General features: G+C 60.0%; 49 protein-coding genes and 1 other RNA gene (1 of these 50 running past the window's edge). 25 read left to right on the plus strand and 25 right to left on the minus strand.

Going from position 1 to position 57671, the window contains the following annotated elements; translation table 11 throughout:
• Window positions 1–136 precede the first annotated feature (136 nt).
• Window positions 137–616 (plus strand): hypothetical protein, encoded by a 480-nt coding sequence (locus ACFO24_RS11960; protein ID WP_377738555.1) that lies wholly within the window; start codon window positions 137–139, stop codon window positions 614–616.
• Window positions 617–637: 21 nt separating this feature from the next.
• On the opposite strand, the gene recR is transcribed toward ACFO24_RS11960, so the two are convergent.
• From recR to dnaX, 3 genes are all read right to left on the minus strand, one after another.
• Window positions 638–1237, minus strand: a complete 600-nt coding sequence (gene recR, locus ACFO24_RS11965; RefSeq protein ID WP_377738556.1) for a recombination mediator RecR — start codon at window positions 1235–1237, stop codon at window positions 638–640.
• 144 nt (window positions 1238–1381) lie between these two features.
• On the minus strand, window positions 1382–1714 hold the full coding sequence (locus ACFO24_RS11970; RefSeq protein ID WP_207574244.1) for a YbaB/EbfC family nucleoid-associated protein: 333 nt from the start codon (window positions 1712–1714) through the stop codon (window positions 1382–1384).
• Window positions 1715–1809: 95 nt separating this feature from the next.
• Window positions 1810–3762, minus strand: a complete 1953-nt coding sequence (dnaX, locus tag ACFO24_RS11975; protein WP_377738557.1) for a DNA polymerase III subunit gamma/tau — start codon at window positions 3760–3762, stop codon at window positions 1810–1812.
• A gap of 53 nt (window positions 3763–3815) precedes the next feature.
• Between dnaX and ffs the strand changes: the two genes are divergently transcribed.
• Window positions 3816–3912: signal recognition particle sRNA small type (gene ffs, locus ACFO24_RS11980), an RNA gene on the plus strand.
• Window positions 3913–3961: 49 nt separating this feature from the next.
• Here the strand turns inward: ffs and ACFO24_RS11985 are convergent.
• Window positions 3962–5230 carry a TIGR03862 family flavoprotein gene (locus ACFO24_RS11985; RefSeq protein WP_377738559.1) on the minus strand — a complete coding sequence of 423 codons (1269 nt, stop codon included), beginning with the start codon at window positions 5228–5230 and terminating at the stop codon, window positions 3962–3964.
• Window positions 5231–5450: 220 nt separating this feature from the next.
• On the opposite strand from ACFO24_RS11985, the gene trxA reads away from it, so the two are divergent.
• The 8 genes from trxA to ACFO24_RS12025 all read left to right on the plus strand — a co-directional run bounded on the left by trxA (window position 5451) and on the right by ACFO24_RS12025 (window position 17004).
• Window positions 5451–5783: a thioredoxin TrxA gene (gene trxA, locus ACFO24_RS11990; protein WP_377738560.1), complete on the plus strand. Its 333-nt coding sequence runs from the start codon at window positions 5451–5453 to the stop codon at window positions 5781–5783.
• Window positions 5784–5999: 216 nt separating this feature from the next.
• Window positions 6000–7262 (plus strand): transcription termination factor Rho, encoded by a 1263-nt coding sequence (gene rho / locus ACFO24_RS11995; protein WP_207574240.1) that lies wholly within the window; start codon window positions 6000–6002, stop codon window positions 7260–7262.
• A gap of 321 nt (window positions 7263–7583) precedes the next feature.
• On the plus strand, window positions 7584–8822 hold the full coding sequence (locus tag ACFO24_RS12000) for an EAL and HDOD domain-containing protein (protein ID WP_377738561.1): 1239 nt from the start codon (window positions 7584–7586) through the stop codon (window positions 8820–8822).
• 323 nt (window positions 8823–9145) lie between these two features.
• Window positions 9146–9391 (plus strand): type B 50S ribosomal protein L31, encoded by a 246-nt coding sequence (locus ACFO24_RS12005; RefSeq protein ID WP_054257309.1) that lies wholly within the window; start codon window positions 9146–9148, stop codon window positions 9389–9391.
• A gap of 85 nt (window positions 9392–9476) precedes the next feature.
• Complete coding sequence (locus ACFO24_RS12010) at window positions 9477–11162, plus strand: hypothetical protein (RefSeq protein ID WP_377738562.1); 1686 nt, start codon at window positions 9477–9479, stop codon at window positions 11160–11162.
• A 13-nt stretch (window positions 11163–11175) separates the two neighbouring features.
• Window positions 11176–12555: an MATE family efflux transporter gene (locus ACFO24_RS12015; protein WP_377738563.1), complete on the plus strand. Its 1380-nt coding sequence runs from the start codon at window positions 11176–11178 to the stop codon at window positions 12553–12555.
• Between the two features lie 163 nt (window positions 12556–12718).
• Window positions 12719–14209 (plus strand): Ppx/GppA phosphatase family protein, encoded by a 1491-nt coding sequence (locus tag ACFO24_RS12020; RefSeq protein WP_377738564.1) that lies wholly within the window; start codon window positions 12719–12721, stop codon window positions 14207–14209.
• Between the two features lie 92 nt (window positions 14210–14301).
• Window positions 14302–17004: a molybdopterin-dependent oxidoreductase gene (locus ACFO24_RS12025; RefSeq protein WP_377738565.1), complete on the plus strand. Its 2703-nt coding sequence runs from the start codon at window positions 14302–14304 to the stop codon at window positions 17002–17004.
• A gap of 97 nt (window positions 17005–17101) precedes the next feature.
• Here ACFO24_RS12025 and ppk1 read toward each other — a convergent pair whose 3' ends face one another.
• The 8 genes from ppk1 to pstS all read right to left on the minus strand — a co-directional run bounded on the left by ppk1 (window position 17102) and on the right by pstS (window position 26180).
• Entirely contained in the window at window positions 17102–19165 is a 2064-nt protein-coding gene (ppk1, locus tag ACFO24_RS12030) for a polyphosphate kinase 1 (protein WP_377738731.1), read from the minus strand.
• 388 nt (window positions 19166–19553) lie between these two features.
• Complete coding sequence (gene phoR, locus ACFO24_RS12035) at window positions 19554–20888, minus strand: phosphate regulon sensor histidine kinase PhoR (RefSeq protein ID WP_377738566.1); 1335 nt, start codon at window positions 20886–20888, stop codon at window positions 19554–19556.
• The gene (gene phoB / locus ACFO24_RS12040) at window positions 20888–21598 is read right to left on the minus strand and encodes a phosphate regulon transcriptional regulator PhoB (protein WP_377738568.1); all 711 of its coding nucleotides are present in this window, start codon (window positions 21596–21598) and stop codon (window positions 20888–20890) included. The genes phoR and phoB overlap by 1 nt, the downstream gene beginning before the upstream one ends.
• A complete protein-coding gene (phoU, locus tag ACFO24_RS12045; RefSeq protein ID WP_377738569.1) occupies window positions 21595–22314 on the minus strand; it encodes a phosphate signaling complex protein PhoU in 720 nt (239 codons plus the stop codon). Before phoU ends, phoB begins: the two co-directional genes overlap by 4 nt.
• 10 nt (window positions 22315–22324) lie before the next feature.
• On the minus strand, window positions 22325–23116 hold the full coding sequence (gene pstB / locus ACFO24_RS12050; RefSeq protein WP_377738571.1) for a phosphate ABC transporter ATP-binding protein PstB: 792 nt from the start codon (window positions 23114–23116) through the stop codon (window positions 22325–22327).
• Between the two features lie 21 nt (window positions 23117–23137).
• Window positions 23138–24025, minus strand: a complete 888-nt coding sequence (gene pstA / locus ACFO24_RS12055) for a phosphate ABC transporter permease PstA (protein WP_377738572.1) — start codon at window positions 24023–24025, stop codon at window positions 23138–23140.
• Window positions 24022–25032 carry a phosphate ABC transporter permease subunit PstC gene (gene pstC, locus ACFO24_RS12060; protein WP_377738573.1) on the minus strand — a complete coding sequence of 337 codons (1011 nt, stop codon included), beginning with the start codon at window positions 25030–25032 and terminating at the stop codon, window positions 24022–24024. Before pstC ends, pstA begins: the two co-directional genes overlap by 4 nt.
• An 80-nt stretch (window positions 25033–25112) precedes the next feature.
• Window positions 25113–26180: a phosphate ABC transporter substrate-binding protein PstS gene (gene pstS / locus ACFO24_RS12065; protein ID WP_377738574.1), complete on the minus strand. Its 1068-nt coding sequence runs from the start codon at window positions 26178–26180 to the stop codon at window positions 25113–25115.
• Between the two features lie 287 nt (window positions 26181–26467).
• On the opposite strand from pstS, the gene ACFO24_RS12070 reads away from it, so the two are divergent.
• The gene (locus ACFO24_RS12070) at window positions 26468–27994 is read left to right on the plus strand and encodes an aldehyde dehydrogenase family protein (RefSeq protein WP_377738575.1); all 1527 of its coding nucleotides are present in this window, start codon (window positions 26468–26470) and stop codon (window positions 27992–27994) included.
• Window positions 27995–28363: 369 nt separating this feature from the next.
• The gene (locus ACFO24_RS12075; protein WP_377738576.1) at window positions 28364–30298 is read left to right on the plus strand and encodes a sigma-54-dependent Fis family transcriptional regulator; all 1935 of its coding nucleotides are present in this window, start codon (window positions 28364–28366) and stop codon (window positions 30296–30298) included.
• A 188-nt stretch (window positions 30299–30486) separates the two neighbouring features.
• Here the strand turns inward: ACFO24_RS12075 and ACFO24_RS12080 are convergent, their stop codons facing one another.
• Entirely contained in the window at window positions 30487–30972 is a 486-nt protein-coding gene (locus ACFO24_RS12080) for a LapA family protein (protein WP_377738577.1), read from the minus strand.
• A gap of 144 nt (window positions 30973–31116) precedes the next feature.
• Window positions 31117–33108, minus strand: a complete 1992-nt coding sequence (gene acs, locus ACFO24_RS12085; RefSeq protein WP_207574226.1) for an acetate--CoA ligase — start codon at window positions 33106–33108, stop codon at window positions 31117–31119.
• Between the two features lie 665 nt (window positions 33109–33773).
• Here acs and proV point away from each other — a divergent pair.
• From proV to proX (ACFO24_RS12105), 4 genes are all read left to right on the plus strand, one after another.
• Window positions 33774–35129, plus strand: a complete 1356-nt coding sequence (proV, locus tag ACFO24_RS12090) for a glycine betaine/L-proline ABC transporter ATP-binding protein ProV (protein ID WP_207574225.1) — start codon at window positions 33774–33776, stop codon at window positions 35127–35129.
• 14 nt (window positions 35130–35143) lie between these two features.
• A complete protein-coding gene (gene proW / locus ACFO24_RS12095; protein WP_377738578.1) occupies window positions 35144–36235 on the plus strand; it encodes a glycine betaine/L-proline ABC transporter permease ProW in 1092 nt (363 codons plus the stop codon).
• Window positions 36236–36373: 138 nt separating this feature from the next.
• Window positions 36374–37375 (plus strand): glycine betaine/L-proline ABC transporter substrate-binding protein ProX, encoded by a 1002-nt coding sequence (gene proX, locus ACFO24_RS12100; protein WP_377738579.1) that lies wholly within the window; start codon window positions 36374–36376, stop codon window positions 37373–37375.
• Window positions 37376–37574: 199 nt separating this feature from the next.
• Window positions 37575–38555, plus strand: coding sequence for a glycine betaine/L-proline ABC transporter substrate-binding protein ProX (gene proX / locus ACFO24_RS12105; RefSeq protein WP_377738732.1), 981 nt, complete (start codon window positions 37575–37577; stop codon window positions 38553–38555).
• Window positions 38556–38614: 59 nt separating this feature from the next.
• Here proX (ACFO24_RS12105) and acnB read toward each other — a convergent pair whose 3' ends face one another.
• From acnB to hppD, 8 genes are all read right to left on the minus strand, one after another.
• The gene (gene acnB / locus ACFO24_RS12110; protein WP_377738580.1) at window positions 38615–41209 is read right to left on the minus strand and encodes a bifunctional aconitate hydratase 2/2-methylisocitrate dehydratase; all 2595 of its coding nucleotides are present in this window, start codon (window positions 41207–41209) and stop codon (window positions 38615–38617) included.
• A 57-nt stretch (window positions 41210–41266) separates the two neighbouring features.
• Complete coding sequence (locus ACFO24_RS12115) at window positions 41267–41866, minus strand: hypothetical protein (RefSeq protein ID WP_377738581.1); 600 nt, start codon at window positions 41864–41866, stop codon at window positions 41267–41269.
• A gap of 24 nt (window positions 41867–41890) precedes the next feature.
• Window positions 41891–42916, minus strand: coding sequence for an HpcH/HpaI aldolase/citrate lyase family protein (locus tag ACFO24_RS12120; RefSeq protein ID WP_377738582.1), 1026 nt, complete (start codon window positions 42914–42916; stop codon window positions 41891–41893).
• Window positions 42917–43097: 181 nt separating this feature from the next.
• Window positions 43098–44084 carry a malate dehydrogenase gene (locus tag ACFO24_RS12125; RefSeq protein WP_207574219.1) on the minus strand — a complete coding sequence of 329 codons (987 nt, stop codon included), beginning with the start codon at window positions 44082–44084 and terminating at the stop codon, window positions 43098–43100.
• A 203-nt stretch (window positions 44085–44287) separates the two neighbouring features.
• A complete protein-coding gene (locus ACFO24_RS12130) occupies window positions 44288–44992 on the minus strand; it encodes an SDR family NAD(P)-dependent oxidoreductase (protein ID WP_377738583.1) in 705 nt (234 codons plus the stop codon).
• Window positions 44989–45864: a phenylalanine 4-monooxygenase gene (gene phhA / locus ACFO24_RS12135; RefSeq protein ID WP_377738584.1), complete on the minus strand. Its 876-nt coding sequence runs from the start codon at window positions 45862–45864 to the stop codon at window positions 44989–44991. The genes ACFO24_RS12130 and phhA overlap by 4 nt, the downstream gene beginning before the upstream one ends.
• Window positions 45861–46175 (minus strand): 4a-hydroxytetrahydrobiopterin dehydratase, encoded by a 315-nt coding sequence (locus tag ACFO24_RS12140; RefSeq protein WP_377738585.1) that lies wholly within the window; start codon window positions 46173–46175, stop codon window positions 45861–45863. The genes phhA and ACFO24_RS12140 overlap by 4 nt, the downstream gene beginning before the upstream one ends.
• Window positions 46176–46193: 18 nt before the next feature.
• The gene (gene hppD, locus ACFO24_RS12145) at window positions 46194–47294 is read right to left on the minus strand and encodes a 4-hydroxyphenylpyruvate dioxygenase (RefSeq protein WP_377738586.1); all 1101 of its coding nucleotides are present in this window, start codon (window positions 47292–47294) and stop codon (window positions 46194–46196) included.
• 166 nt (window positions 47295–47460) lie between these two features.
• On the opposite strand from hppD, the gene ACFO24_RS12150 reads away from it, so the two are divergent.
• From ACFO24_RS12150 to ACFO24_RS12185, 8 genes are all read left to right on the plus strand, one after another.
• Window positions 47461–48090: a TetR/AcrR family transcriptional regulator gene (locus tag ACFO24_RS12150; protein WP_377738587.1), complete on the plus strand. Its 630-nt coding sequence runs from the start codon at window positions 47461–47463 to the stop codon at window positions 48088–48090.
• 145 nt (window positions 48091–48235) lie between these two features.
• A complete protein-coding gene (locus tag ACFO24_RS12155; RefSeq protein WP_377738588.1) occupies window positions 48236–49030 on the plus strand; it encodes a GntR family transcriptional regulator in 795 nt (264 codons plus the stop codon).
• 96 nt (window positions 49031–49126) lie between these two features.
• Window positions 49127–49561 (plus strand): succinate dehydrogenase, cytochrome b556 subunit, encoded by a 435-nt coding sequence (sdhC, locus tag ACFO24_RS12160; protein ID WP_207574212.1) that lies wholly within the window; start codon window positions 49127–49129, stop codon window positions 49559–49561.
• 37 nt (window positions 49562–49598) lie between these two features.
• Window positions 49599–49967 (plus strand): succinate dehydrogenase, hydrophobic membrane anchor protein, encoded by a 369-nt coding sequence (sdhD, locus tag ACFO24_RS12165; protein ID WP_207574211.1) that lies wholly within the window; start codon window positions 49599–49601, stop codon window positions 49965–49967.
• Between the two features lie 39 nt (window positions 49968–50006).
• On the plus strand, window positions 50007–51812 hold the full coding sequence (sdhA, locus tag ACFO24_RS12170; RefSeq protein WP_377738589.1) for a succinate dehydrogenase flavoprotein subunit: 1806 nt from the start codon (window positions 50007–50009) through the stop codon (window positions 51810–51812).
• A 39-nt stretch (window positions 51813–51851) separates the two neighbouring features.
• Complete coding sequence (locus ACFO24_RS12175) at window positions 51852–52556, plus strand: succinate dehydrogenase iron-sulfur subunit (protein ID WP_207574209.1); 705 nt, start codon at window positions 51852–51854, stop codon at window positions 52554–52556.
• A gap of 3 nt (window positions 52557–52559) precedes the next feature.
• Window positions 52560–52832 (plus strand): FAD assembly factor SdhE, encoded by a 273-nt coding sequence (locus ACFO24_RS12180; RefSeq protein WP_377738590.1) that lies wholly within the window; start codon window positions 52560–52562, stop codon window positions 52830–52832.
• A 75-nt stretch (window positions 52833–52907) separates the two neighbouring features.
• Entirely contained in the window at window positions 52908–54203 is a 1296-nt protein-coding gene (locus ACFO24_RS12185; RefSeq protein ID WP_377738591.1) for a citrate synthase, read from the plus strand.
• 177 nt (window positions 54204–54380) lie between these two features.
• On the opposite strand, the gene ACFO24_RS12190 is transcribed toward ACFO24_RS12185, so the two are convergent.
• From ACFO24_RS12190 to ACFO24_RS12200, 3 genes are all read right to left on the minus strand, one after another.
• Window positions 54381–55043, minus strand: coding sequence for a nitroreductase (locus ACFO24_RS12190; RefSeq protein WP_377738592.1), 663 nt, complete (start codon window positions 55041–55043; stop codon window positions 54381–54383).
• Window positions 55044–55148: 105 nt separating this feature from the next.
• Entirely contained in the window at window positions 55149–56006 is an 858-nt protein-coding gene (gene cysE, locus ACFO24_RS12195) for a serine O-acetyltransferase (RefSeq protein ID WP_377738593.1), read from the minus strand.
• A gap of 63 nt (window positions 56007–56069) precedes the next feature.
• Window positions 56070–56879 (minus strand): RNA methyltransferase, encoded by an 810-nt coding sequence (locus ACFO24_RS12200; RefSeq protein ID WP_377738594.1) that lies wholly within the window; start codon window positions 56877–56879, stop codon window positions 56070–56072.
• Window positions 56880–57060: 181 nt separating this feature from the next.
• On the opposite strand from ACFO24_RS12200, the gene ACFO24_RS12205 reads away from it, so the two are divergent.
• A protein-coding gene (locus ACFO24_RS12205) for an inositol monophosphatase family protein (protein WP_377738595.1) crosses the window boundary here: on the plus strand, window positions 57061–57671 show its 5' portion. It continues 265 nt past the right edge of the window; only the first 611 of its 876 coding nucleotides appear in the window; it begins with the start codon at window positions 57061–57063; the stop codon falls past the right edge of the window.

A 57671-nucleotide genomic window follows, 5' to 3' on the forward strand; every position in this document is an offset into this window, starting at 1 on the left:
GCTCATACTGGCTCCTATTGGACAGGAAATAGGAGGCTCTTGACTGTCTACAAAACCCTGGGCGATTCAGTTCAATCAAAAGCTGCGGCGCAACCGCCAGCTGTGCGCCTGGCAGTTGGTCGATGGAATACCTGCCGTGGTGTATTCGCGGGATATTGACTTTGCCCAAGCCCCCAACCTGTATGGCCTGTACAGCAGCCGCACCAGTGCCGTCGCAGCACTGCAGGCGTTGGCCGATGCGCACCGGCTGTGCCATGGGGCGTTGGGGCTGGAGAAGCTGGTCGCAGGCAAAGCATGTTTTAGAAGCATGCTCAAGCGCTGCAATGGCGTGTGCTGCGGTAAAGAAAGTGCCGCCGACCATGCACAGCGCTTGCACACAGCACTGCAAGGTCTGCGCATTGCCACTTGGCCCTACCCTGGTGCCATCGGACTGCAAGAAAAATTTGAAGATTTGCAGCAAATCCACGTCGTGCACAACTGGTGCTATTTGGGCAGCAGCACCACGCTTGCCCAAGCGCGCAAACTTGGCAAAGCAGCGGCAGGGTTTGATGCCGATGGCTACAAAATTCTTTGCCGTCCCATCTTGGCCGAAGAACTGCCCATCGTGCCGCTCTAGCTGCGCTGGCCGCGCCGCGTCTTAGCGCCGCTCCACCAGCGCGTGCGCGATGGTGCCCAAATCCACATATTCCAACTCACTGCCCACCGGCACGCCACGGGCCAGGCGGGTCACTTGCAGGCCACGGGCCTTGAGCAGTTCGGTGGCCATGTGGGCGGTGGCTTCGCCCTCGGTGGTGAAGCTGGTGGCCAAAATCACCTCCTGCACCTGCCCATCTTGGGCGCGTTCAAGCAGTTGGCTTAAGCCCAAATCTGCGGCCCCCACCCCATCCATGGGCGAGATGCGGCCCATGAGCACGAAGTAATAGCCCCGGTATGCGCCCGTGCGTTCCATGGCGGCCAAATCGGCCGGCGTTTCGACCACGCACAGCCGGGCTGCATCGCGCCCGGCATCGCTGCAAATGGGGCACATGGTTTGGTGCGAGAAGGTGTGGCAGCGCTGGCAGTGCACCACCGAGTCCAGCGTTTGCACCAGCGCCTGGGCCAGCGCCCGCGCCCCGTCTTGGTCGCGTTGCATCAGGTGAAAAGCCATGCGCTGTGCGGTTTTTACGCCCACGCCCGGCAGGCGGCGCAGGGCCACTATCAAGGGTTGCAGGGGCTGGATATCAGAGGTTTCAGACATGGCAAGCGATGGCAAAGCAGCAAGAAAAAAGGGAAAGCCTGGGCCTTCCCTTCAATACACATAGCTTTTTGCGCTGATATAGCAACGGTTTCAGGTAATAAACAATCTGAAATCCTTATTTATTCAGCGCAAACAGCTCTCTTTTTAGAAAGGAAACTTCATCCCGCCTGGCAGGCCAGGCATACCGGCGGTGATTTTCCCCATCTTCTCGGAGCTGGTTTCCTCGGCCTTGCGCACGGCGGCATTGAAGGCGGCGGCCACCAGGTCTTCGAGCATGTCCTTGTCTTCGGCCAGCAGGCTGGGGTCGATGGTGATGCGCTTGACATCGTGCTTGCAGGTCATGACGACTTTGACCAAGCCAGCGCCCGACTCGCCCTCCACCTCAATATTGGCCAAGTCTTCCTGGGCCTTTTTCAGGTTGTCCTGCATGGCTTGGGCCTGCTTCATCAGGCCAGCGATTTGTCCTTTGTTGAACATGGTAGTTTTTCCTTTTCTATCAGGGTGTCAGGGCAAAAATGAAAACCGGCAATAGTGCCACGGCTTGGGCCGCAGTGCAGTCTTGCCAAGAAAAATCAAAGCGGGCGAATGCTCCCGGGGACGATGGTGGCACCGTACTGCGCTATCAGCGCCTGCACCTGGGCATCGTTGGCGACGATGGCCTCGGCACCGCGCTGGCGGGCTTGGGCCTGGGCCTGGTGGCGCAAGGCGGGGCTGTCTTGCACCGGCCCTACTTGCACTTGCACCCCCGGGCAGGCAAACGCCTGGGCCAAGGCGGCGGCCAAGCGCTGCACGGTTTGCTCTTGGGTGAGCGAGCTGCGCGGCACTTGCAAGTGCCAGCCTTGGGCATCCTGGGCAAGCAACTGGGCTTGCAAGGCCAGCTCGCGCACCAGGGCGGAGATGGCCTCGGCCTGGATGAGCTGCTGCACACAGTCGGCCCAAAAATCGCCCAGGGTGCTGTCCATGGCCGCAGTAGCCGCCACCGTGGCCTGCGGCAAAGGGGCCGCATCTGCGGCTGGTGCGCTGACCGGGGGGGCTGGCTCGACCGGGGGCACAGCAGCCAGGGCCGGGGCCGGGGCCACGCTGGGCGGTGGCGCACATTCTGGCTCTGGCCCAGGGCTACCGTAGTGCGCATCGGGCGGAATGTCGTCCCACGGCGGCACGCTGCTGGCTTGCGGGGGCGGTGCTTGCGTTGGCGCGGCGGCCTCAGGGGGCTGATTGGCTGCACTGTGCGGCGGCTCCCATGCCGGGGCAGGTTTGGCCTCTGGCACTGGCGGCGCAGGCAGCACCGTGGGCGGCACTGCCGATGGCGCGACAGCTGTCAGGGCAGCCGGAGCAGACTGCACCGCTACGGGCTTAACCGCTGTTTTTTTTTCAGCCAAGGCCGTCGCAGCAGCAGATAACGCGGCGGTCGCGGTGTCGGTCTGCGGGGCTTTAAAGGCCAGTGGGCGCAGCAGCACCATGGTCAAACCGGCGTATTCGTCCGGGGCCAGCCCCAGTTCTTGCTGGCCATGCAGCGCAATGCTGTAGCACAGCTGAATTTCATCGGCGGGCATGGCCGTGGCCAAGGCTTGCAGCGCGGGGGCATCGGGGTCGGAAGGGTCCAGCTCCATCCCTGGTACGGCTTGCAGCACGGCCATGCGCTGCAGCAAAGCGGCCAGCTCTTGCAGCGTACCGGCAGCAGAAATGCCGTGGATGCGCAAAACATCCACCGTCTCCACCAGCTGGCGACCATTGCCGGCGGCCAAGGCATGAAGCAGCGCAAACACATGGCTGCGATCGACCGCGCCCAGCATCTGGCGCACGGTGGCCTCTTGCAGCTGCCCGCTGCCAAAGGCGATGGCCTGATCGGTCAAGCTGAGCGCATCGCGCATCGAGCCTCGGGCCCCTTGGGCCAGCAGGCGCAGCGCTTGCTGCTCAAAGGCCACGCCCTCTTGGGCCAGCACGGTCTGCAAATGCTCCAGCACGGTTTGCGCGGCCATAGGGCGCAAATTGAACTGCAGGCAGCGCGAGAGCACGGTGACGGGCACTTTTTGCGGATCGGTGGTGGCTAGGACAAATTTCAGGTACTCGGGCGGCTCTTCCAGCGTTTTCAACATGGCATTGAACGCGGTGTTGGTGAGCATATGCACCTCGTCGATCATGAAGACCTTGAAGCGCCCCTGCACCGGCTTGTACACCGCTTGCTCCAGCAGGCTTTGCACCTCGTCCACCCCGCGGTTGGAGGCAGCGTCCAGCTCGATATAGTCGGGAAAGCGTCCGCTATCAATTTCTGTGCACGCAGGGCAAACACCGCAAGGCGTAGCGGTGATCGTGCCTTGCCCATCCGCACCTGTGCAGTTGAGCGACTTGGCCAGGATGCGCGACACCGTGGTCTTGCCCACGCCACGCGTGCCAGTGAACATATAGGCATGGTGCAGGCGCTGCTGCGTCAGCGCATTGGTCAGGGCCTGCACGACGTGCTCCTGCCCCACCATTTCGGAAAAGTTGCGGGGACGGTATTTACGAGCGAGCACTAAATAAGACATAGCCGCCGATTCTACGGTCTGCATGGACAGCGACCAGTCTATAATCGCGCCCTGACGGGCCTTCCCGCATGGGGAAGCGGCCAACCGGGTCAGGTGGGGAACCAAGCAGCCCTAACCGTGAAACCAGTGCCGGGAGCAAGGCTCGTCACCCTTATTCTTGCAATCAACGCTGCGAACCATTCGGTTGCGCAGCGTTTTTTTATCCCTGCCCTTGCAAATACGCCTGCACCCCTTGGGCCGCCCGCACACCAGTGGCAAAGCAGGCGGTGAGCAAGTAACCGCCGGTGGGCGCTTCCCAATCGAGCATTTCACCAGCGCAAAACACGCCGGGCAGGGCTTTGAGCATCAGGCCGGCATCGACGGCATCGCACTGTACACCCCCAGCGCTGCTGATCGCCTCAGCCAAAGGACGTGGGGCTTGCAAGGCAATCGGCAGGGCTTGCACGGCCTGGGCCAGGGCGATCGGGTCGTGCATTTGTTCTTTACTGAGCAGTTCGTAGAGCAGGGCCAGCTTCACACCATCCAGCCCCAAGCGGCTTTTCAGGTGACTGCTCAAACTGCGTGAGCCACGGGGGTGGGCAATGGCCGCCTGGATTTTTTCCGTGCTCCAGCCGGGCAGTAAATTCAGCGCAAACTGGGCTTGCCCCTGCTGCTGCAAAGCATCCCGCAAGCTGGCACCCAGCGCGTAAATCAGGCTGCCCTCCACGCCAGTGGCGGTAATGACGAACTCGCCTTGTCGCTGCAAAACGACTCCATCGGCTGCGACAACAGAGATCGCCACATTTTTGAGCGGCGCTCCGGCAAAGCGCTGGGCAAATAAATCCGTCCACCCACGGCCATCGCGCCCTTGCACATCAAAACCACAATTGGCCGGCTGCAGTGGCTGCACCGCAACACCTTGACCCGCCAGCAAGGCTTGCCAGGTGCCATCCGAGCCCAGTTGCGGCCAACTGCCGCCGCCCAAAGCCAGCACCAAGGCATTGGCCTGCACGGGCTGCGTCCCTTGCGCAGTGGCAAAGCAGGGTTGCCCTGCGTGGTTCCAGCCCTGCCACTGGTGGCGCATGGCAAAGCGCACGCCCAAACTGCGCAGGCGCACCAACCAAGTGCGCAACAATGGTGCCGCCTTCATATCGCTAGGAAACACCCGGCCAGAGCTGCCAACAAAAGTGGCAATGCCCAAATCCTGTGCCCAAGCCCGCAAAGCGCTCGGCCCAAAGTCTTGCAGCAACGGCGCAAGCCAGGCACTGGCGCAGCCATACCGGGCGACAAAATGGGCCAAGTCCTCTGAATGCGTCAGGTTCATTCCGCCTTTACCGGCGAGCAAAAACTTGCGCCCGGCGGTCGCTTTGCCATCCAGGACGAGCACTTGCCGCCCCTGTTCGGCCAATCGCTGCGCCGCCATCAGACCCGCAGGCCCGGCGCCCACAATGGCCACCTCACACGATAACGTTGGCAAAACAGTGGTCATTCCCCAAACCCATTTCAAAGAAGCAGCAAATCCAAAAAAGGGGCGCAGCATAGCGCCAGCGGCAAGCCCCAGCGCAGGCCTTGCTTTTGCGATAGCACGGCCACTTACATAAGAGGTCACGCCCAACGCCAGCCTGCGGATTGATTTCTGTCACAATAAGCCCAATATTTTCTTGCCCGACGTGGTTCGGGTTTGGCCAGTTCAGCAAAGGATGACATTCATGGCAAGCGACCTCATCAAACACATTACCGATGCCAGCTTTGAAGCCGATGTGCTCCAACCCGGCAGCACGGTTTTGGTGGATTTTTGGGCCGAATGGTGCGGCCCCTGCAAAATGATCGCCCCAATCTTGGACGAAGTGGCCACGGCCTACCAAGGCAAACTGTCGATCGCCAAGATGAACGTCGATGAAAACCGTGCGATGCCGGCCAAGTTTGGCATTCGCGGCATTCCGACACTGATGCTGTTTAAAAACGGTGAATTGGCTGCCACCAAGGTGGGGGCTTTATCCAAAGCGCAGCTGACCGCCTTTATCGATCAGCAACTGGCATAAAACCCAGCAAAGCCGTTTCTTCTTTTTGGCCCATCTGCTAAAAAACAGGTGGGCCTGTTTATTTCCTGTCATAATTGAGCGCTGTTGCAGCCTGATCCACCGCTGCAGCACCAGCATCCACACCCACATGCGATCGCTGGCATCCCAAGCGGATATTCACCGGCGCTACGCCTCCCCCCTCTCACCTTTTTGCACTCCGCCCAAGGAGTATGTTTCATGCACTTGAATGAACTCAAGGCACTGCATGTGTCTGAAGTGGCCAAACAGGCCGAAGAACTGGGTATTGAAAACATTGGCCGCATGCGCAAGCAAGAGCTGATGTTCGCCATCATCAAAAAACGCGCCAAAGCCGGTGAACAAGTGTTTGCCGACGGGGTACTCGAAATCCTGCCCGATGGCTTTGGCTTTTTGCGCAGCCCCGATACCAACTACACCGCCAGCACAGACGACATCTACATCAGCCCCAGCCAAGTGCGCCGCTTTAGCCTGCACACTGGGGACATGGTTGAAGGCGAAGTACGCATCCCCAAAGACGGTGAGCGTTACTTTGCCCTGACCAAACTGGACAAAATCAATGGCAACGCTCCCGAGCACAACAAGCACAAGGTGCTGTTTGAAAACCTCACGCCGCTGTTCCCCAAAGAGCAAATGCGCCTGGAACGCGACATTAAGTCTGAGGAGAACATCACTGGCCGCATCATCGACATCATTGCCCCCATTGGCCGCGGCCAGCGGGCGCTGATCGTCGCCCCGCCCAAAAGCGGCAAGACGGTGATGATGCAGCACATGGCCCATGCCATCACCGCCAACAATCCCGATGTGCACTTGATGGTGCTGCTGGTGGATGAGCGCCCCGAAGAAGTGACCGAAATGCAGCGCACCGTGCGCGGCGAAATCATTGCCTCGACTTTTGACGAGCCAGCCACGCGCCACGTGCACGTCGCTGAAATGGTGATTGAGCGCGCCAAGCGCCTGGTCGAACTGAAAAAAGACGTGGTGGTTTTGCTCGACTCCATCACCCGCCTGGCGCGTGCTTATAACAACGTCGTTCCCAGCTCGGGCAAGGTGCTCTCCGGCGGTGTCGATGCCAATGCTTTGCACCGCCCCAAGCGCTTTTTTGGCGCGGCGCGCAATGTGGAAGAAGGTGGCAGCCTGACCATCATCGCCACCGCACTGATCGACACGGGCAGCCGCATGGACGAGGTGATTTTTGAAGAATTCAAAGGCACCGGCAACAGCGAGCTGCACCTGAGCCGCCGCCTGTACGAAAAGCGCGTCTTTCCGGCCATCGAACTGTCCAAGAGCGGCACCCGCCGCGAGGAGTTGCTGCTGGCCCCCGAAGTGCTGCAAAAAACGCGCATCTTGCGCCAATTCATGTACAACATGGACGAAATCGAATCCATGGAGCTGATGATTAAGAAGATGAAAGAGACAAAAAATAACTCCGAATTCTTCGAAGCCATGCGCCGTGGAGGTTAAAAAAACGTCAAGCCTCATTTAGTTTGACTAAACGCTAGCAACACTTCATAGAATCAAGCGTAACGTGATGTTAAAGACACGGTTATTCACCAAGGAGCATCTCTTATGCTTGATTTCTTCCGTCGTTTATTGGGCATCAAAAAAAAATCAGCACCCGCTACGGCCAACACCCAAAAAAAATTCGCAGCACTCAACGAAATAGCACCATTAAAAAATGGTGAAAAAAACGATAAAAATAAGAATAGAAAAGCGCAACAAGCTACAAACTCAATAGTAAAAGACACCGACTCTCCCAGCGCTTCTTTTGTCTGCCGCGAGCCCGTGCTGGATCGCAAAGAGCGTATTGCCGGCTATATCTTTGATTTGCAAGAGGCACTGCGCTCGCGCCTGCAAGGGCGCGAAGGCATGTTGCACCGCGCGTATGACGATGCGCTTTTGCGCAGCCTGTCGTCTTTAGGAATTGCCAGCTTGCTCGAGCACCGGTTGGCTTTTGTCAATCTGACCCCGGCATCGCTGGACAACCCACTGATTTTGCAACTGCCTCCCCAAAATACGGTGCTCATGCTGCGCCCAGGCAGCAACCCCTTAGAGCCAGAAAAAATTCTCACCCAGCTCAAGGTGCTGGATAAAAATGGTTTTGCCTACGGTTGGGTAATCAGCAAAAAAGACTTGGTCACCCACCAAAAAACCTTGGCCCCGCTGGCACTGCGATCCAACTACATCCAACTGGAAACGGCCAGCTTTGATGGTCGCGAAATTCAAGGCCTGCACAAAGCGCTGACCAGCCGCCGCACGGTGCAGCAAGGCAAACTGCATTTGCTGGCCAATGACCTGGACAGCTTTGACGAATTTAATTTGTGCTTCGAGCGCGGCTTTGATTTTTTTACTGGCAACTTTGTCACCAGCCGGGAAAACTGGCATCCACCCAAGAGCGATATCAACCGCATGTTGGCCATCAAACTGCTCAACCTGCTGCGCACCGACGAAGAGCTCAAGGTCATTGCCGACCAAATTACCGCCGACCCGATCATGACGTTCAAGCTGCTGCGCTACTTGAACTCGCCCGCCATTGGCCTGCAAAACCCGATTTTGACGATTGATAAAGCGCTGCTGATTTTGGGCCGAGAGCGCTGCTTCCGCTGGTTATCGCTGCTGCTGTTTGACATCAAGCAGTCCAACTTCCGAGAGCGTTTGCTCACCGAGCAAGCCCTCACCCGCGCCTTCTTTCTGGAAAGCCTGGCGGGGCTGGGCAAAGTCCCTAAAGACAAAGATGCGCTGTTCATTCTGGGCTTGTTTTCCATGCTCGATTTGCTCATGGGCATGCCCATGGCCGAGTTGCTGGAGCAAACCCAGCTGCCCGAAGCTTTGCACCACGCCCTGCTGGGGCAGCCCAGCGAATTTTTAGCGCCGCTGGAACTGGCCAAAGCCGAGGACAAGCAGCACGCCGAAAAAATCACGCAATTGGCCGCCGCCTGTGGTGTCAATGCCCTGCAAATTCTGGAGCGCACCATCGAAGCCCTGAGCAAAGCCCACACCACCATGTCTTTGCACGACGGCTAAGAACGTGTTCACGATTTCTGCGCGAAGGTGTGCGGGATGCGGATCGGGATGGGCTGCAAGGCGCAAACCACAGACATAGCGCTAGCTATGGCGAGGATTTGCAACGCCGCAGACCGCCCGAGGCCGCGACTGCACACCCGCGAGGAGATCGTGAACACGTTCTAAGCGCCTGTTCGCAGAACGTGTTGCATGGCCCATGCAGAATTTTGATTTTTATTCATATAATCGCGGGCTTTTCTATGCGGCAAGTATTTTGGGTTATCGAGTTTGGCAAGGGTTGCCAAGCGCCCAGAGCGGCTACCGCACTTGGCTAAAGGAAGATCATGAAAGAAGGCATTCACCCCAATTACCGCGAAGTGCTGTTCGTGGACCTGTCCAACGGTTTCAAATTTGTGACCCGCTCGTGCGTAAACACCAAAGAAACAGAAACCTTTGAAGGCAAAGAGTACCCCCTGTTCAAGCTGGATACTTCGTCTGAATCGCACCCCTTCTACACTGGCACACAAAAATCCGTGGACAACATGGGTGGCCGTGTGGAACGCTTCCGCAACCGCTTTGGCAAAAAATAATTTTTTCCAAGCGTGATGCGCTAAGGCAGCCGGGCATCCTGGCTGCCTTTTTCTTTGGCCCATTCTTCCCCTCATCTTGCTGACCATGTCCCTGCCCACCCCTGCCATCGTTGCACAAAGCGCTGTGCGGCGCATTCCACGCAGCATTCTGTTGGTGCTGTGCGGTGTTTACATCCTGGCAGGGTTTGTCGGGCGCGCGCCTTGGCGCGAGGTGGACATGCAGGCCTTTGCCCTGATGCGGGCCTTGGCCCAGGGGCAGACCCACTGGCTGCAACCCCAATTGGGCCCCTTGCTGCCCAGCGATCCGGGCCTGCTCCAATACTGGCTGGGCGCATGGGCCATCCAGTGGCTGCCCGCAAGCTGGAGCAGCGATTGGGTCGCACGCCTGCCTTTTATGGGGCTGCTGGCACTGGCCTTGGCCTGCACCTGGAGAGCGGTGTACGGCTTGGCCCGCATGCCCAGCGCCCAGCCCGTCAGCTTTGCTTTTGGCGGTGAAGCCCACCCCAAAGACTACGCCTGCGCCCTGGCCGATGGTGCCCTGCTGGCCCTGCTGGCCTGCCTGGGCTTGGCCCAAATGGGGCATGAAACCAGCCACCGCCTGGTGCAGCTGGCCGCCTTGGCAGCCTTGTTTTACGCCGCCAGCAATCTGCGCTGGCAGCCCTTGCGCGCGGGGTTCGCTGCTTTTCTGGCCCCCCAGGCTTTGGCCCTGGCCGGTGCCCCAGAATTGGCGATGGCACTGGTCAGTTTGGTCATTGCCGGCCTAGCAGGCATCCAAACACCCAAGCTGCCCCAGCGCTTTACCTGGATGGCCTGGTGGGCCTTGGCGCTGGTATGTACGTTTACCTTGAGCAAGCAGCTCAACCTGTGGCATTGGAGCGCCCCCCTCCAGCGCGATTGGGCCAGTTTGGCGCGTTTGCTGACCTGGTTCAGCTGGCCCGCTTGGCCCTTGGCACTGTGGACGTTGTGGCGCTGGCGGCGGCAATTGGCCCAACCTTTGCAGCAACCGCATCTAACGATTCCGCTGGGTTTGTGGATTGCTACCTTGGCGGCCATGCTGCTCAATGAGGATCGCGATGGTGCGCTGCTGCTGACGCTACCGGCCATTGCCGCTGTGGCCGCTTTTGCTCTGCCCACGCTGCGCCGCAGCCTGGGAGCGCTCATTGACTGGCTGACACTGATTTTCTTTACGGTCAGCGCCCTGACCATCTGGGTGGTATGGCTATCGGTGCAAACGGGCTGGCCCGCCAAGCCCGCCGCCAACGTAGCCCGCTTGTCCGATGGCTACCAGCCGCCTTTTGAGCCGTTCGCCTTGGCCATGGCCTTGATGGCTAGCGCCGCCTGGTTGCTGCTGGTGGCCTGGCGCACCCGCCGCCACCGCGCGGCCATTTGGAAAAGCCTGGCCCTGCCCGCCGGGGGAACGGTGCTGGGCTGGGTGCTGCTGATGACGCTGTGGCTGCCCATGCTGGACTATGGCCGCAGCTACGCCCCGCACATTGCCCGCTTGCAAAACACCCTGCCTGCCCAACCCGGTTGTGTGCAGACCTGGGGTTTGAGCATTGCCCAAGTGGGTGCTTTGCGCTGGCACACCGACTGGAGCATCGTGCCCACTGCCAGCGCTGCGGCGCAATGCGATTGGCTCATTACCGCCAACCCTGATGAATGGCAGGCCAGCAGCAACGCCTACGCAGCGCAATGGCTGCCGGTGCGCAATGTGCTGCGCCCCACCAACCGGGACGACCAGTGGCTGGTGCTGCAACGGCGCAATCCCTGATCGGCCTTTTTCTATGTCTGATATTTCTGTCATCGCCCGCCATGCCGTGACCGTGCTGGCGGGCCAACTGGCCGTGATGGCCTTTGGCGTGACCGACACCATCGTGGCCGGGCGCTTTTCTGCCGATGCGCTGGCCGCCCTGTCCGTGGCCTCGGCCGTGTTCGTCAGCGTCTATGTCTCGCTCATGGGCGTGCTGCAGGCGCTGCTGCCGGTCTGGGCCGAGCAGCACGGGCGCGGCGAGACGGCGGCCATCGGGCAATCGTTTCGCCAGTCGCTGTACCTGGCCGCAGCCGCCAGTGTGCTGGGCATGGGCGTGCTGCTGTTCCCCGAGCCACTGCTGCGCCTGACCGAGGTGCCCGATGCAATGCGCGAAAGCGTGCGCGATTACCTCATCATCGTCGGCTGGGCGCTGCCCTCGGCGCTGTTCTTTCGCCTGTACACCACGCTCAACCAAGCGCTGGGCCGCCCGCAGCTGGTCACCTGGATTCAGGTGGGGGCCCTGGTGCTGAAGGTGCCGCTGTCCATCTGGTTTACCTTTGGCGGCTGGGGCATCGCGCCGCAAGGGGCCGCCGGCTGCGCCTGGGCCACGCTGCTGGTCGATTACGCCATCGCCATCGCCGCGGTGGTGCTAATGCGCACCCAGGGGTTTTACCGCCCGCTGCGCCTGTGGCAACGCCTGGAAGCGCCCGACTGGCCGCGCCTGCGCGAGTTTTTGCGCCTGGGCATCCCGGCCGGGCTGGCGATTGGGGTGGAGGTGACCTCGTTCACCCTGGTGGCGCTGTTTGTGGCACGCCAGGGCACACTGGCCGCCGCCAGCCACCAGATTGCCGCCAACCTGGGCGCGCTGTGCTACATGCTGCCGCTGTCGCTGGGCATTGCCGTCAGCGCCCGCGCCAGCTGGTGGCGCGGCCAGGGGCAGGAGCTGCGCGCCCAGCAGGTCGCCTGGCTGGGCGTGCGCCTGGCCCTGGCCTGCGGCATCGTGCTGTGCGCTGCCATGCTGCTCACGCGCCACTGGCTGCCCCAGGTGTATACGGGCGATGCTGCTGTGATGGCCCTCACGGCCTCGCTATTGCTGTGGGTGGCGCTGTACCAGGTGGCGGACAACGTGCAATGCGTGTGCATTTTTGTGCTGCGCAGCTGGCGCGTGACGCTGGCACCGCTGCTCGTTTACTGCACCTTGCTGTGGGGCGGTGGCCTCGGGGGTGGGTATTGGCTTGCCTACATAAACAGAGCTACTTCCGCTGATTGGCAAAAGATACCAACGCCTTTTTGGGTTGCAACCTCATTATCACTTGCGGTAGTAGCTATTATTTTTGTATTTATTGTTCGGCGGGTGTTTACCGCCCAGCGCCAGGACTTCTGCACGACCCAAGGCACACCGACTGCCGCATAAGAACGTGTTCATGATCTCGAATGAGGAGATCGTGAACACGTTCTAAACGCCAACACAGTGCTTGCAGCACCGCGCTGTCACACCGTTGTCACATAGCCTTTCCACACTGGGCGGTTGATTCGCACACCCCCCTTTGGACTCTGATAATAGGATCGATACCCCCATGGCCCCTGAATCCCTGCTGGCCGCCGTAGACCTGGGCTCAAACAGCTTTCGGCTGGAAATTGGCCGCATCGGCTCGCACCAGCGCATCGAGCGCGTGGAATACCTCAAGGAAATGGTGCGCCTGGGCGGCGGCCTGAACGCCCAAAACGCACTGACGCGCGAGGCCATGGAGCGCGGCTGGGCCTGCCTGGCACGGTTTGGCGAGCGGCTGACCGGCTTTGCCCCGGCCCAGGTCTGCGCCGTGGCCACGCAAACCCTGCGCGAAGCACGCAACCGGGCCGAATTCATCGAGCGCGGCAGCGAGCTGCTGGGCTTTCCCATCACCATCATCCCAGGCGAGGAAGAAGCCCGGCTGATCTACCGGGGCGTGGCCAGCGTCCTTGCGCCCAGCCAGCAGCGCCGGTTGGTGATCGACATTGGCGGGCGTTCCACCGAAATCACCCTTGGCCAGCACAGCCAGGCGCTGCAATGCGCATCGTTCCCGCTGGGCAGCGTGTCGTGGAGCGGCCTGTTCTTTGCCGATGGGGTGCTGGACAAAGCCCGCTTTGCGGCAGCCATCTCGGCGGCGCAAAGCACACTGGCCGCGGCCAGCACAGACTATCCCAGCACCGCCTGGGATTGCGCCTACGCCTCATCGGGCACGGCCCATGCGCTGGGGGATATCCTCACCGCCCTGGGGATGGACGGCCACGTTATCACCCCACACAAGCTGTACCACCTGAAAACGCTGCTGCTGCAAGCGGGCCACATTGACCAGCTGCGCCTGCCGGCCCTCAAGGAAGAGCGCCGCCCGGTGCTGGCCGGCGGCATCAGCGTCATGCTGGCCGTGGTGGAGCAGCTGAACATTACCGAGCTGGAAGTCACCCACGGTGCCCTGCGCCAAGGCCTGCTGCACGATCTGCTGGAGCATGAGCCGCCCGCGGACAAAGAGGCTGCCGAAATCCTCGCCCTGCAACAAGACTTTGGCATCGACACCGCCCAGGCCGAGCGCGTTCACCACGTTGCCACCACCCTGTGGGCCAGCCTGTGCCCTGCCGAGGCGGGCGATACCGCCCACGATGCCCTGCGCATCGCCGCCTTGCTGCACGAGGTGGGCATGTGCGTGGCCTTGAACGACTACCACCACCACGGGGCCTACATCCTGCGGCACTGCGCCCACGCCACCTGGAGCGATGCCCTGCGCCAACGCATCAGCCAACTGGTGCTGGGCCACCAGGGCAAGCTGCGCAAGCTGGATGCGGCCATTGCCGTCCCCGAACTGGCCCTGCCCCTGATGGCGCTGCGCCTGGCCACCCAGCTGTGCCATGCCCGGCGTACCCCCGAGCTGACCGGCCTGACGCTCAGTTACGACAGCAAAAACACCGCCTGCCAATTGCAAATCACCCACGCCTGGGCCAGCGCCTACCCCCAGTCGGCCCGCCTGCTGGAGCAAGAAGTTTTGGCCTGGAGCAAGACCCCCTGGAGCCTGGAATTAAAACGCCTGCCATGAAAAGCTGCAGTAGCCAAAAAATTCTGCTTTCACCCTTGCTGACCGCATGGATTTACTGCTTAATGGACAGGCAATTTAACTAGGAGTGAACTATGCATTTCACACGACGGCAATGGATGGGAGCGGGCGCAGCTGGCATGTTCGGTGCCATGGCGTATGGCCTCAAACTCTCCCCAATCGCACAGGCGCTGGCCGCCACCGAATTGGATGCCAACGCACAGTTGGCGGCCTTAAAGTCCTTCAGCGGTGTGGTGCCCCACGCCACCCACTACGGCCCCTTGCTGGCCACCGTCGAAAAAGGCCGTATCGTCAAGATCGAGGCCCAGGCCAGCGACAAAATGCCCACGGCCATGCTGACCGAAGGTGTGCTGGACCGCACCTACGACAAAACCCGCGTTGTTGGCGCCATGGTGCGCAAGTCTTACCTAGAGTGGGAACAAAACGGGCGCAAAGGCAGCAACAAGCCCGAGCTGCGCGGCAAGGATGAGTGGGTACAAGTGAGCTGGGAGACGGCCCTGGGTCTGACGGCCAAGGCCATCTTGGACACCATTGAAAAATACGGCAACGAAGGCTGCTTCTCCAGCTCCTATGGCGGCTGGTCGCACGCGGGCATCTTCCGCCCCAACGTGCTGCAGGGGCGCTTTTTCAACCTGCTGGGCGGCTCCTCCGTCACCACGGGCGACTACTCTGCGGGCGCGGGGCAGATTCTTTTGCCCATGGTGATTGGCGACATGGAGGTGTACTCGCCCCAAACCGCCTGGGAGCAGCTGCGCGACAACACCGAGCTGGTGGTGTTCATCGGCTGCGACCCCGACAAGAACAACCGCATTGAGTACACGGTGTGCGACCACGAGATGTACTCGGGCTGGGATGCCATCAAACAGGCCGGCTGCCAGTTCATCTCGATCAACCCGCAGGTGACCACTACCGACGAAAAAATGGGCTCGGAGTGGGTGCGCATCGTCCCCAACACCGACACTGCCCTGTTCATGGCCATGGGCTACCACCTGCTCAGCCAAAACAAACACAACCAGGCCTTCATCGACAAGTACACCGTGGGCTTTGACAAGTACCGCGCCCACTTGGAAGGCAAGGACGGCAGCGCCCCCAAAACCCCCGAGTGGGCCGAAAAAATCACTGGCATTCCCGCCGCCAAGATCCGCGCGCTGGCTGAGTTGATGGCCTCCAAGCGCACCCAGCTGTGCGCCTCCTGGGCCATTCAGCGGGCCCACCATGGCGAGATGCCGTACTGGGCCATCGTCAATTTCGCCTGCATCCTGGGCAACATCGGCCTGCCCGGCCAGGGCGTGGGCTTTAGCTGGCACTACGGCGGCGGTGGCACCGCGCAATCGGGGGGCACCGCGCCCACGGGTATGTCGCAAGGGCGCAACCCGGTCAAGAAGATCTGCCCGGCCTCACGCATCAGCGAGATGTTGCTCAACCCCGGCAAAGAGTTCACCTACAACGGCAGCACCTACACCTTCCCGCTGGTCAAGCTGATCTACAACGCGGGCAACAACGTGTTCTCGCACCAGCAAGACCTCAACGAGCTGGCACGTGCCATGCACAACGTGGACACCGTCATCTGCCACGAACCCTGGTGGAACGGCTCGGCGCGCTGGGCCGACATCGTGCTGGGTGCCACCACCACGTTAGAGCGCAACGACATCAGCTCAGCAGGCACCTACAGCATCGACAAGGTGTATGCAATGAAGCAAGTCGTCGCGCCGCAGCACGATGCGCTGGATGATTTTGAAATCTTCCGCCGCCTGGCTGAGCTGTTTGGGGTGGAATATGCCTTCACCGAGGGCAAGACCCCCATGGACTACGTCAAGGATGCCTACGCGGCCAGCACTGCCTCCAAACACACCCCGTTCGAGAAGTTCTGGGCCGATGGCATGGCACGCATTCCTGTGCCGCCCGAGGCACACAAGTGGGTGCGCCATGGCGACTTTCGCGCCGACCCCGAAAAGAACCCACTGCACACCCACAGCGGCAAGGTCGAGATGTATTCCACCACCATCGCCAAGATGGACATCCCCGATATGCCCCCCATGCCTACCTGGCAAGAGCCAGGCGAGTACCTGGGCAACGCCAAAAAGGGCCAGGTGCATGTGGTCAGCCCCCACCCCTACTGGCGGCTGCACTCGCAGCTGAACAACTCTGAAAAACTGCGCAAGCGCTACACCGTGCAAACGCGCGAGCCGCTGACCATCAGCGTGCAGGATGCCAAGGCCAACGGCATTCGCGATGGCGATCTGGTCGAGCTGCACAACGCACGGGGCGCGTTGGTGGTCGGGGCACGGGTGTCCGACAAGATCATGCCCGGCGTGGTCAGCCTGTACGAAGGGGCCTGGCCGCAGCTGGACAGCAAGGGACGCTGCAACAATGGCCTGGTCAATTTTCTGACCTCCAGCCGTGGCTCCAGCGGTCTGACGCAGGCCACCACCGCCAACACCTGCATCGCCTCCATCCGCAAATGCACCGATGCCGATCCGGGCGGCACCAAAGCCTTTGACCCGCCCAAGATCACCAAGAGCGACATCAAGTTTGACGATGCGTTTTTCCAGCTCGATCGCGCCTCTGTGCTGCGGGAAAAAGCCACCGCATCCTTGTCGCCAGCGGAAAAAATCTACTACCAACGCTGCTCGGTGTGCCACGGCCCACGCGACCCAGGCCAGTTCACCGAAAAGCAATGGCTGGGCATCACCCCCAGCATGTTCCAGCGGGCGGGCCTGAATGACGACGAGCAGAAGATAGTGCTCGATTTCCTGCTCAAAAATGCCAAGCACTGATCCGCATGGGTAAGTGCTAAAAATTGACCATGGCACAAAGCCCGGGGCTCCCACCCCGGGCTTTTTTATGTGTGGGTCGCCTTGCAAAGGCGTGGCTTCATTGACGGGCTGAGGCCGCGCCACCGTAGTTTTTCATCAGCATATTCTGTGCGCCAAAGCCTGCGCTGGGGCGCATCGGGGGCTGGTAACGGCCATCGCTTTGCAGCTGCCAGGCATTGCGGTCATCGTGCAGGTAGTCGGCCAGGCATTCGTCGATGATGCGCTGGCGCAGTTTGCGCTGGTGCACCGGCCAAGCCAACTCGACACGGCGCAGCATGTTGCGGTGCATCCAGTCGGCGCTGGACAGGTACACCTCCTCGTGCGTGCCCCAGGCAAAGTAAAAAACCCGGGTGTGCTCCAAAAAGCGACCAATCACCGAGCGCACGCGGATATTCTCTGTGCGGCCCGGCACCTGCGCAGGCAACATGCAAGCGCCGCGCACGATCAGGTCAATCTGCACACCCAGGGCACCCGCATCAATCAGGGCGGCAATCAACACCTCATCGGTCAGCGCATTCATCTTCAGCACAATCCGGGCATCCTTGCCCTTGGCGGCTGCGCTGGCGGCCTGGCCAATCCGCTCCAGCATGTGGCTGTGCAGGTGAAAAGGGGCCATCACCAACTGTTGCAAGGTAGGCAAGCGGTTGTGGCTGGAAAGGTGGCGGAACACCGCATCCATGTCTTCGGTGATGGCGGCATCGCAGGTCAAATGGCTCAGGTCGGTATAAAGCCGGGCGCTGCGGGCGTTGTAGTTGCCGGTGGACAGGTGGCCATAGCGCTGCAGCTGGCCGGTGCGCTTGTCGCGGCGGGTGATAAGCAGCATTTTGGCGTGCGTCTTCAAGCCCACCACGCCGTACACCACCTGCACGCCCAGCGACTCGAGCTTTTCGGCCCAATTGATGTTGGCCTCTTCGTCAAAGCGGGCCTTAAGCTCCAGCACGGCCAGCACCTCCTTGCCCCGGCCCACGGCCTCGGCCAGCAGGCGCATGATTTCAGAGTCGGAACCGGTGCGGTAAATGGTCTGCTTGATGGCCAGCACCTGCGGGTCGTTCACCGCCTCGCGCAGCAGCTCCAGCACAGCATCAAAATCCTCGAACGGCTGGTGAATCAGCACATCGCCCTTGCGCATCTGCTCCATCACCGAGCGCCCCGCCACCAGCTGGCGCGGCCAGGCCGGCTTCCAAGGGGAGAACAGCAGGGCCGGATCGTCCACCAAATCAATCAACTGCATCTGGCGCACCAGGTTCACCGGGCCTTTGACGCGAAACAGCGCCTGCTGCGGCAGTCCATGCTGCTGCAGCAGCACATTGGCCAAGACCGCCGAGCACGAGGCCGATACCTCCAGGCGCACAGCCTGCCCGTAATGGCGGTGGTGCAAGCCCTGGCGCAAGGCCATGCGCAGGTTGATCACATCCTCCTCATCGACCGCCAAATCCGAGTTGCGCGTCACGCGAAACTGGGAAAACTCCGTCACCTCCCGGCCCGGAAACAATTCGGCCAAATGCGCCCGCACGATGCTGGAGATGCTGACGAACAGCCGCTGTTTGCCCGCAATTTTCTGCGGCATGGGAATCAGGCGCGGCAAGGCACGCGGCACCTTCACAATGGCCACTTCATTGGCCCGGCCAAAGGCATCCACACCATCGAGGCGCACGATGAAATTCAGCGCCTTGTTCGCCACCTGGGGGAAAGGGTGGGACGGATCCAGCCCCACGGGCACCAGCAGGGGTTGCACCTCGCGCAGAAAGTATTCATGCACCCAGCGGCGCTGGGCGGCATTGCGCTCACCATGCGAAATCAAACGGATGCCGTGGGTGTGAAAGGCCGGAATCAGCGCCTGGTTATAAATCTGGTATTGCTGCGCCACCAGCGCCTGCGCCTTGTCCATCAGCGCCGCAAAGTGGGTGCGGGTGTAGCTATCGCGCTCTTCGCCAGTCTGGGCCACCGCAACATGCGGGGCGCTGCGCACCTCAAACCACTCATCCAGGTTGGACGAGACGATGCACAGGTAGCGCAGACGTTCCAGCAGGGGCACATCCTTGCGCTCAGCCCAGCTCAGCACCCGTTCGTTAAAGGCCAGAATGCTCAAATCGCGGTCCAGCAGCGGCAATGCTGGCCCCATGCCCACTTGCGGCGCAGGCACCGCGTGCGCCAATTCAGCGGCCAGGGCGATGGCTTCTTGCGCCTGGGCGTGCGGATCAGGCCCCGCCAGCACAATGGCATTGGCATCCACGGCCAGCAACACCGGCGCAGGGGGTGCGCCATTGGCGCTGGCAGCAGCGGGGGTGACAACCTCAGGGTGAGCGTCCAGAGAAAGCATTTGCGTCATACAAGGTCAGCAGCAGTGGTTACAAGCCTGCCAGTCTGCCGACGCTGTGTGACAAATGCGTGACGTTGAAAAACAAATCTTTATAAAAAAGATAGCTGTATCCGCTTTTAAATAAATGATTTTTAGAACAAAAACTCTTGAAACCATTTATTTAAAAGCGGATGCAGCAATACTATTGATATCACTCCTGAAGCTTTCCCTGAACCCGCCGCGCCGGGAAATGCACGGTAAAGGTGCTGCCTTGGCCCAGCTGGCTGTCAATGTGCAGCTGCGCCCCGTGGCGTTGCAGGGCGTGTTTGACGATGGCCAGGCCCAGGCCGGTGCCGCCGGTTTCGCGCGAGCGGCTGCGGTCGATGCGGTAGAAGCGCTCGGTCAGCCGCGCCAAGTGGTCTGGGGCAATGCCGGGGCCACTGTCGCGCACTTGCAGGCAGGCGCTGCCATCGGGCTGGGGCTGCCACAGCACTTGCACCCGCCCGCCTGCGGGGGTGTAGCGCAGGGCGTTGGTGATGAGGTTGGAGAAGGCGCTGACCAGCTCGACCGGTGCGCCCAGCAGTTGCTTGTCCATGCCGGGGGCATGGGCGGGCGGAAATTCCAACTGGTGTGCGCTTTGACCGCCCTGGCCCAGTAGCGCCGACAGGGCGCGGGCCTCGACCTCGCATTGCTCCAGAATGTCTGCCACCGCCATCCCTTGGTCGTACCCCGGCAAAGGGCTGCCTTCCAGGCGCGAGAGGGTGAGCAAATCCTGCACCAGATGGTGCATGCGCTGTGCTTGCTGGCCCATGAGGTGCAGGTAGCGCTGGCGCTGCTCGGCTGGCAGCTCCAGGGTTTGCAGGGTTTCGACAAAACCGATCAGCACCGTCAGCGGGGTGCGAATTTCGTGCGAGACGTTGGCGACAAATTCGCGGCGCATGGCCTCGGCCTGTTCCAGTGCGGTGACATCCTGGGCCAGCAGCAAATGCTTGCCTTTGCCGTAAGGAAAAACACGCACCGATAGGCGTGCGCCCTGGCTGCCGTCCATGCTCAGCGACTCAGAGAAATCATGCGCTTGCCAATACGCCAGCAGGGCCGGATCGCGCACCAAGTACCCCAGTTTTTGGCCCAGGTCGCGCGGGTCTTGCAGGCCAAAGTGGGTTTGCGCCATGCGGTTGCACCACTCGATCTGGCCCTGCTCGTCCAGCAAAATCACCCCATTGGGGCTGGCATGAAAGGCATGCAGCACGCCTTGCACACGCACCTCGGCGGCCTGCACAGATTTTTCTTTGGCCTGCAGCCAGCGCCGGGCCGAGGCCCCCAGCACCGCCCACAGCCCCCGCAGCGGCGGCAGATTGGCCACGCTGCCCGATTGCAGCCAGCGCCGCAGTTTATGGGCCTGCCAGCAATCGGCCCACAGCCACAGCCAACTGCCCACCAGCACGGCCACCAGGGCACCGGGCCACCCGGCCAGCCAGCCGCCCAAGCTGCCAGCAGCTGCCTGCGCCAGCAGCAACAGCAGCCAGCGCTGCCACAGCACGCCCATCACAGATCGGCGCTCAGGCGGTAGCCCGCCCCGCGCACCGTTTGCAACATGGCACCGCCGCCACCACCGCCGCCACCACTGCCCAAGGCTTGGCGCAGGCGTTTGATGTGAACGTCCACCGTGCGCTCTTCCACATACACATCATCGCCCCAGACCTGGTCCAGCAACTGGCTGCGGCTGTGTACGCGCTCGGGGTGGCGCATGAAGTAGCTGAGCAATTTGAACTCCATGGGCCCCAGCTTGAGCACCTCGCCCTGGTAGCTGACCTGGTGCGTGGCACCATCCATCCGCAGCTGCCCCACCTGCAGCACTTGCCCCAGGCTGAGCGGGTCGCGCCGGCGCAGCACGGCGCGGATGCGCGCCAGCAGCTCTTGCACCGAAAAGGGCTTGGTAATGTAGTCATCGGCCCCGGCATCCAGACCGGCGATTTTGTCCGGCTCATCGCTGCGGGCCGTGAGCATCAGGATGGGCACTTGCTTGGTGCGCGGCTGGCTGCGCCAATGCCGGGCCAGCTCCAGGCCACTTTTGCCGCCAGGCAGCATCCAGTCCAGCACGATCAGGTCGGGCACGCACGCGTCCAGCGCTGTTTGGGCCTTAGGGCCGTCCTCGGCGCACACGGGGGTAAAACCATGGTGGCGCAGGTTGATGGCAATCAGTTCAGCGATCGCAGGCTCATCCTCCACGATCAACACCTGGGGCAACTTCTTCATGGGCGGGGGGGTGTTTGCAGCATGGACACAATCTGCTCCACGCTTTGGTGGCGCACGTCTTTGCCCTCGACCAGGTAAATCACCTGCTCGGCGATATTTTTGCTGTGGTCGCCAATGCGCTCGATGGCCTTGGCCAGAAACAGCAAATCCAAGCTGGCAGAGATTTTGCGCGGGTCTTCCATCATGTACGTGATGAGCGTGCGCACAAAGCTGTCGAACTCGGTATCAATCCGATCGTCCTCTTTCAAAATGCTCAGCGCCGCGCCGGTGTCCAGTCGGGCAAATGCATCCAGCGTTTTGCGCAGCAGCTCCGAGGCCATTTCTGCCGCCACGCGCAAATCACCAGAGGGCAAGGCCCGCAGCGCCGTACCGCTGTCAATGATCGATTGCACCATGCGGGCCATTTTGTGGGCCTCGTCGCCCATGCGCTCCAGGTTGGCCGTGGCCTTGGAGAAGGCAATCAGCAGGCGCAAGTCCCGCGCCGTGGGCTGGCGCCGCGCGATGATGGTGGACAGGTCATAGTCAATCTCCACTTCCAGCGCATTCACGCGCTTTTCGGTGGCCACCACTTGATTGACGGCCTCGGTGCTGAAGCTGGTCAAAGCCTGCACGGCGGTGCGCAGCTGCGCTTCGACCAGCCCGCCCAGTTCCATGACGCGGGCCGAGACGCGGTTGAGTTCGGCATCAAATTGGCTGGAAAGGTGTTTTTCTGTCATAGCGTGCTCCTCAGCCGAAACGGCCCGTGATGTAGTCTTCGGTCTCTTTGCGCTGGGGTTTGAAGAACATCTGCTCTGTCTCGCCAAACTCCATCAGGTCGCCCAGGTACATGTAGGCGGTGTAGTCGCTGCAGCGTGCGGCTTGCTGCATGTTGTGGGTCACGATGACGACGGTGTAGTCGTTTTTGAGCTCGGCAATCAGCTCTTCAATCTTGGCCGTCGAGATCGGATCCAGCGCCGAGCACGGCTCATCGAGCAGCAGCACTTCGGGCTTGATGGCAATGCCCCGCGCAATGCACAGGCGCTGCTGCTGACCACCGGACAGGCCCGAGCCGCTTTGCTGCAGCTTGTCTTTGACCTCTTTCCACAGGGCTGCTTTTTTCAGCGCCCATTCCACGCGGTCGTCCATTTCGGAAGCGCTCAAATTCTCAAACAGCTTCACGCCAAAAGCGATGTTGTCGTAGATGGACATGGGGAACGGCGTGGGCTTTTGGAACACCATGCCCACCTTGGCACGGATCAACGCCACATCTTGTTTGCTGGTGAGCAAGTTATCGCCATCGAGCAGGATTTGCCCTTCGGCCCGCTGCTCGGGGTAGAGCTCAAACATGCGGTTGAAGGTGCGCAGCAAGGTCGATTTGCCACAGCCCGAGGGGCCGATAAAGGCGGTGACTTTTTTTTCTGGAATGTCCAGATTGATGTTTTTCAGCGCGTGAAACTTGCCGTAGTAAAAGTTCAAGTCACGCACCGCCATCTTGACGTTGCCGCAGACGGGAGAAACAGAAGGAGTGCTTGCAGTCATAGTTCTCTCAAAAAACGCACGTTATTTTTGGCGGGTAATGAAACGCGCCAAGATATTCAGGGCCAACACCGCCACCGTGATCAAAAACACCCCGGCCCAGGCCAGTTGTTGCCAGTTTTCATAGGGGCTCATGGCAAATTTGAAGATGGTCACCGGCAGGCTGGCCATGGGCTTGCTCAGGTCAGAATTCCAGAACTGGTTGTTCAGCGCCGTAAACAGCAGCGGCGCCGTCTCGCCAGCAATCCGCGCCACGGCCAGCAGCACGCCGGTGATCACACCGGCGCGGGCCGCCCGCAAGGTCACCATGATGATGACTTTCCACTTGGGCGTGCCCAGGGCATAGGCCGCCTCGCGCAGGCTGGCAGGCACCAAAATCAGCATGTTCTCGGTGGTGCGAATGACCACCGGAATCACGATGAGCGCCAGCGCCACAATGCCCGCCCAGGCCGAAAAGCTGCGAAATTGCGCCACCACCATGGTGTACACAAACAGGCCAATCACGATCGACGGGGCCGACAGCAAAATGTCATTCACAAACCGCGTGGTACTGGCCAGCACCCCCTGGCGGCCATATTCGGCCAGGTACACCCCGGCCAGCACACCAATCGGCGTGCCCACCAACGTGGCCATGGCCACCAGCACCAACGAGCCAAAAATGGCGTTGGCCAGCCCCCCGGCATCGTTGGGCGGTGGGGTCATTTCGGTAAACAAGGCCAGGCTCAAACCGCCCACGCCCAGGCGAATGGTTTCCCACAAAATCCAGATCAGCCAGAACACACCAAACAGCATGGCGGCCATCGACAAGGTCAGGGCCAGCTGGTTGAGGCGCTTGCGCTGCTGGTACTTGGCCTGGCGTGCCTGGGCCTGCGCAGCCGTCTGCAGCAGGTTGCTGGAAGTCGTCGTGCTCATGTTTTTGCCCCTTCCGATTTTTGCAAGCGGCTTAGCAGCAGCTTGGACAGTGCCAGCACCACAAAGGTGATGAAAAACAGCGCCAGCCCCAGATAGATCAAAGAGGCCTGGTGCAAGCCCTCGCCCGCCTCTGCAAACTCGTTGGCCAGGGCCGAGGTGATGCTGTTGGCCGCCTCAAACACCGACAGCGAATTCAACTGGTTCATGTTGCCAATCACAAAGGTCACCGCCATGGTCTCGCCCAGGGCGCGGCCCAGGCCCAGCATGATGCCGCCCAGCACCCCCGTCTTGGTGTACGGCAGCACCACCTTCCAGACCACCTCCCAGGTGGTGGCCCCCAGGCCGTAGGCCGACTCTTTGAGCAGCGCCGGGGTCACCTCAAACACATCGCGCATCACCGAAGCGATGAAGGGGATGATCATGATGGCCAGAATAATTCCGGCCGCCAAAATACCAATGCCCACCGGGGGGCCCGAGACAAAGGCCTCCAGATAAGGCACGCCCTCAAACCACGATTGCAGGGGTTGCTGCACATATTGCGCCAGCACCGGGCCAAACACCATCAAGCCCCACATGCCATAGACGATGGAGGGCACGGCCGCCAGCAGCTCCACCGCCGTGCCCAAGGGGCGCTTGAGCCAGGCGGGCGACAGCTCCGTCAAAAACAGGGCAATGCCAAAACTGACCGGCACCGCAATCACCAAGGCAATCAACGAGGTGGCCAAGGTGCCGTAAATCATGACCAGACCGCCGTACTCATCCTGCACCGGATCCCAGACACTGCTGGTGAAAAATCCCAGCCCGTAGTGGCTGATGGCCGGCCAGGCACCGACCAACAAGGTCACCATGATGGCCAGCAACAGGCCCAGCGTAAGCAGTGCTGCAGCATGGGCCATGCCTGCAAACAAACGATCCGCTATGCGGCCCGACAGAAGGGGCGTGCGTGGCGGCACAGGAGGCGCAGCGTGGGCGGCGGCAGGAGGTGATGAACTGGATAAGGTTGGCATGGAGAGGATTACTCACAGTCAAACAAAGCAGCGGCCCGATGCACACAGCACACCGGGCACGGCTGCCAACTACTTACGGCTTACTGCAGGTTAATGCTTTTGCCAGCAGTGTCCTGGATACCGCCCCAGGATTTGAAAATCACGTCTTTGACGTTGTCCGGCATGGGCACGTAATCCAAACCCGAAGCGGTCTGATCGCCCGACTTATACGCCCACTCAAAGAACTTGAGCGAAGCCTGGGCCTGGGCCGGCTTGTCTTGGGCCTTGTGCATCAGGATGAAGGTGGCGCTGGTAATGGGCCACGCGGCCTGACCGGGCTGATTGGTCAGAATTTGGTAGAAGCTCTGGCTCCAGTTGGCACCGGCCGCAGCGGCCTTGAATGAGTCTTCGCTGGGCGACACATATTTCCCATCCTGGTTTTGCAGCTGGGCATACGTCAGCTTGTTTTGCTTGACGTAGGCGTACTCCACATAGCCAATCGAGTTGGCCAAGCGCCCCACAAAGGCAGCCACCCCCTCGTTGCCCTTGCCCCCGGCACCGGTCGGCCAGTTCACGGCCTTGCCTTCACCGACTTTTTCTTTCCACTCGGCGTTCACTTTCGAGAGGTAGTTGGTAAACCCAAAGGTCGTGCCCGAGCCATCGGCACGGCGCACCGGGCTGATCTTGGCACTGGGCAGGGCCACACCAGGATTGAGCGCAACGATGGCAGGATCGTCCCATTGGGTGATTTTGCCCAAATAGATATCGCCCAACACCTGGCCCGTGAGCTTGAGCTCGCCGGGCTTAATACCCTTGATATTCACCACCGGCACGATGCCACCGATCACGGTGGGAAACTGCACCAGCCCCTTGGCCTGCAAATCGGCATCTTTAAGGGGCTCGTCCGAGGCACCAAAATCCACCGTCTTGGCCTCAATCTGCTTGATACCCGCACTGGAGCCGACCGACTGGTAGTTGATTTTCACGCCCGTGGCCTTGTGGTAATCGGCCGCCCATTTTGAGTACAGCGGCGCAGGAAAGCTGGCACCGGCACCGGTCGCTTCTTGCTGGGCCCAGGCTGGGGCACCCCAAGCTGCAGCGGTAACGGTCAGGATGCTCAAGATCCGCCCTGCGATCGTGCAGGCTTTGGTAGTAGCTGTGGTTGTCATCTCTTCTTTCCTTCGGTTCAAAGTGCTTGTGGATCGTTTCGCCACGAACGCAAATTTAAACAAGCTATGTGACAGCTGTGTGACAGCTGCCCCCAACTTGGCACACCACTGTCCCAAAATGCCACGCCACGCTGGGCCCACCTGTCCTCCAGCAAGCCCCTGCTGCGCAGCCCTCGCCCCTTAAATACGCGGCTTTCAAGGCGGCCATCAAACTTGGCACGCAATGTGCTTAATACCTGGCAGCCGACTCTCGGCTTTGTAAAACCAAAACTTTCGGAGACCGCACCATGGACATGTTTGAATTCAAGCGCTTCAACCTCGATCTTTCCTTCCCCTACCGCACCCAGTACGACAACTTCATTGGCGGCAAATGGGTGGCCCCCGTTGCTGGGCGCTACTTTGACAACGTCTCGCCCATTACCGGCAAACCCTTTTGCAAGGTGGCGCAATCCGATGCGGCCGATATCAACCTGGCACTGGATGCCGCCCACGCTGCACAGGAAAAATGGGGCAAAACCTCGGTGGCCGAGCGCTCACTGATCCTGCTGAAAATTGCCGACCGCATGGAGCAAAACATCGACCTGCTGGCCACCGCAGAAACCATCGACAACGGCAAACCGCTGCGCGAAACCACCGCCGCCGATGTTCCCCTGGGCATTGACCACTTTCGCTACTTTGCCGGCTGCATCCGTGCGCAAGAGGGCACGATCTCAGAAATTGACTCCAAAACCGTGGCCTACCACTTCAACGAGCCCATTGGCGTGGTCGGGCAAATCATTCCCTGGAACTTTCCCCTGCTGATGGCCTGCTGGAAACTGGCCCCTGCCCTGGCCGCTGGCTGCTGCGTAGTGATGAAACCGGCCGAGCAAACCCCCGCGTCCATCCTGGTGCTGATGGACCTGATTGCCGACCTGCTGCCCCCCGGCGTGCTCAACATCGTCAATGGCTACGGCAAAGAGGCTGGCGAGGCGCTGGCCACCAGCAAGCGCATTGCCAAAATTGCCTTCACCGGCTCCACCCCTGTGGGCCAGCGCATCCTGCACGCTGCCGCCGACAACCTGATTCCTTCCACCGTGGAGCTGGGCGGCAAAAGCCCGAACATCTTCTTTGCCGATGTGATGGATGCTGATGACGAATTCTTTGACAAGGCGCTGGAGGGCTTCTCGATGTTCGCCTTCAACCAAGGCGAAGTCTGCACCTGCCCCTCGCGCATCTTGGTGCAAGAGTCGATCTATGAGCGCTTTATGGAACGCGCCATCGCCCGCGTCGAAGCCATGAAGCAAGGCCACCCGCTGGACAAATCCACCATGGTCGGAGCGCAAGTGTCGCAAGCGCAACTCGAGCGCATCCTGGGCTACGTGGAAATTGGCCGCCAAGAAGGGGCCCAGTGCCTGACCGGCGGTGAGCGCCTGCGGGCCGGTGGACAAATCAACGATGGCTTCTTCGTCAAACCCACACTGCTGTACGGCAAAAACGACATGCGCGTGTTCCAGGAAGAAATTTTTGGCCCCGTCGCCTCCGTCACCACCTTCAAAGATGTGGAAGATGCCGTGCGCATCGCCAACGACAGCGAGTTCGGCCTAGGCGCAGGCGTCTGGAGCCGCAACGGCACCGTCGCCTACCACATGGGCCGCGCCATCCAAGCCGGCCGCGTGTGGACCAACTGCTACCACCTCTACCCGGCGCACGCCGCCTTTGGTGGCTACAAGAAATCGGGCATCGGCCGCGAAACGCACAAGCTGGCACTGTCCAACTACCAGCAGACCAAGAACCTGCTGGTCAGCTACAACCCGCAAGCGCTGGGCTTTTTCTAAGATCGTGAACACGTTCTAAGCACGTGTTCGCCATCTCAGCGCCAGCGTAGTACTGCGCTGGCTTTTGACAAAGCCACACCGACCTGTACGCCACCCACACAGACTGGCCGGTCAAGCCCATCGCATCCACCAGAAATCCCGGTACAAATTTGTGCTGGGATTTTTTATTTGATATAAAAAAAGGAGCTTATTCCGCTTTACAAACAAAGGAATTAATAACTAAATACCTTTAAATTGACGCAAATCAAGCGTAAAAAGCTATTAAAAACAAGAAATTTGGGGGATATCCAGCTTGTCCACGCGTACTGTGGCGGGCACACTGGGCCGGTTACGTCGCTAAGAACGTAGTTCTTTTTTGGGGAAATCTGTATGTCCTTGCACTCCACGGCCCTGGCCTCTGCCGACCATGCGCACCTGCTCACGTTGGCACATGAGCGTTCGCTGCGCTACGGCTTGGCCTTGCGGGATGCGCCAGATTACCAGCGGCTGGCCTCGGGAGCGCTGCGCGATGCCCTCGATCAGCACCGCTTTCTGTGCCAGCACGCCACCCCGGTAATGGAGCATTTGTTCAGCCAAATCAACAATACCGGCAGCATCTTGGTGCTAACTTCAGCCAGTGGCCTGGTACTGCACAGCCTGGGCGACCGCGATTTTCTGCCCAAGGCAGACCAGGTGGCCCTGGTTCCTGGGGTTGATTGGTCAGAACAGGCCCAGGGCACCAACGCCATTGGCACCGCGCTGCAAGAACGCCAAGCCATCACCGTGCAAGGGGCCGAACACTTTCTGCAGGCCAACCACAGCCTGGCCTGCGCATGTGCCCCCATTTTTGGGCCACATGGGCAACTCATGGGGGCGCTGGACGTAACCAGTGAACACCACCGTCACCACCCGCACACCCTGGCGCTGGTGCGCATGTCGGTGCAGATGCTGGAAAACCAGATGCTGGCGGCGCAGTTTCCGCAGGCCATTCGCATTCACTTTCATGCACGGCCCGAATTTTTGGGCACCCTGATGGAAGGCATCGCCGTTTTCTCGCCCGATGGGCAGTTGCTCAGCCTTAACCGCAGTGCCCAATTTCAATGCAGCTTGACCGATGCGCAGCCCCAATCAGTCCCTACACAGCACTTTTCCATGCTGTTTCGCCACCCACTGACCGAGCTGTTACAAGCCTGCGCGCAGCAACTCATGCTGGAGAGCGGTGTTTTGGTTGCTTGCCGCATCCATCTACCGCCTTCTACCGAGGCCGTGCAGCGCCCCACAACGGCCGCAGCACCCCACAACACCCCCACCACCCTGCCCCAGCGGCTCTCCCACCTGCAATACCTGGACACGGGCGACACGCAGCTGGCGCACACCATTGCCCGGCTGCGCAAAGTGCTGGACAAAAACATCCCCGTCATGCTGCTGGGCGAAACCGGCACCGGCAAGGATTTACTGGCCCGCGCTTGGCACCAGGACTCGGCCCGGGCCAACCAGCCGTTTATTGCAGTGAACTGCGCGAGCATTCCTGAATCGCTGATTGAGGCCGAACTCTTTGGCTACGCCGATGGCGCGTTTACCGGAGCCCGCAAGAAGGGCGCCGTCGGCAAAATCGCCCAGGCGCACGGCGGCACGCTATTTTTGGATGAGATTGGCGACATGCCCCTGTCCCTGCAGGCGCGGCTGCTGCGCGTGCTGCAGGAGCGGCGCATCAGCCCGCTGGGCAGCGAAAAGGACATCCCCATCGACATTGCCGTGGTCTGCGCAACGCACCAAGACTTGAAGACCCGCATCGCCCAGGGCTTGTTCCGCGAAGACCTGTACTACCGCCTCAACGGCTTGGCCGTACGCCTGCCCGCTCTGCGCGAACGCACCGATTTACCTGCCGTGATTGCCAAAGTGCTGCAAGCCGTGCAGCCCGAAGGGGCCACCTGCACCCTGGCCCCCGAGGTTCTACAGCGCTTTCTCAGCTACCCCTGGCCAGGCAATGTGCGCCAACTGCACAATGTGCTGCGCACCGCCTGCGTCATGGCCTGCGCAACGGCAGAAGAAGAAAGCATAGTGACTTGCGCAGATTTACCCGATGATTTTCTGGATGATTACCAAGAAACCGTTGAACACAAAGCGCCAACAGCTATGGAAAATTTCGATTTCGGCCAAGAAACCCATAAACTGAACGACCTGACCTTGCAGCGCATGGCCCAGGCCCTGGCTGAGCACCAAGGAAATGTCTCGGCAGCGGCCAAAGTCCTCGGAATTTCACGCAACACCTTCTACCGCAAGAAGGGGCTTCTCCCCTTGCCTAAGAACGCAAACCAGTTTTAGAACGTGTTCATGATCTCCACGCGAAGGGGTGCGGGATGCGGATCGGGATGGGCTGCAAGGCGCAAACCACAGCCATAGCCGTAGCTATGGCGAGGATTTGCAACGCCGCAGACCGCCCGAGACCGCGACTGCACACCCGCGAGGAGATTGTGAACACGTTCTTAGGGCAATGCCCTCTTTATTGCCTGCTATTGCTGGCCCAGCGCAGGGGGCGACTCCTTGCCCGGCTGATTGCGCAGCTGCTCTTCAAGCTGGCCCAGGTACGCAGCGTGCACGTTGTCACTTTCTTCGGCGCGGGCTTTGAGGTGATTTTCCAGGGCATCAAGGCGCTCCATCACGCGCTTTTCCCATTGTGTTTGCTTGTCATCCAGCGCCCCACGCAACTCGGTAAAGCGGGAGATTTCGGCTTTTTCGGCCAGCTCACGCTGCGCCTGCAGGGCTTTGTTGTGCGCACGCACTTCCAGCAGCCAAGTGGCCTGCATGGCAATCACATAGGCCAAGAAAATCGCGGCCATCAGGCCGTACAACGCCAGCATGACCAAACCCAGAGGGCCGTGTACCTCGGTAAAGCCGAGCGACATCGGCACGTCTTGCGCCAAGGTGGAAAAGTTAAAAAAGGCCAAATACCCCAGCAAGGCCACAATCAGAACCAGCAAGGCGGTGCGTGCTTTCATAGTCCAAACTCCTGATAGTTTTCTCTCAAAATAGTGCGCATTGTGACGGCAGATGCCCAGATAAAAAAGCCACCCTGAAAAATCAAGGTGGCTTTTGTCTATGGCCCGGTACCTCCCGCGCGGAGCGTGCCGTTCAAGCATTCATCAGTTGGTATTGGCCAACTGATCGAGGATGGCAGGGTTCTCCAGCGTGCTGGTGTCTTGGGTGATGGTCTCGCCCTTGGCCAGCGAGCGCAGCAGACGGCGCATGATTTTGCCGGAGCGGGTTTTGGGCAGGTTCTCGCCAAAACGGATGTCCTTGGGCTTGGCAATCGGCCCAATTTCTTTGGCCACCCAGTCGCGCAACTCTTTGGCAATGGCTTTGGCCTCGTCGCCGGTCGGCACGGGGCGCTTCAAAACCACGAAGGCGCAGATGGCCTCGCCCGTCAGATCGTCCGGGCGGCCCACCACGGCGGCTTCGGCCACCAGATCGGTCTTGGCCACCAGGGCCGATTCGATCTCCATGGTGCCCATGCGGTGGCCCGAAACGTTCAGCACATCATCAATGCGGCCCGTGATGCGGAAGTAACCCCGGTCTTCGCTGCGCACGGCACCGTCGCCAGCCAGGTAGGTTTTGCCACCCAGCTCCTCAGGGAAATAGCTTTTCTTGAAACGCTCGGGGTCGCCCCAGATGTTGCGAATCATCGAAGGCCAGGGGCGCTTGACCACCAGCATGCCGCCTGCGCCGTTGGGCAGGTCATGCCCGGCCTCGTCCACGATGGCGGCGGTGATGCCAGGCAGCGGCAGCGTGCAAGAACCAGGCACCAGCGGCGTGGCACCGGGCAGCGGCGTGATCATGTGGCCGCCGTTTTCGGTCTGCCAGAAGGTATCGACGATCGGGCAGCGCTCTTGGCCCACGTGTTTGTAGTACCACATCCAGGCTTCGGGGTTGATCGGCTCACCGACCGAACCCAGGATGCGCAGGCTGCTCAGGTCAGAGGCATTGGGGTGTACGGCAGCATCGGCTTCCGAGGCCTTGATCAGCGAGCGGATGGCCGTCGGTGCGGTGTAGAAAATGGTGCACTTGTGGCGCTCAATCATCTGCCAGAAGCGGCCCGCATTGGGGTAGGTGGGCACGCCTTCAAAGACGATTTGCGTGGCCCCTGCGGCCAACGGGCCGTAAGCCACATAGGTGTGGCCGGTGATCCAGCCAATGTCGGCCGTGCACCAGAAGACATCGCTGTCCTGCACGTCAAACGACCAACGCATGGTTTGGCGTGCCCACAGCATGTAGCCGCCGGTGGAGTGCTGCACGCCCTTGGGCTTGCCGGTGGAGCCGCTGGTGTAGAGCACAAACAGAGGATGCTCGGCATTCACGGGCACGGGCGGGCAATCGGTCGATTGACCAGCCAGCAGCTCGGAGAAAGGCACGTCGCGGCCCGCTTCCTTGGCGTAGGGCGAAGCGGTGCGCTCGTACACGAACACGTTTTTGATGCTCTCGCAGCCGCCCATGGCAATGGCTTCGTCCACGATGGCTTTCAGGGGCAGCTCTTTACCACCCCGCATTTGGTAGTTGGCCGTGATGACGGCCACCGCACCCACATCGACAATGCGCTCTTGCACAGCCTTGGCCGAGAAGCCGCCAAACACCACGCTGTGGGTGGCCCCCAAGCGGGCGCAGGCCTGCATGGCCACCACGCCTTCGATGGTCATGGGCATGTACAGCAGCACGCGGTCGCCTTTTTTCACGCCCCGCGCTTTCAGGCCATTGGCAAACTGGCTCACCCGGTCCAGCAGTTCGCGGTAGGTGACTTTGGTGACCTGGCCATCGTCGGCTTCAAAAATGATGGCGGTTTTGTTCTCGGTGGGGGTGCCCATGTGGCGGTCCAGGCTGTTGGCGCTGGCGTTCAACTCACCATCGGCAAACCACTTGTAGAACGGAGCATTGCTTTCATCCAGGATCTGGGTGAAGGGTTTGCTCCACACCACGTTTTCACGGGCCAGGCGGGCCCAGAAACCTTCATAGTCGTTTTCAGCCTCTGCGCACAGGGCTTGGTAATTGGCCATGCCAGAAATACGGGCGGCTTTTTGCACGGCTTCCGAAGGGGGAAAAACACGGTTTTCAACCAGAACAGACTGGATTGCATTCGATGACATGCGTTGTCTCCTTAAAAATTTTTTGACTCTCTAGCCACTTTGGCTGATGCCCCATGCGCGACATCAATCCAAGCGACTAAACGCTAGTTACTGTCGCCCTAGGGACTTACAGCCTACTGACGAAACGCAAGATTTGAAGCCTCGTTTTGTTCCGGGAAAACCCGTAAAACACCCTTTTTTGCCTCATTCAGAAAAAGATCATTGACTTTTTAACACTCAATCAATACAATTAACACCCTCTTAACAACCTGCAATGCAGGTAATCCCCTGCTTTTGCAGCGGAACGACCCGGTAGCTGCCTGTGTGTCTTACGGATTCAGGCGCTGCCACAGGCCAATTTTTTGGCTCTGGTGCACGGACTTTTCTTCCCTGGCAATGCCTACGGCAGGCTTGGGATCTGGCGAAAAGTGCCTGGCGGTCTTTTGCCGTTGGTTGCTTCTCACCAACTCCTTTCACAGCAGTCCTTGCGTGCTTTCTGGGCACCATGCGGACTCGACCCGGCGGCTTGCTTGGCCGTCTTTGTGGTTCTTCACGCACAGTAGCTTGTGCGGTGTGCTGGTCGCTTTCAAAAAATTGGTTTCTCGTGTAGGCATACCGTTTGCTTGGCAAGCGGTCGGCTGCACTGTGTTCAACCCTCGACAACATTCAACAAAAGAGGACAACCAGTGGCTAAATCCATCCACATCGAGCATGTTTTCAAAGTCTTTGGTGACAAACCCCAGCACGCGCTGGAGCTGGTGCGCCAAGGGCATTCCAAACAGCACATTCTTGAAAAAACCGGCCAGTCCATTGGCGTGTTTGACGCGCACTTTGATATCCAGGCTGGAGAAATCTTCGTCGTCATGGGCCTGTCGGGCTCGGGCAAATCCACCTTGGTGCGCATGCTCAACCGCTTGATCGAGCCGACGGCCGGGCGCATCCTGATCGACGGCCAGGACATCAACGCCCTGGACGACAAAGCCCTGCGCGAGCTGCGGCGCAAAGACATTTCCATGGTGTTTCAATCCTTTGCACTGATGCCGCACATGACGGTGCAGGACAACACCGCCTTTGGTCTGGAGCTGGCCGGGGTGGACAAAGCCCAGCGCCAGCAAGCGGCCGAAGCCGCGCTGGAGCAAGTGGGCCTGGCCGGCTGGGGGGCCAGCTACCCCGATGAGCTGTCCGGCGGCATGCAGCAGCGCGTGGGTTTGGCCCGCGCCCTGGCGGCCGACCCCGCCATCTTGCTGATGGACGAGGCCTTCTCCGCCCTGGACCCCATCATCCGCACCGAGATGCAGTCCGAGCTGCTGCGCCTGCAGCAGATCAAGCGCCGCACCATCGTCTTTATCTCGCACGATCTGGACGAGGCCATGCGCATTGGCGACCGCATCGCCATCATGAAAGATGGCCACGTGGTGCAGGTGGGCACGCCCGACGAAATCCTGCGCGAACCGGCTGACGACTACGTGCGCAGCTTTGTGCAAGGGGTGGATGCCTCGGTGGTGTTCAAAGCCGGGGACATTGCCCGCCAAGCGCTGACGGTGTTTTCCGAACAGGCCGACCGCGGCTGCCGCGCCACGCTGCGCCTGATGGAAGACATGGACTATGAGTACGCCTACGTGCTCAGCACCAACAAGCGCTTCATGGGCGTGGTCTCCTCCCAATCGCTGCGCGATGCCTTGCGCGGGCACCAAGGCCCCCTGGGGCTGCAGCGTGCATTTTTGCCCCAGGTCACCCCCATCCAGGCCGAGACACCCGTGGCCGATTTGTTTGGCTTGGCCGCCTCGCTGCCCTTTGCCCTGCCGGTCATTGATGCGCAAGAGCGCTACCTGGGCGTAATCAGCCGCACCACCTTGCTGCGCTTTTTGGACCGCGACACCCCGCCGCTGCTGCCACCGCAAGACGAGCGCCCGCCGCTCAAGCTCAATCCCGAATTCCCATCCGGTCAGACCGACCTGCCTGCCGTGCTGACCGAACACAGTGACAGCGACAGTGGCAGTGATCGCGCCCCTGCCACTGCCCGCCCCGGAGATGCCGCATGAGTGAGATGCCCGCTATGAGTGATACAACAACCAATACCCTCCCCACCCCCGCCAACGACGACCCATGGAGCGCCGCCAGTGCCCCGGCCGAAACCGCTGCCCCTGCCGCCGACCCCTGGGGGGCCAGCGATGCCGCCAGCACGGCCAGCAGCAGCGCCGACACCGATTGGCTGAGCAACACCGCCGCCACCGATGCCGCGCCCACCGATTGGTGGAGCCAGCTGCTGCACGATGGCCTGCCAATTCAAAGCGCCATTAACCAAGGGCTGGACTGGGTGGTAACCCACTTTCGCCCCTTCTTTCAAGCCGTGCGCACCCCCATTGATGCCACCTTGACCGGCGTAGAAAACACCCTGCAGGCCATGCCCTGGCCAGTGCTGACGGTGCTGCTGGCGCTGATCGCCTGGCAATTTTCCAGCCGCGCCCTGGCCATGGGCACGGCCATTTCGCTGGCACTGATTGCCCTGCTGGGCATCTGGCCCGAGGCCATGGTCACCCTCTCGCTGGTGCTGACTTCTTTGGTGTTTTGCATTGTGATTGGCCTGCCGCTGGGCATTTTGCTGGCCAGCAGCAACCGCGCGCAAAGCCTGCTGCGCCCGCTGCTCGATGCCATGCAAACCACGCCAGCCTTTGTCTATCTGGTACCGGTGGTGATGCTGTTTGGCATTGGCAACGTGCCGGGGGTGATTGTGACCATCGTGTTTGCCCTGCCCCCGCTGGTGCGCCTGACCAACCTGGGCATTCGCCAAGTGCGCCCCGACCTGATCGAAGCCAGCCGTGCCTACGGTGCCTCGCCCTGGCAATTGCTGTGGAAGGTGCAGCTGCCCCTGGCCATGCCCAACATCATGGCGGGCATCAACCAGGCGCTGATGCTGAGCCTGTCGATGGTGGTTATCGCCTCGATGATCGCCGTCGGCGGCCTGGGCCAGATGGTGCTGCGCGGCATTGGTCGCCTGGACATGGGGCTGGCCACCATCGGCGGCCTGGGCATTGTGCTGCTGGCCATTGTGCTGGACCGCATCACCCAAGCCATGGGCGAGCCGCGCCGGGGCAACCAACGCTGGTGGCAACAAGGGCCACTGGGCTTGTTGCTGCACCGCAAATAGTCAAAACTAATAGCTGTAACCGCTTTATTTAATAGTAATTTTTATTGTTTTTAATAAAAAATCATTGATTTAAAAGCGGTAACAGCTCTTTATTTAATAAGCATTTATTTCACCCACTTCGTTGAACAGGAGACTCTGATGAACAAACTTTTCCGCCCCACCCTCGTTGCCGCCGCCCTGGCCCTGGCCGGCTTAAGCGCACACGCTGCTGACCTGCCCGGCAAGGGCATCTCGGTGCTGCCCCTGAAAAGCTCGATTGCCGAAGAAACATTCCAAACCCTGCTGGTCATGAAAGCGCTGGAGCAACTGGGCTACGAGGTGCAGCCCATCAAAGAAGTGGAATACCCCACCGCCCACGTCGCCATTGGCAATGGCGATGCCACCTTTTTGGCCGACCACTGGAACCCCCTGCACGCCGATTACTTTAAAAACGCCGGCGGCGAGGCCAAACTGTTTCGCAAAGGCATTTACTCCGGCAATGCCGCCCAGGGGTATTTGATCGACAAGAAAACCGCCGACCAATACAAGATCACCCACATTGACCAGCTCAAAGACCCGGCGATTGCCAAAATCTTTGACAACGACGGCGATGGCAAGGCCGACCTCACTGGCTGCAACCCCGGCTGGGGCTGCGAAGCGGTGATTGAACACCACCTGGAGGCCTACCAACTGCGCGGCACCGTCACCCACCAGCAGGGCAGCTACTCGGCGCTGATTGCCGACACCATCACCCGCTTCAAAGCGGGCCAGCCCGTGCTTTACTACACCTGGACGCCCTACTGGGTGAGCAACGAACTCAAGCCCGGCCAGGATGTGGTCTGGCTGGAGGTGCCTTTTTCCTCGCTGCCCGGCGAGCAAAAAGGGCTGGACACCAAGCTGCCCAACGGCAAAAACTACGGCTTTGTGGTGAACAACCAGCAAATCGTGGCCAACAAAGCCTGGGCCGAGAAAAACCCAGCGGCCGCCACGCTGTTTGAAACCATGCAACTGCCCGTGGCCGACATCAACGCCCAAAACCACCTGATGAGCCAAGGCCAGAACAAGCCCGCCGACATCGAGCGCCACGTCGATGGCTGGATCAAGGCCCACCAGGCCACGTTTGATGGCTGGATTGCCAAAGCCAAAGCAGCCGCCAAGTAAAGCATCCCCCCGCATGCCACTTCCTTCCTGGGAGTGGCATTTTTTTATCCTGCCTGACTTTTACATTCAAGGAGACCTTCAGCGCATGCGTATTTTTTCAAGCTTCACCCCCAGCACCCATCCCACCATCTCACATCCCGGCGGCCGCAAGCTGGGCCAGGTGTGCAAAACACTGGCCATCAGTTGCGGCCTGGCCTTCATGGCCTACACCACCAGCACATTCGGCAACCATGCCTACGCGGCCGATACGCTGCCTGGCAAAGGCATCACCGTCAAACCCGTGAAAAATCCGGTTCCGGAAGAAAACTTCCAGCACCTGCTGGTCATGCGGGCGCTAGAGCAACTGGGCTACACCGTCCAGCCCTACAAAGACGTGGACTACCCCACCGCCTACATGTCGATTGCCTCGGGCGATGCCACCTTCATCGCCTCGCACTGGAACCCGCTGCACGCCGACTTCTACAAAAACGCGGGCGGCGATGCCAAGTTCTACCGCCAAGGCGAATACATCAGCAACGCCGCCCAGGGCTATCTGATCGATAAGAAAACCGCCGATCACTACAACATCACCAACATCGCCCAGCTGCAAGACCCCAAGCTGGCGGCCCTGTTCGACACGGACGGCGATGGCAAAGCCGACCTGGCCGGCTGCACCCCAGGCTGGGGCTGCGAGGCCGTGGTCGAACACCATTTGGATGCGTATACATTGCGCCCCACCATCACCCACCAGCAAGGCAACTACGCGGCCCTGATTGCCGACACCCTGGCGCGCTTCAAGGCCGGCCAACCCGTTCTGTACTACACCTGGACACCGTATTGGGTGAGCAACGAACTCATCCCTGGCAAAGATGTGGTGTGGCTGGAAGTGCCCTTTTCCGCCATGCCAGGGGAACAAAAAGGGCTGGACACCACCTTGCCCAACGGCAAGAACTACGGTTTTGTCGTGAACAAACAGCAAATCGTCGCCAACAAAGCGTGGACAGATGCCAACCCAGCCGCCGCCAAGCTGTTTGAAATCATGCGCCTGCCTCTGGCCGACATCAACGCGCAAAACCACCTGATGAGCCAGGGCGAAAACAAGGATGCCGACGTGCAGCGCCACGTCGATGGCTGGATCAAAGCCCACCAGGCCACGTTTGATGGCTGGATCGCTCAGGCCTTGGCCGCCGCAGCCAAATAAAAAAACCCCGCCAGACGCACTGTCTGGCGGGGTTTGCGCGTTACCGCAACCGTGGCCTATCAGGCAACGACAGCCTTCTTGGCATTTTCCACATACTCTTCAATTTCATTGAAGTTCATGTAGCGGTAGACGCTGTCCTTGTCGGCATCGATCACGCCCATCTCGGCCAGGTACTCGGCCGGGGTGGGCAGCTTGCCCAGACGGGCGGCGATGGCGGTCAGTTCGGCCGAGCCCAGGAACACGTTGGTGTTGCGGCCCAAGCGGTTGGGGAAGTTGCGGGTGGAGGTAGAAATCACCGTCGCGCCTTCATGCACCTGCGCCTGGTTGCCCATGCACAGCGAGCAGCCGGGCAGCTCGGTACGCGCACCAGCGGCGCCAAAGGCAGCGTAGTGGCCTTCTTTGATCAGCTCGCTCTCGTCCATCTTGGTCGGCGGGGCCACCCACAGCTTGGCCGGAATGTCGCGCTGGCCGCCCAGCAGCTTGGCTGCAGCGCGGAAGTGACCGATGTTGGTCATGCACGAACCGATAAAGGCTTCGTCGATCTTGGTGCCGGACACTTCGGACAGGAACTTGGCGTCGTCCGGATCGTTCGGGCAGCAAACGATGGGCTCTTTGATGTCGGCCAGGTCGATCTCGATCACGGCGGCGTACTCGGCATCTTTGTCGGCTTCCAGCAGCTGGGGGTTGTCCAGCCAGGCTTGCACTTTTTCGATGCGGCGCTGCAGGGTTTTCGCGTCTTGGTAGCCGTCGGCAATCATGTTTTGCATCAGCACGATGTTGGACTTCAGGTACTCGATGACCGGCTCTTTGTCCAGCTTGATCGTGCAACCAGCGGCCGAGCGCTCGGCCGAAGCGTCGGACAACTCAAACGCTTGCTCCACTTTCAGCTTGGGCAGACCTTCGATTTCCAGAATGCGGCCCGAGAAAATGTTCTTCTTGCCCGCCTTGGCCACCGTGAGCAAACCGGCCTTGATGGCGTACAGCGGGATGGCATGCACCAGATCGCGCAGGGTCACGCCCGGCTGCAGCTCGCCCTTGAAGCGCACCAGCACCGATTCGGGCATGTCCAGCGGCATCACACCGGTGGCAGCACCAAAGGCCACCAGGCCCGAGCCTGCAGGGAAGGAAATACCAATCGGGAAACGCGTGTGCGAGTCACCGCCCGTGCCCACGGTATCGGGCAGCAGCAGGCGGTTGAGCCAGCTGTGGATCACGCCGTCGCCAGGGCGCAGCGACACGCCACCACGGCTGCTGATGAAGTCCGGCAGGGTGCGGTGGGTTTTCACGTCCACCGGCTTGGGATAGGCGGCGGTGTGGCAGAACGACTGCATCACCATGTCGGCCGAGAAGCCCAGGCAGGCCAGGTCTTTCAGCTCGTCGCGCGTCATAGGGCCGGTGGTGTCTTGCGAGCCCACGGTGGTCATCTTGGGTTCGCAGTAAGTGCCGGGGCGCACGCCTTGACCTTCGGGCAGACCGCAGGCGCGGCCCACCATTTTTTGCGCCAGGGTAAAGCCAGCCTTGGTTTCGGCCGGTACTTGCGGCAGGCGGAAAACGGTGGAAGCGGGCAGCCCCAGGGTTTCGCGGGCTTTGGCGGTCAGGGCGCGGCCAATGATCAGGTTGATACGGCCGCCGGCTTGCACTTCGTCCAGCAGCACTTGGCTCTTGAGCTGGAAGTCGGCAATCTTGGTGCCGTCTTTTTCGATCTTGCCTTCGTAGGGGAAGATGTCGATGACATCGCCCATTTCCATCTTGGAAACGTCCACTTCGATGGGCAGCGAGCCGGAATCTTCTTGGGTGTTAAAGAAGATGGGGGCAATCTTGCCGCCCAGCGTTACACCGCCAAAGCGCTTGTTGGGCACAAAGGGAATGTCTTCGCCGGTGGCCCAGATCACGCTGTTGGTGGCCGATTTACGGCTGGAGCCGGTGCCCACCACGTCGCCCACGTAGGCCACGGTGTGGCCTTTTTTCTTCAGGTCTTCGATGAACTGGATGGGGCCGCGCACGCCATCTTGCTCAGGCTTGAAGGCGGCATCGGGGCGTGCGTTTTTCAGCATCGCCAGGTAGTGCATGGGGATGTCAGGGCGCGTGGTGGCATCCGGGGCGGGCGACAGGTCGTCGGTGTTGGTCTCGCCGGGCACCTTGAACACGGTGACGGTGATTTTCTCGGCCACTTTGGGGCGGCTGGTGAACCACTCGGCATCGGCCCAGGACTGCATCACTTCTTTGGCTTTGGCATTGCCAGCCTTGGCTTTGTCGGCCACGTCGTTGAAGTAGTCAAACATCAACAGCGTCTTTTTCAGGGCATCGGCGGCCACCTGGGCCACTTCGGCGTCGTCCAGCAACTCGATCAGGGGGTGTACGTTGTAGCCACCGACCATGGTGCCCAGCAGCTCGGTGGCCTTGGCTTTGGAGATCAGGCCAACTTGAATGTCACCATGGGCCACAGCGGCCAGGAAGCTGGCCTTGACCTTGGCTGCATCGTCCACGCCGGGCGGCACGCGGTGGGTGAGCAAGTCCAGCAAAAAGGCTTCTTCACCGGCGGGCGGGTTCTTGATCAGCTCGATCACATCGGCCACTTGTTTGGCATCCAGGGCCAAGGGGGGGATGCCCAACTTGGCGCGTTCGGCCACGTGTTCACGGTAGGCTTGCAACATGCTTGCTCTCTCCAAAGGTAGTTGTATAAAAGGGATAAACGTAAAAACTTGCAGCCCCTAGCGCCCTTCCAGCAGGTTGGGCAGGGGGTTTTTCTTGAGCGCTTCGGCCACTTGCAATTGGGCCGTGCTCATGCATTCGTCGGCCAGACGCTGACCAATCTTCTGGTTCATCAGCATCGATTTGTTGGCAATCTGCAGCCACACAGCGCCGGCACGGGTGTCTTCCAAACGCACAGCCCCGGTGGAGGTGACCACCGGGCTCATGTGGTAGTTAAAGCCGTTGCCGGTGACTTTGAAATAACCGGGCTTGCCGCCATCGCGCTCCACGTTCACATGCTTGCCCAGCTCGCAGCCAATCGTGCCGGTGTGTACCTGCTCGGCAATGGCCAGGGCTTCTGCGGTCAAGGGCTGATCGGCCGCGCCAGCGCTGGCCACAGCGGCGGCCCCTCCAACGGCTGCAGCAGCAGCGGCTTTTTTGGCGGAGGCTTTGGCCGGTGCCTTGGCGGGCGCTTTGGCGACGGTTTTCTTCACCGGGGCCTTGGCCGGTGCCTTGGCTGTGGCGGCTGGGGCTTTTTTAGCGGCAGGGGCGGGGGTGGCTGGCGCAGCGATGGCCCACAGGGGCAACAGCAATAGGGTGGAGGCAACCAGGTGTTTCATACAAACTCCAGCGAAATTTCTCTCTTAACAATGGGATGCAACTGGCTGGCCATCCTCGGCAAACCAGCGGCGCACATTGTCGGGCAAAGTCAGCCCGGTTTGCGCTGCGCGTTGCAATACTTGCCAGTAATAGCGGTAGCTGGCGCGATCGTGCAAAACCCCTTCATGGCTGATGGGGCCCCAGTGGGCGCTTTCGGCCGCCAGCAAAATCGCTGCGGCCGTGGCCACGGCATCGGCTGCCGGGGCAAACGTGGCCACGATGGGCCGAATTTGCGCCGGGTGAATGCTCCACATGCGGGTGTAGCCCAGGCGTTGGCTGGCTTGGCGGGCGGCTTGGGTCAGCGCAGCGGTGTCTTTAAATTCGGTTACGACGCAGTGCGAGGGCACTTTGCCATGGGCATGGCAGGCGGCGGCAATTTCCAGCTTGGCCCGCAGCACCAGGGGGTGCTCGAACTGGCCTTGCACGCCCATGGCGCTGGCGGGAATGGCACCGCCGTGGGCCGAGACAAAGTCCATCAGCCCAAAACTGATGCTTTGCACGCGCGGATGGGCGGCGATGGCAAAAGCTTGCTGCACCGCAGCGGGCGATTCAATCAGCACATGCAAGGGCAGGCGCGGGCCATAGGCGCGGTCCAGCGCCCGGGCCACCCAATCGACTTGATCGACGGTTTCTGCCTTGGGCAGCATGACGTGGGTGAGCTTGTCGCCCACTTGGCCAACGATGCGGGCCACATCATCGACAAAGGCGGGATGGTCCAGCGCATGCACGCGCACGGCAATGCGGGCATCAGGGTGTGCAGCAGCATGTTCGCGCACCAAGGCCGCGACCGCATTGGCATGGGCCACTTCTTGCCCCACCGTGGCACCGTCTTCGCAGTCGAGGGTGACATCGAATACGCAGCGCCCCAGCTCGGCGGTCATTTGCGCCTGCAATTGCAGGCTTTTGCGCATGCGCTCAGGCTGGCCACTGAAGTGATCGCACACGGGCAAGACGGGGGCGGCCGCTTGGGCGCCGAGCAAAATGTCTTGGGGGTGCGAGGTCGTGGTCATGCAGGAGTAAAGCAAAAAGCCAAAAATAAAATCGGATAAAGCAATGGTGCAACAGTTTTTTCATCAAAAACCGTTGCAGCATTTCTCTAAAAAAAGGAGCTATTACCGCTCTTAAATCAAGGATTTCAAGGCTTAAAAACCTTGAAATCCTTTGTTTACCAGCGGAAACAGCTCTGCTTTATCAGAGCAGGTGTTTTACACCGTCTTGTTCGCCTTGCAGCTCGGCCAAGGTGGTGTTGATGCACTCTTGCGAGAACGCGTCAATTTCCAGGCCTTCGACAATTTTGTACTCGCCGTTTTCGGTGGTCACAGGGAAGCCAAACACGATGCCGGCAGGAATGCCGTACTCGCCATTGGAAGGCACGCCCATGGTCACCCATTCGCCGTTGGAGCCCAGGGCCCAGTCGCGCATGTGGTCAATGGCGGCGTTGGCTGCCGAGGCGGCCGACGACAGGCCACGCGCTGCAATGATGGCGGCGCCGCGCTTGCCCACGGTGGGCAGGAACACGTCTTTGTTCCACACCTGGTCGTTGATTTTGTCTTTGATGCTTTCGCCATTCACGGTAGCAAAGCGGTAGTCAGCGTACATGGTGGGCGAGTGGTTGCCCCACACAGTCAGCTTGCGGATGTCGCCCACTTTGGTGCCGGTTTTGGCAGCCAGTTGCGAAGCGGCACGGTTGTGATCCAGGCGCAGCATGGCGGTGAAGTTTTTCGCCGGCAGATCGGGGGCCGACTTCATGGCGATGTAGGCGTTGGTGTTGGCGGGGTTGCCGACCACCAGCACTTTGACGTTGCGGCTGGCCACCGCGTTCAGGGCCTTGCCCTGGGCGGTAAAGATTTGGGCATTGGCCGCCAGCAGGTCCGAGCGCTCCATACCGGGGCCGCGCGGACGGGCACCGACCAGCAGGGCGTAGTCGGTGTCTTTGAAGGCGGTCATGGGGTCGGCGTGGGCCTCGATGCCAGCCAGCAGGGGGAAAGCACAGTCTTCCAGTTCCATGATCACGCCCTTCAAGGCGTTCTGGGCTTTTTCGTCAGGAATTTCCAGCAGTTGCAGGATGACGGGCTGGTCTTTGCCCAGCATTTCGCCCGAGGCGATGCGGAACAACAGGGCGTAACCGATTTGGCCAGCAGCGCCGGTGACGGCGACGCGAACAGGTGCTTTGCTCATGGATGAGAACTCCGAGTGGGTGGTAAACAGCGCGGTGGCTGCTTGCTTCAGATACCAACCGGTTACAAGCACCACCGTCAGGCGCAGAGTTTAACGCCGATTAAGGCCTTCGGTCAATTTGTCTTATGTCTTATATAAGATATCAATACTCAATTTCAGTACTCTGACTCGGTGCTGACAAAGCACCCCAAAAAACACCTCGGCTACACGCGCCCTGCCACTGGAATGGCCGCACCATGAATGGCCCGCGCGCCGCCGGAGATTAAAAAGCCAATCACCTCGGCCAAGTCCTTGGGCTGCACCCACGTGGCGGGGTTGGCATCGGGCATGGCGGCGCGGTTGTCTGGCGTATCGAGCACGGTAGGCAGCACGCAATTGACATTGATGCCGTCCATTTTCAGCTCGGCCGACAAGGCCTCGGTCAGCCGCTGCAAGGCGCTTTTGGCTGCGCAATAGGCCCCCATGTGGGCCTGTCCGCGGGCTGCTGCAGCCGCCCCGACCGTGACCACATGGCCAGCGCCTTGCTGCTTGAGCGTAGGCACCACGGCGGCAGCCAAATTCAAAAAGCTGGTGGTATTGAGGTTGAGCAAGTACTCCCACGTTGGCAGCGAGAGCGCATCAACCCCATCGCCCATATGAAAACCGCCGGCCAGATGGCACACGGCATCCAGGTGCGCCTCTTGCCCCAAAGCGGCTTGCACCCGCGCAATCAAGGCCTCGCGCTGGGTCAGGTCCACATCCAGCAACACCACATCGGGCAGATGCCCAAAGGCCAGTTGCATGGCCTGCCCGTTGCGGGCCAAGAGCAACAAGCGCCAGCCTTGGTCATGCAAAAAATTGGCCACCGCCCAGCCCAGTTGGCCTGTAGCCCCGGTGATTAAGGCGGTTTTTTTGTGGCTGCGCTTCACGGTCGGTCTCCTTGTGCGTGGTGGTACTGCCCCGTTCCCTGGGTCAGCACTTGATCGCCCGGGACGATAACACCTGGCAGATGGCTTGGTGCCCCACGCACCCGTTCGTAATGGGGTTTAAAGTCAATGCGGGCCAAGTTCAACAGGTCCGCCAGGTCGGGCAGGACAAAGTAAATTTCTTGAAAATCATCAATCCGATACTGGGTGCGCAAGACCCGATCGAGGTCGAACCGGATACGGTGGGGCGAGTTACTCTCCAGGGCAAAGACCGATTCGGTCGCCGAGGACACAATTCCGGCCCCGTAGATGCGCAACCCATCGCTTTGCTGCACCAGCCCAAACTCCACGGTGTACCAATACACCCGAGCCAATTGGTCAAGCAAGCCCAGAGATTGGGCTTTCAGCCCCCCCTGGCCGTAAGCCTGCATAAAGTCAGCCATCACCGGGTGCATGAGCATGGGCACATGGCCAAACACATCGTGAAAAACGTCCGGCTCTTGCAAGTAATCGAGCTGGTCACTGCGCCGAATAAACTGCCCCGCCGGAAAACGCCGATGGGCCAGGTGGTCAAAAAACACCTCATCAGGCACCAAACCCGGCACCGCCACAACTTGCCAGCCGGTGTGGCGCATGAGCTCTTCGGAGAGCTGCTCAAAATTCGGAATGTGCTCAGCACTCATCGCCAGCGCCTGCAAGCCCTGCATGAAAGCATCGCAAGCCCGCCCAGGCAATAGACGGCTTTGCCGCTCAAACAAGGTTTTCCAGGTGGCGTGCTCTTCAGCGCTGTAGTGCTGCCAGTTTTGCTCAATCGTCCAATCTGGGCGCTGGGGCTGGTAGCTGGCGGCAGCCAATCCATGCTTTTCAGCACTCATGCCGGCTCCTGCGGAGGCCACGCTGCGGCAATGCGCTCCATCGCTTGGGCCAAATCAAGATCGCGCTGCGACAAGCCCTGCACGTCATGGGTGGTGAGCACCACCTCCACCCGGTTGTACACATTGAACCATTCCGGATGGTGGTTGCTGCGCTCGGCGACCAAGGCCACCTGGGTCATAAATCCCATGGCTTGAACAAAATCCTGAAAAACAAATTGGCGGGCAATCAACCCGCCGCGCTCGTCTTGGTAACGCCAGTGCGGCACCTGGGCCAAGGCGGCTGGTAATTCGGTAGAAGTGAATTTATGCATAGCAATACTCCTTGGCGGTTAGCCCGCCTCAGCAGCAAGCGCCCCGGCAATCGCACCACGGCGCACCTGATCGCGCTCCAACGATTCAAACAACGCTTTGAAATTGCCTTCACCAAAGCCTTCACGGTAATCGCCCTGGCGTTCAATGAATTCAAAGAATACGGGCCCGAGCAGCGGCTCAGAAAAAATTTGCAGCAGCAAGCGTGGCTTTCCGCCTTCGGTCGTGCCATCGAGCAAAATGCCCCGCGCCTGCAAATCGGGCACCGACTGGCCGTGGCCCGGCAAGCGTTTTTCTAGGTTTTGGTAATAGACCTCATTGGGTGCTGTCAGCAGCGGGATGCCGGCCAGCTGCAATTGGTCAATCGCCGCAACCAAGTTGTCGCACAGCAGCGCGATGTGCTGAATGCCTTCGCCATTGAACTGCATCAAAAACTCTTCGATCTGCCCGCCGCCTTGTTTGGCCTCTTCATTCAGGGGGATGCGGATCAGCCCGTCAGGCGCAGTCATGGCTTTGGAGGTCAAGCCGGTGTATTCACCCTGGATGTCGAAATAGCGAATCTCGCGGAAGTTGAACAGCCTCTCGTAAAAATCTGCCCAGTGCGCCATGCGCCCTCGGTAAACGTTGTGCGTCAGGTGATCCACCACTGAAAAACCAAAGCCCTGCGGGTGGCGCTGCACGTTGGGCAGCCACTCAAAATCAATGTCGTAAATCGATTTACCGTCTTCAAACCGGTCGATCAGGTACAAGGGCGCTCCCCCAATCCCTTTAATGGCTGGCAAGCGCAATTCCATCGGCCCGGTGGGAATATCAATCGGCTGTGCGCCCAGCTCTAATGCACGTTTAAAAGCATGGTGCGCATCTTTGACGCGGAATGCCAGGCCACAAGCACTTGGACCGTGCTCTGCAGCGAAGTAGCCAGCTATACTTTTTGGTTCGCGGTTGATGATGAAGTTGATATCGCCCTGGCGGTACAAAGACACATCTTTTGAGCGGTGGCGTGCCACTTCGGTAAAGCCCATTTTTTCAAACAAAGGCTCCAGCACCCCGGCCTTGGGTGAGGCGAATTCAACAAACTCAAAGCCCATCAGCCCCATAGGATTGCTTGTCAGGTCGGTCATTGCAATGATCCTTGATCGTGTAAATAATTGACAGATATCAACTATAAAAACAATAAAGTTTTATTTAATTAAAAATTTCACCTATAGACTTTTGTACAAAATTATGTAAGCAGCCATCGCTTACATGCTATACATCAAGCCTTTACCTTCCTTTTTCTTGCCCGCAATGGATCGCACGCCCCACCGCCGCCAACGCATCTCACAGACCGAGCGCGTAGAAAACACCCAGCGCAAACTGATTGACGCTGCGCTGCAACTGCTGCACGAAGAAGGTTTTAAGGGGGCGACCTTGCAGGCCATCGCCCGCAAAGCGCAAGTCTCGCTGGGGGCTTTGCAGCACCATTTCAAAACCCGGGATGCGCTCATGGAGCGGCTGGTACAAGAAATCATGGAACCCTTGAGCGCCCAAGGCAGCATCTGGCCAGACCGTGCACTGCCCCTGCCTGAGCGGGCCCACGATTTTGTCCAGCGGGCCTGGAAGAATGTTTTTTGCACGCCTCACTACCAAGCAGCGTGGAGTTTGTTTTTAGGCTGCAAGCCTTCTTCCGCCTTGTTTGCCCACATCAATGCACAGCGGGTGCAAGTGGACCACGGGTTTTATGCGCAATTTTTGCAAACCTTCCCTGAAATCACCGACCACCACCCTCACCCCCAGGGGGTCGCCATCACCGTGTTTGCCGCCTTTCGCGGGGCTGGGGTACTGGAGCTTTTTGATGTCACCACCACCGAGCGCGAAGCTTTTTTAGGCACGCTGGCTGACACCATTGCGCAAGCAGGGCAAATCGCCAGCACCTGAACCTGCTTGCCAGAACATGTTTACGATCTCTGCACAGGTGTGCGTACAGATTGTCTTATGTCTTATATAAGATATGATAGATGGCATGGAACACCATGCTTCTTCAGCCTGCGACCATACAGTCTGAACAGCACCTGTTTTAAACATGCCTCCCAATACCGCCCTTTCCTCCGACACCCCAACCCCTGCGCGCAACGACAGCGCGGTGGTGCAAACGCCTGCCTTCAGTCCCTTGTACCAACAAATCAAAGGCCTGATTTTGCAAAGCTTGCAAGCGGGAGAGTGGAAACCGGGCGAGCTCATCCCCAGCGAAATCGAGTTGGCTGGCCGCTTCAAGGTCAGCCAAGGCACAGTGCGCAAAGCCATTGATGAATTGGCCGCAGAAAACCTGGTAACCCGCCGCCAAGGCAAAGGCACTTTTGTCGCCACCCACAATGAAGAGCAGGTGCAATACCGCTTTTTGCAACTGCATCCCGACATTGGCCAACAGCAAGACGAAGGGCGCGCCCAGCGCAACATCATCGAATGCAAACGCATTCGCGCCAGCGCCGACATTGCCCGCACACTGCAATTGCGCACTGGCGACAGCGTCATCCATGTGCGCCGCATACTTTCTTTTAACAACACGCCCACCATTTTGGAAGACATTTGGCTGCCCAGCCCCGTCTTCAAAGGCCTCAACGCTGAGCAAATGGCCCATTACCCCGGCCCCACCTATGCCATGTTTGAAATGGAATATGGGGTGCGCATGGTGCGTGCAGAAGAAAAAATCCGTGCCGTCCTGCCCGATGCGCAGCAAGCCCAATGGCTTAACACCACAACGGCAACGCCAGTCTTAAGCGTCGAACGTGTCACCTTCACCTACAACGACAAGCCCATGGAACTGCGCCGGGGCCTGTATTTGACCGACAGCCACCACTACCGCAATGCATTAAGTTAATCGTTGTAAGCCTCATGCCATGGGCTTGCCATAAAATCCCGTCCGTTTGCCTTTTTGCGATTACCACGCAGTTACATCATCGAAAGTCTGACAACCATGACCGACCAAGCCAAAAAGCGGCCCGAGTTCCGCAACATTAACGTCTTCAGTGACCTCCCGACCTACCGCCTGCCCTGGGCTGGCAAGGTATCCATCCTGCACCGCATTAGCGGCATGCTGATGTTTATTTTGTTGCCCTTCGTCTTTTGGATGTTCGACACCTCACTGTCCTCGGAAATTTCATTTGCCACCTTCAAGGGTGCTTTCAACGAAGGCTTGGGCTTTGTACCAGGCTGGCTGATCAAACTGGCCACCCTGGGCCTGATCTGGGGTTACCTGCACCACCTGTGCGCCGGCATTCGCCACATTTTGGTGGATATGAACCACGAGCGCATCACCAAACAGTGGGGGGCCTCCTCGGCCATCGCCGTGCTGGTGGTCAGCCTGGGCCTGACCATTGTGCTGGGCGCCAAGCTGTTTGGCCTGTACTGATTTCACCGCATTCACCCGTTTTACAAAGGAAAAAGCTATGTCTTCCGTGAATTACGGCACCAAACGCATCGTCACCGGCGCCCACTACGGTGCCCGTGACTGGCTGGTGCAACGCGCCAGCGCCGTTGTGATCATCGCGTTCACCGCCATCATCCTGGCCCAGCTGCTGCTGACCAAAGGCCCTATTGGCTACGAGCTGTGGGCCGGCATTTTTGCCCCTCAATGGATGAAGTTCATCACCGCCAGCGTCATCGTCTCGGTGCTGTGGCACGCCTGGGTAGGGGTGCGCAACGTCTGGATGGACTATGTGCCTGCTGCCGGTCTGCGCTTTACCTTGCAATCCTTGACCGTGGTGTGGCTCGTGGGCTGCGCTGCCTGGGGTTTTGAAGTTTTGTGGCGCATTTAAGCCGCTGGCTGTGAATGACGCATTATTTGAAAGTTAAGAATGAGCTACTCCAAAGCAAATATCACCAAGCGTAAATTTGACGTTGTGATCGTCGGCGCCGGCGGCTCGGGGCTGCGTGCCGCGATTGAATTGTCCAAGGCCGGCCTGTCAGTGGCCTCCCTGTCCAAGGTTTTCCCCACCCGCTCGCACACCGTGGCCGCGCAAGGTGGCGTTTCGGCATCGCTGGGCAATATGAGCGAGGACAACTGGCACTACCACTTTTACGACACCATCAAAGGCGGAGACTGGCTCTCTGACCAGGATGCGGTCGAATTCATGTGCCGCGAAGCACCCAAGGTGGTGATCGAGCTGGAACACTTTGGCATGCCGTTTGACCGCAACGCCGACGGCACCATCTACCAGCGCCCCTTTGGTGGCCACACCTCCAACTACGGCGAAAAACCCGTGCAACGCGCTTGCGCAGCGGCTGACCGTACTGGCCACGCCATGCTGCACACCCTGTACCAAAAGAACGTGGCCTACAAAACCAACTTCTTTGTCGAGTGGATGGCGCTGGATTTGATCCGCAACACCCAAGGTGACGTGGTGGGCGTAACCGCCATCGAACTGGAAACCGGCGACCTGTACGAGCTGCACGCCAAAGCCGTGCTGCTGGCCACCGGCGGCGCAGGCCGTATTTTCCAAGCCTCGACCAACGCCTTCATCAACACCGGCGACGGCCTGGGCATGGCAGCGCGCGCTGGCATTCCGCTACAAGATTTGGAGTTCTGGCAGTTCCACCCCACTGGCGTTGCTGGTGCTGGCGTTCTGCTAACCGAAGGCTGTCGCGGGGAAGGCGCTATTCTTTTGAATAGCGAAGGCGAAGCGTTCATGGAACGCTACGCCCCCACTTTAAAAGACTTGGCACCGCGCGACTTCGTCTCGCGCTCGATGGACCAGGAAATCAAGGAAGGTCGCGGCTGTGGCCCCAACAAGGATTACATCCTGATGAAGCTGGACCACCTGGGCGCCGAAACCATTCGCAAGCGCCTGCCCTCGGTGGAAGAGATTGGCCACAACTTTGCCAACGTCGATATCACCAAAGAGCCCATCCCCGTCGTGCCCACCATTCACTACCAAATGGGCGGCATCCCCACCAACATCCACGGCCAAGTGGTCACCTGGGATGGCACACAGAACAAGGTCGTCAATGGCCTGTACGCCGTGGGCGAATGCGCTGCGGTATCGGTACACGGTGCCAACCGCCTGGGCACCAACTCGCTGCTCGATTTGCTGGTATTTGGCAAATCTGCGGGTAAGCACATCACCTCGTACGTCAAAGACTTTGGCGAACACAAAGAAGTGCCTACCAACGGCAGCGAGCGCACCCTTGAGCGCCTGAACCAATTGGATAACTCCAAGGACGGCATCTACGCCCAAGACTTGGCTGGCGAAATCCGCCAAACCATGCAAACCCATGCCGGCGTGTTCCGCACGCAAAAGAGCATGGACGAAGGCGTGGTCAAAATCGCCGAAATCCGCCAAAAAGTGGGCCAAGTTACCTTGCAGGACAAATCCAAAGTGTGGAACACCGCCCGCATGGAAGCGCTGGAGGTGGACAACCTGATCGAAGTGGCCCAAGCCACCATGGTGTCGGCTGCCGCCCGCAAAGAATGCCGTGGTGCCCACACCGTCTACGACTACGAGCACCCTGCCGACCACCCAGAGCATCCCCTGGGCCGTAACGACAAGGAATGGCTGAAGCACACGCTGTGGGACAGCGCCACCAACAGCCTGACCTACAAGCCCGTGAACATGAAGCCTTTGACCGTGGAAAGCATTCCACCCAAAGTGCGCACGTTCTAAGCGCCTTGTCATTCACGCTGCTTTTTAAAGAAGATCACCATGCTACGTACCTTCAAAATCTACCGTTACGACCCTGATAAAGATGCCAAGCCCTACATGCAAACCGTGCAAGTAGAGCTCGATGGCCACGAGCGCATGCTGCTCGATGCCTTGGTCAAGCTGAAGAAAATGGACCCCACCATCGCCTTTCGCCGCTCCTGCCGCGAAGGCGTGTGCGGCTCGGATGCGATGAACATCAACGGCAAAAACGGTCTGGCCTGCCTGACCAACATGAACACCCTGAAAGGGGACATCGTGTTGAAGCCCCTGCCGGGCCTGCCCGTGATCCGCGACCTGATCGTGGACATGACGCAGTTCTTCAAGCAGTACCACTCCATCAAGCCCTACCTGCAAAGCGATATCTACGCCGCCGAGGACAAAGAGCGCCTGCAGTCGCCCGAAGAGCGTGAAGAGCTCGATGGCCTGTACGAATGCATCTTGTGCGCCAGCTGCTCGACCGCCTGCCCCAGCTTCTGGTGGAATCCGGACAAATTCGTTGGCCCGGCCGGCTTGCTGCAAGCCTACCGCTTCATCGCCGACAGCCGCGACACGAGCACCTCCGAGCGCCTGGACAATCTGGAAGACCCCTACCGCCTGTTCCGCTGCCACACCATCATGAACTGCGTGGACGTGTGCCCCAAGGGTTTGAAGCCCGCCAAAGCCATCGGCAAGATCAAGGAATTGGTCGCCCGCCGCACCATTTAAGCCATGGTCGCAGCAGATACGCTGCTCGAACAACGCGAAATCGACCTCCTGCGCTGGCGTAGCCGGCGCGGGCTGGTCGAGAACGACTTGTACATCGAGCGGTTTTTTACGACCTACGGCCACCAGCTGACGCAGCGGCATGCCGATGCCTGGACCGCCCTGATGAACTTGGCGGACAACGATTTGATGGATTTGTTCTTGCGGCGCACCGAGCCCCAGGGCGATCTGGATACCCCCGAAGTAACCGCAGTGCTGGAGATGGTGCGCAAGCGCTAATTCCGCCGTACTGCCCCCAAAAAGCCCGCCACGGTTTCAGTGGCATGACTGAAATGACTGAAAAGGAAGTTGGAGATGAAACTCGCTGACAACAAAGCCACCCTCTCGTTTAGCAACGGCGCCCCCAGTGTTGAGCTGCCCGTTTACCAAGGCACGATCGGCCCGGATGTGATCGACATCCGCAAGCTGTACGGCCAATCGGGCATGTTTACCTACGACCCCGGTTTCCTTTCGACCGCTGCCTGCCAATCGGCCATCACCTACATTGACGGCGACAAGGGCGAATTGCTCTACCGTGGCTACCCCATCGAGCAACTGGCCAACAACTGCAACTTCCTGGAAACTTGCTACCTGCTGCTGAACGGCGAACTGCCCAACGCCCAGGAAAAAGCCGCCTTTGAAGCCCGCGTGAGCCAGCACACCATGGTGCACGACCAGATGCAGTATTTCCTGCGTGGCTTCCGCCGCGATGCCCACCCCATGGCCGTGCTGACCGGCTTGGTGGGCGCTTTGTCGGCCTTCTACCACGACAGCACCGACGTGCACAACGCCGAGCACCGCGAAATTGCCGCCATCCGCCTGATCGCCAAAATGCCGACCCTGGTAGCCATGGCCTACAAATACGGCGTGGGCCAGCCCTTCATGTACCCGCAAAACGACCTGTCGTACGCTGGCAACTTCATGCGCATGATGTTTGGCACCCCCTGCGAAGAGTACAAAGTCAATCCGGTGGTGGAGCGCGCCCTGGATCGCATCTTCATCCTGCACGCTGACCACGAGCAAAACGCCTCGACCTCCACCGTGCGCCTGTGCGGCTCGTCGGGCACCAACCCGTTTGCCGCCATCTCGGCCGGTGTCGCCTGCCTGTGGGGCCCTGCCCACGGCGGTGCCAACGAAGCCTGCCTGAACATGCTGGAGCACATCCAAGCCAATGGCGGTATCGCCAAGGTGGGCGAGTTCATGGAGCAGGTCAAAGACAAGAGCAGCGGCGTGAAACTGATGGGCTTTGGCCACCGCGTGTACAAAAACTACGACCCGCGCGCCAAGCTGATGCAGGAAACCTGCAACGAGATCCTGGCCGAACTGGGCCTGGAAAACGACCCCCTGTTTGCCCTGGCCAAAAAGCTGGAAAAAATCGCCCTGGAAGACGATTACTTCGTGCAGCGCAAGCTCTACCCGAACGTGGACTTCTACTCGGGCATCGTGCAACGCGCCATTGGCATCCCCGTCAATCTGTTCACCGGCATCTTCGCCCTGGCCCGCACTGTGGGCTGGATCGCCCAGCTCAACGAGCAAATGGGTGACCCTGAGTACAAAATCGGCCGTCCCCGCCAGCTGTTCACCGGCGCAGCCACCCGCAACGTCAAGTAACACCCAGCACCAGCCCCCCGCCCGCCGCAGCCTGCGCTGCGGCACCCAACAAAAAAGCCAGCACCCTCACTGCTGGCTTTTTTTATCGCTTTTTTATAGCTGTTTGCGCTTGTTTATCAAAGGAATAAAGGTTTAAACACTTCAAAATCGTTGATAGTCAAGCGCAAAGCACTTCTTTTATTCAAACCCTTGGAGACTGCCCCATTCAGCGAAATCAGCCCGTGCAGTGCGCAATGCATTCACCGGTGCTGCCGTATCTTCGTACCCCAAGGCCAGGCCGTACGCCAATTGGTAGCCCTGGGGCATCGCCACATGGCGGTGAACCAACGCGCTATAGCGCCGCCAAAACCCTTGGGCACAGGTGGCCAAGCCCTCTTCGGTGGCGCGCAGCATCAGGGACTGCAGATAAATCCCCAAGTCCAGCCACTGCGGGTAGCCCATGCGGGCATCGGTAAACACAAATATTCCGACGGGTGCGCCGAACAGTTGCGCATTCTTGGCCAAATGGCGCAGGCGGGCCGGCTTGTCTTCGCGCGGGATGCCCAGGCAGCGGTACATGTCTTCGCCATTGACAAAGCGGCGCGTGCGGTAGGGCTCCCATAAATCCGGCGGGTAAGAGAGCAAAGCATCGCTTTCCTGCGCCGGGGTGGCCGCCACCTCCACCAGCAAAGCCTGCAGCGGCCCCCCTGTTAAGGCCGCCACGCGCCAGGGCTGCAGATTGCCGCCCGAGGCCGCCAGCGCGGCATCTTCCATCAACTGCTGCACCAACGCAGCGCTGGGCACCTGGGGGGTAAACGCACGCACGGAACGGCGGGCGCGCAGAGCTTGGGAGACATCCATGCCAAAGTCCTTTCAATGATTTTTCATAACAATGCCACTACAAAACCGCGCACAACCGCGCACGCCTGGCCCATCGGCGAACTGGGCGGCCAAGGCGGCTGCCGCCTACTTGCCCAAAATCTGGTCAATGCGGTCTTTTTCAAAATGGCTGGTGCGTTCGCTCTCGCACGGCAGGCAATCGGCATTGAGTTTGGCCGAGAGCTTTTCCACCGCCTGCCACAGCAGCTGCAATTGCTGGTCGTGCGTCGCGGTGCCTTCGGCCAAGCTGCGCATGGCTTGGCTGATGGGATCGTCCTCTTGCGTAATTCCGTAAGCAGTAAAGCCTGAGGGCCTGGTGCCCGCGGCCGCCGCCACTTTCGCCGCCGCGTCGGCTGCGGCCTTGGCCTGGGTTTGCGGCCCCATCAAATCTTGCTGCTGCAGATGGGCCACATCGGCGCTTTCACCTTGCTGGGCGGCAATGATGCGGGCCGGAATCCCCACCGCCGTGGCCCCGGCGGGCACAGGCTTGAGCACCACCGCATTGGAGCCAATTTTGGCGCCATCGCCCACATCAAAGCCGCCCAACACCTTGGCCCCGGCGGACACCACCACGTTCTGCCCCAACGTAGGATGGCGCTTCGTCCCTTTGTAGAGCGAGGTGCCGCCCAAGGTCACACCGTGGTAAATCGTGCAGCCATCGCCAATCACCGCCGTCTCGCCAATCACCACGCCCATGCCGTGGTCAATGAACACCCGCTCACCAATCACCGCACCGGGATGAATTTCAATCCCCGTCAGCCACCGCCCCAGGTGCGAAGTAAACCGCCCCAGCCATTTAAGCCCATGCTTCCAGCACCAATGCGCAGGCCGGTGCCACCAAATGGCATGCAGGCCGGGATAGCAGGTGATAACTTCCCAGACGCTGCGCGCTGCCGGGTCGCGCTCAAGAATGCACTGGATATCGGAACGCAGGCGTGAAAACATCAAGCAAAGCCCATCAAGGGGCGGTTAAGAACAATGAAGACAAGCAAGGGGAAACCCGAAAGTTTAGTGCTTGGCCGGGGTACTGCGCAGCATCGCCTTGGCAATTCCACGCAAGATGTGGATTTCTTCTGGGCTGAGCTGCGCACGGTTGAACAATTGATTGAGGCGCGGCATCAGTTTTTTCGGTGCCGCCGGGTCCAAAAACCCCACATGCTCCAGCGCCTGCTGCCAATGCCCCAGCATCCCGGCCACCTGCTGGGCATCAGCCCGCTGCACGTGCGCAGACGGCAGCGCATCAGTAAACCCACCCAGCGCCTGGCGCCATTCATAGGCCACCAACTGAATGGCAGCCCCCAGGTTCAACGAGCCAAACTGTGGATTGCTCGGAATACGCAGCGCCACATTGCAGCGGTACACATCCTCATTGGCCATGCCAAAACGCTCACAGCCAAACAGCAGGCCCACACCGCACTCACCCGGCCCACCAGCCAAGGTTAAATTTTCATTCAAATCAGGCTCTAGCCCTTTAGCAGCATACGCTTGCAGCTCTTGTTTTTGCCAAGACTGCACCAAGGCAGCAAAGTGCTCGCGCGGGGTCGAAGCCGGCGGGCCAAAGTCGCGCGGGGTCATCGCCGTGGCGCACAGGTGGCTGATACCGTCCAATGCCTCGTCCAGGCTATCGACAATGCGCGCCTTGGCCAGCACGTCCAGCGCCCCACTGGCGCGCTGAATGGTTTCTTCACGCCGCAGCACATTCGCCCAGCGCGGGCGCACCAGCACCAAATCATCAAAGCCCATGGTCTTCATGGCCCGGGCCGCCGCCCCTACATTGCCAGCGTGGCTGGTTTCTATTAAAACAAAACGGGTTTTCATCATCATCGCCCAGCACAGTTTGGGACTAGGCAGTTAAAATCTTGCCCTCTATTGTCGCTGCCCGCATCGCCGGGCGATGGCTTTACCGTTCTTCACCCGCAGCCAGCGGTGCCAATTTGCACGATATATCTCACGCCTTGTGCCGTCTTTGCACAAGCGCCGGCTGCCTTTTGCACAATTTATGTCGTCCTCATTGCACCCCATGCTCAACGTGGCCATCAAGGCCGCCCGCGCCGCAGGCTCCATCATTAACCGCGCAGCCCTGGATATCGAATCCGTACGCGTCGCGCAAAAACAGGTGAATGACTTTGTCACCGAAGTCGATCGCGCAGCCGAAGAAGCCATCATCTCCACCCTGCTGACCGCCTATCCGGGCCACGGCATCCTGGCCGAAGAATCGGACCAAGAGCATGGCGCAAAAAATTCAGACTACGTCTGGATCATTGACCCGCTGGACGGCACCACCAACTTCATCCACGGCTTTCCCGTTTACTGCGTCAGCATCGCCCTGGCCTTCAAGGGCAAGATCGAGCACGCCGTGGTGTACGACCCCACCCGCAACGACCTGTTTACCTCCACCCGGGGCCGGGGTGCTTTCCTCAATGAACGGCGCATCCGCGTCTCCAAACGCACCCAGTTGAAAGACTGCCTGGTCTCCACTGGCTTTCCCTTCCGCCCGGGCGACAACTTCCGCGCCTATATGCGCATGTTCAGCGAAATTACCCAACGCACCGCTGGCGTACGCCGCCCCGGCGCAGCCGCACTGGACTTGGCCTACGTCGCCGCCGGTTA

The organism is Comamonas denitrificans (assembly GCF_042654745.1).
In the GTDB taxonomy this organism is placed as follows: domain Bacteria; phylum Pseudomonadota; class Gammaproteobacteria; order Burkholderiales; family Burkholderiaceae_C; genus Comamonas; species Comamonas denitrificans.

Bases quoted from the DNA above. Each gene is read 5' to 3' on its own strand.
- acs (WP_207574226.1), bottom strand. From the start codon at position 33,108: ATGTCATCGAATGCAATCCAGTCTGTTCTGGTTGAAAACCGTGTTTTT.
- sdhD (WP_207574211.1), top strand. From the start codon at position 49,599: ATGTCTTCCGTGAATTACGGCACCAAACGCATCGTCACCGGCGCCCAC.
- ACFO24_RS12075 (WP_377738576.1), top strand. From the start codon at position 28,364: ATGTCCTTGCACTCCACGGCCCTGGCCTCTGCCGACCATGCGCACCTG.
- ACFO24_RS12115 (WP_377738581.1), bottom strand. From the start codon at position 41,866: ATGAAACACCTGGTTGCCTCCACCCTATTGCTGTTGCCCCTGTGGGCC.
- acnB (WP_377738580.1), bottom strand. From the start codon at position 41,209: ATGTTGCAAGCCTACCGTGAACACGTGGCCGAACGCGCCAAGTTGGGC.
- hppD (WP_377738586.1), bottom strand. From the start codon at position 47,294: ATGACCGACCTGACAAGCAATCCTATGGGGCTGATGGGCTTTGAGTTT.
- sdhA (WP_377738589.1), top strand. From the start codon at position 50,007: ATGAGCTACTCCAAAGCAAATATCACCAAGCGTAAATTTGACGTTGTG.
- ACFO24_RS12185 (WP_377738591.1), top strand. From the start codon at position 52,908: ATGAAACTCGCTGACAACAAAGCCACCCTCTCGTTTAGCAACGGCGCC.
- phoB (WP_377738568.1), bottom strand. From the start codon at position 21,598: ATGAAGAAGTTGCCCCAGGTGTTGATCGTGGAGGATGAGCCTGCGATC.
- recR (WP_377738556.1), bottom strand. From the start codon at position 1,237: ATGTCTGAAACCTCTGATATCCAGCCCCTGCAACCCTTGATAGTGGCC.
- rho (WP_207574240.1), top strand. From the start codon at position 6,000: ATGCACTTGAATGAACTCAAGGCACTGCATGTGTCTGAAGTGGCCAAA.
- ACFO24_RS12125 (WP_207574219.1), bottom strand. From the start codon at position 44,084: ATGAGCAAAGCACCTGTTCGCGTCGCCGTCACCGGCGCTGCTGGCCAA.
- ACFO24_RS12175 (WP_207574209.1), top strand. From the start codon at position 51,852: ATGCTACGTACCTTCAAAATCTACCGTTACGACCCTGATAAAGATGCC.
- phhA (WP_377738584.1), bottom strand. From the start codon at position 45,864: ATGAGTGCTGAAAAGCATGGATTGGCTGCCGCCAGCTACCAGCCCCAG.
- ACFO24_RS11985 (WP_377738559.1), bottom strand. From the start codon at position 5,230: ATGACCACTGTTTTGCCAACGTTATCGTGTGAGGTGGCCATTGTGGGC.
- ACFO24_RS12070 (WP_377738575.1), top strand. From the start codon at position 26,468: ATGGACATGTTTGAATTCAAGCGCTTCAACCTCGATCTTTCCTTCCCC.
- proX (WP_377738732.1), top strand. From the start codon at position 37,575: ATGGCCTACACCACCAGCACATTCGGCAACCATGCCTACGCGGCCGAT.
- proX (WP_377738579.1), top strand. From the start codon at position 36,374: ATGAACAAACTTTTCCGCCCCACCCTCGTTGCCGCCGCCCTGGCCCTG.
- pstB (WP_377738571.1), bottom strand. From the start codon at position 23,116: ATGACTGCAAGCACTCCTTCTGTTTCTCCCGTCTGCGGCAACGTCAAG.
- pstS (WP_377738574.1), bottom strand. From the start codon at position 26,180: ATGACAACCACAGCTACTACCAAAGCCTGCACGATCGCAGGGCGGATC.
- phoR (WP_377738566.1), bottom strand. From the start codon at position 20,888: ATGGGCGTGCTGTGGCAGCGCTGGCTGCTGTTGCTGCTGGCGCAGGCA.
- ACFO24_RS12025 (WP_377738565.1), top strand. From the start codon at position 14,302: ATGCATTTCACACGACGGCAATGGATGGGAGCGGGCGCAGCTGGCATG.
- proW (WP_377738578.1), top strand. From the start codon at position 35,144: ATGAGTGATACAACAACCAATACCCTCCCCACCCCCGCCAACGACGAC.
- sdhC (WP_207574212.1), top strand. From the start codon at position 49,127: ATGACCGACCAAGCCAAAAAGCGGCCCGAGTTCCGCAACATTAACGTC.
- ACFO24_RS12020 (WP_377738564.1), top strand. From the start codon at position 12,719: ATGGCCCCTGAATCCCTGCTGGCCGCCGTAGACCTGGGCTCAAACAGC.
- cysE (WP_377738593.1), bottom strand. From the start codon at position 56,006: ATGTTTTCACGCCTGCGTTCCGATATCCAGTGCATTCTTGAGCGCGAC.
- ACFO24_RS12190 (WP_377738592.1), bottom strand. From the start codon at position 55,043: ATGGATGTCTCCCAAGCTCTGCGCGCCCGCCGTTCCGTGCGTGCGTTT.
- trxA (WP_377738560.1), top strand. From the start codon at position 5,451: ATGGCAAGCGACCTCATCAAACACATTACCGATGCCAGCTTTGAAGCC.
- pstC (WP_377738573.1), bottom strand. From the start codon at position 25,032: ATGCCAACCTTATCCAGTTCATCACCTCCTGCCGCCGCCCACGCTGCG.
- ACFO24_RS12080 (WP_377738577.1), bottom strand. From the start codon at position 30,972: ATGAAAGCACGCACCGCCTTGCTGGTTCTGATTGTGGCCTTGCTGGGG.
- ACFO24_RS12005 (WP_054257309.1), top strand. From the start codon at position 9,146: ATGAAAGAAGGCATTCACCCCAATTACCGCGAAGTGCTGTTCGTGGAC.
- dnaX (WP_377738557.1), bottom strand. From the start codon at position 3,762: ATGTCTTATTTAGTGCTCGCTCGTAAATACCGTCCCCGCAACTTTTCC.
- ACFO24_RS12015 (WP_377738563.1), top strand. From the start codon at position 11,176: ATGTCTGATATTTCTGTCATCGCCCGCCATGCCGTGACCGTGCTGGCG.
- ACFO24_RS12180 (WP_377738590.1), top strand. From the start codon at position 52,560: ATGGTCGCAGCAGATACGCTGCTCGAACAACGCGAAATCGACCTCCTG.
- ppk1 (WP_377738731.1), bottom strand. From the start codon at position 19,165: ATGGGGCCAGCATTGCCGCTGCTGGACCGCGATTTGAGCATTCTGGCC.
- ACFO24_RS12150 (WP_377738587.1), top strand. From the start codon at position 47,461: ATGGATCGCACGCCCCACCGCCGCCAACGCATCTCACAGACCGAGCGC.
- ACFO24_RS11970 (WP_207574244.1), bottom strand. From the start codon at position 1,714: ATGTTCAACAAAGGACAAATCGCTGGCCTGATGAAGCAGGCCCAAGCC.
- ACFO24_RS12140 (WP_377738585.1), bottom strand. From the start codon at position 46,175: ATGCATAAATTCACTTCTACCGAATTACCAGCCGCCTTGGCCCAGGTG.
- ACFO24_RS12010 (WP_377738562.1), top strand. From the start codon at position 9,477: ATGTCCCTGCCCACCCCTGCCATCGTTGCACAAAGCGCTGTGCGGCGC.
- ACFO24_RS12120 (WP_377738582.1), bottom strand. From the start codon at position 42,916: ATGACCACGACCTCGCACCCCCAAGACATTTTGCTCGGCGCCCAAGCG.
- ACFO24_RS12200 (WP_377738594.1), bottom strand. From the start codon at position 56,879: ATGAAAACCCGTTTTGTTTTAATAGAAACCAGCCACGCTGGCAATGTA.
- ACFO24_RS12155 (WP_377738588.1), top strand. From the start codon at position 48,236: ATGCCTCCCAATACCGCCCTTTCCTCCGACACCCCAACCCCTGCGCGC.
- pstA (WP_377738572.1), bottom strand. From the start codon at position 24,025: ATGAGCACGACGACTTCCAGCAACCTGCTGCAGACGGCTGCGCAGGCC.
- phoU (WP_377738569.1), bottom strand. From the start codon at position 22,314: ATGACAGAAAAACACCTTTCCAGCCAATTTGATGCCGAACTCAACCGC.